Raw genomic sequence first — 57,671 nt, 5'->3', positions numbered from 1 at the left:
CCTCGGCGATACATTTCACTGATGGAATACCGTTTTCAAGAAGATTTCCGTTTTCAAAGTATTGGGAGAGAATGTCTTCAAATTTATACAGCAGTTCATGACTCGATTTTTTTCGGGTAAAAAACTGTCTTTCATAAAAGCGGTCCGAATAAATCAACAATAATTCAATCTGGGCAACAATCAGATCCTGCGTGAATTTATCGATATTAGCCATGTATTCCCGTTCGATATTTTTGAGGATATCAACAATGACGATCTCTTCTTTATCTGAAAGAAAAAGGGCTTCCTTCACCTGATAACTGAAGAAGTCGTAGGATTTTATTTTCTTTGTCAACGAGGTATTCCACAGAAAATCAGGATGGATCAACAGTAAGTAACCGGTGGGTTCAACTTCAACATCCGGATCAATCTCCAGGCTTAAATACTGCTGTGGAGATACAAAACAAAGTACTCCCGAATCGAAATCATACTGCTGCTGTCCGTAATTGAATTTCGGACTGACGTTTTTTTTCAGACCAATAGAGTAAAAATTCTGAATCCATTTCAGTTCTTCATTTTCCACAACATAGCGGACCTTGCTGTAATCTATCAGGCTGATCAGCGGATGCTCAGGATTCGGAAGTCCGCAGAAAGCATGAAAATCTGAAATAGAATTAAAACGAACAGGCTGTTTCATATAGCTAATTTAGTTGTTTTTGTAAAAAGTTTAATGCATTATGTATGAAAGTCTTCGGCTCTGCTTAATCAAAACAGAGCCGAAGGATATCATCGTAAAGTTAGATTGCGGTTGAAACCGTCAGATTTTCCCATTTCTCAGCATCTTTCTTTAAAATATCAATCTTATTGTTCAGAAATTCCATCGTTCCTACACCCAATAATAAATGTACCGGAGGATTTTTCTCCTTACTGATCTGAATCAGAACATCAGCTGCTTTTGCGGGATCATTCGGCTGGTTTCCATTGATCTCATTAAGATGAGCCTGCTCTGAAGTTCTTGCTGCTTCATAAGCCTGGATAGGATTGGCAGGGGTTTTTACAGAATCTTTATTTAAGAAATCTGTACGGAAATATCCGGGATAAACAACGGTAGCATGAACACCGAAGTCTTTTACTTCTTCAGCCAGTGCTTCTGTAAATCCTGCAACGGCAAATTTTGTGGAACAGTAAATCCCCCAACCCGGAAAGTTTCCTGAATATCCGCCGACCGATGAAATGTTGAAGATGTTTCCTGATCTCTGCTCACGAAGATATGGCATTGCATTTCTGATTACATTTAATGTTCCGAAGACATTCACAGCATAATTTTCTCTGGCTTCTTCATCGGTAAGTTCCTCAAGCGTTCCGATCTGTCCGTACCCGGCATTGTTAACAATCACATCGATCTGTCCGAAATATTCTACTGTTTTGGCAATAGCAGATTTGATATCGTTGTTATCTGTAATATTGACGCTGAGAGGAAGGAAGTTTTCTGAAGTTTCTCCGATTGTAGCGATCAGGGATTCAACGGTACGGCTTGTAGCAGCAACCTGAAATCCTTCGGACAGTAATTTTTTTACCAACTCGAATCCTAAGCCTTTTGAAGCTCCTGTCACGAACCATACTTTTTTTGTTTCCATTTTTAAATATTTTTTTGTTTAAATGATGGTACAAAGATGAAAACTTACAGATGGGAAAATGTAGCCGAATCGGGGAATGATGTATCCAAATCGTGAATGGTGACTTTGCCTGGGAAGATTTTAATGGTTTCTCAGAAGATTCCTGTATTTCAAAGGAGTGATTCCTATGTTTTCTTTAAAACATCTGGTAAAATGACTCTGATCTGCAAAACCGCATTCCAAAGCAATATCTGTTAAAGAAGAAGGGGTGGTGAGAAGTTTCATGGATTGACTGACTTTTATTTTCCGGAGGTATTCCCCCAGATTGCAATGGAAATATTTATGAAAATCTCTGCTTAAATGAACAGGGTGGATGTTCAGAGTCTTGGAAATTCCGCTAAGGGTAAGTTTTTCGGTAATACTTTCATGCAGAATTTCATTGATCTGACCTACCCATACAGGTTTTCTTTCTTTGTTTTCCTTTTCGCAGGTCAGTTCGCCGAAAAGATGTAATAACAGCTGATTGACGTTGGCTTCCAAAGAGTTGTTATTCATTTTGGTTTCTTTGAATAGCTGATAAACCAATAACTTTAAGGCTGGATTTTTTATGCTAAAGCTTCCCTCAGCTTTATTTTTCTGAATATCAAACCGATCAAGCCAATCCTGAGTGATTTCAATGTGAAAGCCTCTTGTAAAGATATCCGGTTTAATATTATAGTGTGGATCTTCCCAATGATGATATAATAATGTTCCGGCAGAACAGCCATAGGTTTCTTTCCGGTTTCCTTCCGTCATATTACCCTGAAGCAGGAAGGTAAAATAAGCGTTTTCATGATAATGCCAGTCTACATAAGGATGGGTATATTCCGTATCGGTAATGGTCAATCCTTCCAGGTTGATCATTTGATTGGTTTCTCCGAAATATTCGCCTTTACGAAGACTGTTCATAATAAATTCTGTTTTAACTGTTCAATCTGTTCATACATCTTATTAAAAAATATTTTCCTTTCACGGTTTCCGGATTCATTTAATGATTTTGAGTTTTTGATCTGATGTTCAAAATAGCTCAGAGAATCTTCACAGGTGATTTTATCATTGGTCATCATATATCCGAACATGCTGAAAGGAACAAAAAAGGAACACTGTTCTTCATTTTTGAATAAAATACTGTTGTTTAAAATTACTAAATCATTTACATATATCTGGAAATTAGTTTTTTCCAGTGTTTTTATTTCAAGTCCTTCCAATAATTTCCTCAGATCATCAAGGATAAGTTCTGCATCATTTTTCTTCAGTAATCCCATTTCATAATAAAACGAAATCTGTCTTAGGGCGCTCATAATAGTAGTGTCATTCCAGATTTCGGTTACATTTTGTTTGTCATAAAGATCTTTCAGCATTTCATTTTTTACAGAATGGTATTTCATCGTAAATTCATGAAACGGACTTAAGAACTTATCCTGGTTCAGTAAATTCATCCAGACGTAAAACTTGAAACGGGACAAAATAGAATCTGAAATGGTATAGAAAAAAGGGATGTCTTTTGCCGAATAAAATACCTGAGAATGGGTGATATTCTGGAAAACATTCAGAATTTTCAAAGAGTTTTCAAAATAATTTAAAAGGTCCTCGGTAGTTTTTACAGGCTGTGTTCTCTTGACTACTAATTGATTTTCTGTTCCCAGAAACTGATCCAGTGAGATCTGATAATATCTGGCAAGTTCCAGGGCTTCCTCAAAACTGAACTTCGCTTTCATGGAAGTTCTTCTGTGGGCCGCATCATAGCTGATATTAAGGATGTTGGCGATCTCATCATTTAAAGATCTTTCTCCTATTTTTCTCCGGATTTCCTTCAGTAGAGCTTCCTGGTGCATGGTTTTGTGATTTTCACAAATGTAGTATTTTTTGAGGAAAGAGTTTTTGATTTTCTGCTTTGAAGGCTGGAAGCCTGAAGCTGGGAGCAGGGAATTATTGAGTGGTGAAAGAATTACTAACAATTTAAGACAATTTGATATTGTAATGATTATTAATATTGATTACTGAAAATCACTTCCAGCCTCCTTCTTCCCGCTTCCGGCACCATGATGTGAAAAAAAATCATTGTCATTATTTATACTTTTTGTGATTTTCGCAAACAGTATATTTTTTTTTATTTTTTTTCACATTCGGAACCTTGGTTTCTGCCGATAATTTTGAACTGTAATTTTAAAATAATGAGTTATGAAAACACGGATTTTAGTAATAGCAGTTTTTTTAGTCCATAGTCTGATATACGCATCAGACAGTCTGAAGGTAGATTCTTTGAAGCCAAGATTAATTGCAGCTTCGCCCTCAAAGCATGTTCGGAATGTCAACGGGATTTTATTTAAATATTTTGATGAGGAAGACCATTTTAAGCCTAAGAAAGTAAACGGATTAGGAATGGGATTTAATTTTATAGGGATTTTCCTTCCACCACTGATGCTTGTCACCCTCCAGCCGGGTAATTGGAATCTTAGTGATTATGTAATTGTTCCCCGTAAGAAAATGAATACGATTAACGGGCTGCAATTATCCATCATCAATATGGAGCCTACATTAACCAATGGTTTGGAAATCAATATTTCCAGTAATGTCAATACCTATGCTATCACGAACGGGATCTCTGTTTCTCCGTTTTTTAATCTGCACCATGAGATAAAAGGAGTTTCTGTAGCACCTTTTGCCAATATTGGCCAAAAGTGTAGAGGAGTTCAGATCGGATTGTATAATAAATGTGAGAATTTCAGAGGAGTACAAATCGGGATGTGGAATGAGAATGGAAAGAGAAAGCTTCCTCTCATCAACTGGAATTTTAAAAAACAGAAAACAAATAAGGAACTATGAGAAAGTTTGTTGCAATCATTACCATATTTCTTTGTGGCTTTCTGAAAGCCCAGTTTGAAGAAATCAAAGAGAAAGAATGGCTGGTCTTTCTTCTCAGTACAAGAATTGAGGGAACTTCAATGGATAATAAGGCATTTCTCTCAATAGGAACAAAACTTACTGATGGTGATAAGAATTACTACAGTTTAAGAGGGTATTTCCCACTAAAGGATTTCGCTACGGTATAGGAATTAACCTTGTTTTTTAAATAATTAACACAATAATTATGAAACCAAAAATCAGATTTAAAAAAGCAACCTCTCCTTTCTATTCGGAATTACGTGAAGAGGTCAATATATTACTGACAGATGAAATCACTAAAAAGGCAGAAAGATTGATGATCATCAAATTCTTATTGTATTCTCTGACCTTCTTGTTTTTATATACCAATCTTTTTAATCCGTTTATAGAAGATAAGAACTGGCTGGTAACCTTGAATTATATTGCTTTAGGGCTTGCCGGAATATTGCTCGCTTTTAACTGCGCCCATGATTGCGTTCATAATACCTTTTCAAAGTATAAAAAACTCAACAGGATCATTTACTACATTACATTTAATCTGCAGGGAGTGAATGCGAGGTTGTGGAGAAAAAGACATATAGCGTCTCATCATGTATTTCCTAATGTGGATGGCTGTGATGCTGATATCGATGATAATATTTTTTTAAGGCTGTCTGCCCATCATCCTAAAAGGAGTATCCATGCTTATCAGCATTTGTATGCTACGGTGCTGTATTGCTTTTATACACTGCACTGGATTGTTATCAAGGATTTTATATATGTCAGGAAAAAAGATTTGGCTAATCTCAGAAATCAGAAACATACAATAATCTCTGTGGCTGAAGTTATCCTGTTGAAATTAGCTTACTTCGTTTATATGCTGGTTGTTCCTGCTGTTTTTACCCCTATTCCGGTACTGACGATACTAGTATCCTTTATTATCATGCACTTAACGATTTCATTATTCTTTGTTTTGACTTTGATTATTTCTCATCTGAGCCTTGAAACGGATTTTCCCGAACCGGATGATGAAGGATATCTGCCTTATGACTATTACGAACATCAGTTAGCCGTATCGTTGGATTATCACCCGACCAGTATGTTTGCGAACTGGATTTTCGGAGGATTCAATTCTCATGCAGCGCATCATCTGTTTCCTGGTCTGCCACATACTGTTTATACCCTTATTACTCCGGCTATCAAAAAAGCGGCCGCCAGAAACAGCTTTCCTTATCATGAGAAAAGTATTGTTAATGCTGTGGTTTCACACTATCAGTATCTTAAAAAATTAAGTAAATAATTATAACCATAATATAATAAAACCATGAAAAATTATAAATTGATCTTGTTTTTACTGATGATGTCAGTCCGTATTTTTTCACAAAATGCAGTGAATGATACATTGAAAACCAATATTGAAGAGCCTTTCGACTATAAAAAATATTATGACTGTGATTTTGGAGAAGGAAATGTTTTGATTATCATTAAAAAAGGAAAAGAATTTACGGACCTTAAAGATTTAAGAAAATCTGGAAAAGGTTTTGCCGTTAAAATGGAAGCCATATACAGCATGGAATTTGCAGATGGCCAGAGATATGAATCAAGTGTGGTGAAAACTATTACACAGGATAGTATTTCGATCACGAATTTTTTCAATGAGAATGCAGCGAAGCTGGCAGGAAAGCCTTTTAAGTTAATTACTTATCCTCTTTCATCTTTGAAATATATTCGTTTTATTAATGATCGGATGTTGTCTCTGTATAATAGAAAAAATATTCAGAAGGATTTTGATCTTATTGTGAAGAAAATGGAACAGGCAAAAATGTGTCCCGCAGTTCTTCAGTTTAAAGAAAGGAATGGTGAAATGAAGGTCTGTCATTTTTATCTTACCTCTCAGGGCTATGACCTTTTGTATGAGAGCAATGGAAGAGTATATTATCTGGAAGGGAAAGTAGAATGGAAATAATATTGTAACAATATCATTTTGGCTGGCAGATCATCATGGAAGATTTTCATAAGAATATTGAATAATAACAGGAAAAAAGCAAATGCAGTGGTGCGTCTACTGAAGAAAAATAATATTTTTGTAGTATAGCTCGGATGAATGATGAAAATAAAATGTTTAATACTGTTTTTTATTATTGGAAATCTGTTTTTTCATGCACAAACCAATAATATAGAAAAAAATACTTCGGAAAAGCGGACTTATAAAGAATTGGAAAAAGAATTCTACAGTAGTCATATCGGAGATGTGAACAGTAAAAGAATTGCAGAAAGTTATCTTAAAAAGGCAAAAGCTGAAAAAAATACCACTCAGATTGCTGAGGGATATGTTATGCTTCATTTTGAAGAGACTCTGCCCAATGCATTAAAATATCTTGACAGCTTACAGAATATCACAAAGAACTCTAAAGAAAATACATATCCGGCCAGAATCTATCTTTTAAAAGGAAATCTGTATTTCAATACAGATAAACTTCAGTCTGCATTAAATAATTATATCCTGGGACTGAAATATGCTAAGGAAAAAGGAAATAAAAGGCAAATTGCTATGGCGCATATCAGTATTGCTTACCTGAATAATTATATCGGGAAGCATGCAGAGACAGCAAAAGTACTCAGACATTATGCATATGATGCCGATTATATGAACGAAGATGAGAAGAATTCTCTCAAATTAAATCTGGCTGATGCTTATATAGAGATTAATAAGATGGATTCTGCCTATATCCTCATAAAGGAAGGCTTACTGGATTCTAAAAAGAATAAGAATGTCTACCGCTATCATCAGAACCTTGGACTGTTAGGATACTTTTATTTACATTCAAAAAATTATAAGAAAGCGATTGATGGCTTATTGGAGTGTGAAAAATATTTCTTTACCAACAATAACGGAACTAAAAGAAATCATAATTATACTTTTTTATATTTAGGAAAATCCTATGCAGGGCTCAACGAAAAAGAGAAAGCAGTAGACTATTTCCGGAAGATTGATTCTATGGTTCTTAAAACCAACTATATCTATCCGGAGCTGAGAGATGTATATACTTATCTTATTGATTATTATAAAGAAAACGGGGATAAGGAAAAACAACTGTATTATGTAGATCGTTTTTTAAAAGTTGATCAGGTGCTCGATACCCAGTTCAGGTATATTTCCAGAGAACTTCCTAGAAGATATGATACTCCGGAACTTCAGCAGGAAAAAGAAAGCATTACCAATGAGCTTACCAAAAGAAAAAGTCTTTTTTATATTGTCTTAAGTCTTTTGTTGATATCCCATTTATTATTTATCAACGTTTATTTTAAATACAAAAAATCCGAGAAGAACTATAAGAAGATTGCCCAGGACCTTATCCTGTCTGTTAACGAAAACAAGGTGGGGAAAAACAGGGAGGTTGAGGCCCGAGAAATTCTTCATGACATTCCTGGGTCAGAAAATACAGAAGGTTCTGAGGACAGAACATCCAGAACCATTTCTGAAGATGTAGCCCAGACCATCTTAAAAGAGCTTGAAATATTTGAAAACAAAGATCAGTTTTTGAATAAAGGAATTACACTGGGAAGTCTTGCCAAAAAAATAAAAACAAACTCAAAATACCTGTCGGAAATTATCAATACCTATAAAGGGAAAAACTTTGCTACCTATCTTAATGATCTTCGTATTGATTATGCCATCAACAGATTGGCTAATGACAAAAAATTCAGGTCTTATAAAATTCCTTTTATCGCTGAAGAATTAGGATATAATAATGAACAGGCCTTCACTTTGGCTTTCAAAAAGCGAACCGGAACCCCTCTTTCTATCTATCTGAAAGAAATTGAAAACATGCTGGAGTGATTTTTTTAATTTATTGATTTTCATTTATTTGTATTTATAAATTCATGATTTTAAATATATAGATTTATGAATCTATATACCATTCACTTGCCTCGTTGCTCCTCTTTTCTGCATCTTTGCTTCAAGGTAAAAACGCAACATTTTTTGTATGTGCACAATACAAAATATCAGTTCTGAACAATAGGTTGATTAAAAATAAAATTCGGAACTGCAGTAACAAAATTATTAACGAGGCTGATAAAAATGAGAAATAAAATCAGCGCAAAAAAACAAAGATGTAGTAATGAATCAATTGTTCATAAGTTAGAGATGTAAAGAATAGTGATCATTTAAAAAATCATGAAACAAGTAAACAAAATCCGTGAATCCTTCATAATGTTTAAAAGTAGTATAGTATAGTCTAAAAATGGATGTAAGACCCGGTGGTTGGCCATAAGTTATCGCTTAAAAACTAATAACCATTTCAATACATTAAAACTAATTCCATGAAAACTCAGAGTAAAATGAAAGTTTTATTCTTTCTAAAAGTGGTAGCGAGTGGTGTTCACTCCGGGTCAAATACGGATTTATTTTGAAATTCAGGGCAATATTGAGTGGAAATGTAACCTGAAAATGAAGAAGAACAGGCAGGAGAAAAGGTAAAATTCCTGAATCAAAAATTTAAATGTTTGTTAAATGATTTTTAAAGACGGCGCAATCATCAAGTTGCGCTGTTTTTTTGTAACTTTGCAGACATTAATTTTTACACAAAAAATTTATCATCAACAAATGAAAAAGCAAACGATCAAAGAAATCCTGAAGGATTACAAGAAAGTATTACATCATGACATTACAGTTTACGGATGGGTAAGATCATTCCGTGCTAATCGCTTTATTGCACTTAATGATGGTTCTACGATTAATAATTTGCAGATAGTTGTTGATTTCGAAAATTTTGATGAAACGATCATCAAGAATATCAGTACAGCTTCATCCCTTAAAGTAGTAGGTGAAGTGGTGGAGAGCCAGGGTGCAGGACAGTCTGTGGAAATTATTGCTAAAAAGATCATTATTTTAGGGGATAACTTTACGGAAGAACTTCAGAGTACAATTCTTCAGCCGAAGAAACACAGCCTTGAAAAACTTCGTGAGCAGGCGCATTTAAGATTCAGAACAAACCTTTTCGGGGCAGTTTTCAGAGTGCGTCACGCAGTAAGTTTTGCTGTTCATTCATTCTTTAACCAGAACCAGTTTTTCTATATCAATACACCGGTTATTACAGGTGCTGATGCGGAAGGGGCAGGCGAAATGTTTGGGGTAACCAACTTTGACCTGAACAATATGCCAAGAACAGAAGAAGGAGAGATCGATTTTGCGCAGGATTTCTTCGGCAGAAAAACAAACCTTACCGTTTCCGGACAGTTGGAAGGAGAGACTGCAGCTATGGGATTGGGAAGAATTTATACTTTCGGACCGACTTTCCGTGCTGAAAATTCCAACACGACAAGACACCTTGCTGAATTCTGGATGATAGAACCGGAAGTGGCTTTCAATAATCTTGAAGACAATATCGACCTTGCGGAAGATTTCTTAAAGTATGTAATCCAGTACGTATTGGATAACTGTAAAGATGACCTTGAATTCTTAGACAAACGTTTTGAAGAAGAACAAAAATCAAAACCTGAAAAAGAAAGAGCAAAAGAAGGTCTTATCGAAAAGCTTCAGAACGTAGTGGCAAAACGTTTCAAGCGTGTAAGCTACACAGAAGCGATTGAAATTTTATTAAATTCTAAAGAGAATAAAAAAGGAAAATTTGCTTACCCGGTTGAAAAATGGGGAACTGACCTTCAGTCTGAGCATGAAAGATACCTTGTTGAGAAACACTTTGAAAGCCCGGTAGTATTATTTGACTATCCAAAGGAAATCAAAGCTTTCTACATGAAACTTAACGATGACAATAAAACCGTTGCAGCCATGGATGTTCTCTTCCCAGGTATTGGTGAAATCATCGGTGGATCAGAGAGAGAAGCAAGATTAGATGTTTTAAAACAGAAAATGACGGATATGCACGTAGATGAGCACGAACTTTGGTGGTATCTTGATACCAGAAAATTCGGTTCTGTACCGCATGCCGGCTTTGGTTTAGGATTAGAAAGATTAGTTCTTTTCGTAACGGGAATGACGAATATCAGAGATGTAATCCCTTTCCCTAGAACGCCGAAAAGCGCTGAATTCTAGAACAATAAAAAAAGCCTTAATCAGAAGTTAAGGCTTTTTTTATTCTTTAATAGTTTATTATGTTAGGATAAGTAATGCAAAAATCATGCTAAATGCGTTTTTTATCAAATAAATTTATTAAATTCGTAGAATATGTTATGTTAAAACGCAAATAAAGAATATGCTTAAACAACACTTACAACTCAAATTAGGACAGAAGCTGGCCCCTCAGCAGATCCAGTTGATGAAGCTTATTCAGCTTCATACTCTTGAATTTGAAGAGGAGTTGGAGAGAGAGTTAGAAGAAAACCCAGCTTTGGAAATTGCGAAAGAAGATTCTAAGGAAGATGATTACTCTTCCCTTGAAGACGCTTATCAGGATGAGGGTACAGAAAGCATTGAAACAGATTTCGACGTCAATGAATATATCTATGACGATGAACCCAGCTATAAAACCGCATCCAGCAACTACTCTCCGGATGATGAGGAATTTGATAACGAGAGTCTTTTAACGGAAGGACAGTCCTTATATGATTATCTTACAGAACAGATTCATCTGGTGAATATCAGTGATGAAGATCTGAAGATTGCAGAATATCTTATCGGGAATTTAGATACGGACGGCTATCTGAGAAGAGAGATCAAATCTATTGTTGATGATCTGGCTTTCTCACAGGGAATTTACACCACCAAAGAAAGAGTGGAGGATATCCTGGAAAATTATGTTCAGAAACTTGATCCGCCAGGAGTGGGAGCAAGAGGACTGCAGGAATGTCTGTTATTACAGATTGAAAAGAAAGTGAGTTCTGACAAAGCGGTTTCTTTGGCTGCCAACATCCTGAGACATCAGTTTGAAGCTTTAACCAATAAGCACTATAATAAGATCATTCAGAAATATGATATTGAAGAAGATGATCTGAAAGATGCACTGGATGAAATATCAAAACTATCTCCTAAAGTAGGAGGAAATTTTGATACACAGACGATTACAATCAATCAGGAAATTATTCCGGATTTTGTGATTCAGGTGAAAGACGGTCAGGTAATCCCTATGCTGAACAGTAAAAATGCACCTACTTTAAGGGTTTCTGAAGAATACAAAGACATTCTGACAACGTATTCCCATGATAAAAATTCATCAGAGCATAAGCAAGCCGCTTTGTTTATCAAGCAGAAACTAGATGCTGCAAAATGGTATATCGATGCTATTAATCAGCGTCAGAATACTTTATTGCAGACGATTACAGCCATTGTGAAATTTCAGAAAGATTATTTCATCACTGGAGATGAAAAATCTCTGAAACCAATGATCTTGAAGGATGTTGCTGACATTACAGGATTTGATATCTCTACGATTTCAAGGGTAGTAAAAAGTAAATATGCAGATACACCTAACGGTATTGTATATCTTAAAGACCTGTTCTCGGATAGCTTAACGAATGATGATGGGGAAGAAGTTTCCACCAAAGAAATCAAAACTCATCTTCAGGAAGTGATTGATAAAGAAAATAAGAGAAAACCGCTTACCGATGATGCGTTAGTGGTCATTCTGAAAGAACAGGGATATAATATAGCAAGAAGAACGATTGCAAAGTATCGTGAACAGCTCAATATTCCGGTAGCAAGGTTAAGAAAAGAACTTTAAAATAAAAAAACAAAAAGCATTTCAATCTGAAATGCTTTTTGTTTTTTATAATAGATGAAGCAATGGCTCTTTGCCATTTTACAATTTAGCTTTTCTGCCAAATTAATTTTGTCTTACATTTTCAAGTCCAAGTTCTCGCATCGAAATCTCCCGCATCTCCACTTTTCTTATTTTTCCGGAAATAGTCATTGGGAATTCATCTACAAATTTCCAGTATTTCGGAACTTTATAATGGGCTATTCTGTCTTTGCAGTATTCCTGAAGTTCTTCCGCGGTGATGGTAAATCCTTTTCTTACCTTCACCCAGGCCATTACTTCTTCCCCGAATTTTTCACTGGGAACTCCAATGATCTGAACATCCAGGATATTGGTATAGGTGTATAAGAAATCTTCAATTTCTTTTGGAGAAATATTTTCTCCGCCACGGATGATGAGGTCTTTTATTCTGCCGGAAATAGTGATATAACCGTCTTTATCCATTACGGCCATATCTCCGGTATGCATCCATCGGGCATCATCCAGCACCTTCCTGGTATTTACAGGATCATTCCAGTATTTCAGCATGACAGAATATCCCCTTGTGCAAAGCTCGCCATGTTCCCCGCGTTTTAATGTTCTTCCGTTTTCATCAATAATTTTTATTTCAAGATGATCCTGAACTGTTCCTACAGTGCTGACCTGTTTATCCAGCGGTGTTCCAATTAAAGTCTGGGTAGATACAGGTGATGTTTCCGTCATGCCGTAGCAGATGCTCATTTCTTTTATATTCATCAGGCTTTCCACTTTCTTCATGATTTCCGGAGGACATACAGAACCTGCCATAACACCGGTCCTTAAGCTTGAAAAATCATAGGTTTCAAAATCTTTTACGGCCAGTTCAGCAATAAACATAGTCGGTACACCATATAAAGAAGTACATTTCTCTTCCGAAACGGCTTTTAAAGTAATCTCCGGATCAAAACTGTCATTAGGGATGACCATACAGGCGCCATGAGCAGTACAGCATATATTTCCGATTACCATGCCGAAGCAATGATAAAAAGGTACGGGAATACAGACACGGTCTTTTTCAGAATATTTTAATCGGATACCTATAAAATAGCCGTTATTGAGGATATTATGGTGAGAAAGCGTAACGCCTTTCGGGAAACCCGTAGTTCCGGAAGTATACTGGATGTTAACAGGATCATCAAACTGTACGTGCTCTTCAAAGCTGTGAAGGACTTCATCTGAAATTTCCTGTCCGTTATTGACAAAATCTTCCCAGTTTTCATCGAAGAATATTTCGTGTTCCAGGGTTGGGCATACTTCTTTTGCATACTCAACCATTTCTTTGTAATTGCTGGTTTTAAAATTTAAGGAAGAGAAAATAAAGCGAACTTCGGATTGATTAAGTACATAGGTTAATTCATGAGTTCTGTACGCCGGATTGATATTCACTAAAATAGTTCCTATCCTCGCAGTAGCGTACTGCAAAAGTACCCATTCATAACGGTTGGAAGACCAGATCCCGATTCTGTCACCTGCTTTAGCTCCCAAAAACAATAACGCTTTTGCAACAGCGGTTGTCTGATTATAAAATTCCTGGTAAGTAGCTCTGTAATTCTGATGAACGCAGACTAAAGCTTCCTGATGAGGGTATTTTTCGACAGTACTTTTAAGATTAGCTCCGATGGTCTGTCCTAATAATGGAACCTCAGAAGTTCCATACACATAAGATAAGGGCATAGTTTAAGATTTGGTGGAATAAAATTAATAATTATATCCCGAATTATGCCTATGGATATTAATTTTCCTGAGAATCTATTTCTTTAAGCTGTTTTAGATTTTTATCAAGCTTTTTGATAATCGTGCCATATACCAGTCTGTAGTAAAGCCAGATCATAGAGACTGCGAGCAATGTGCTTACAGCAATTCCAACAATAATAATGGTAAGATTGGAGCTGCTGGGCTGTATATTCTGGGAATTCAATATATAAAATATAAAAGCAATCAGTACAAAAGTGAATATTAAAAGTAATACAATGCTGATCAGGATAAAAGCATTGACGGTGGTTTTGAATTTAATGATCCTGGTGATAAGTCCTTTCAGGTTTTCTTCGATCTTTATTTTCCGGTAATTCTGATAAAATTTCAATACAAAATAGGCTGTGATTAACAGGCTTAAGACTTTTATAGCCAGATAAACATGACCGAAATTATTTTCTGCTTCGGGAGCTTCCTGAGCTCCTAATCTTTCAAGCATCTTACGGAAACTGTCTGACTCTTCTTCCGGGAAAAAGTAGAACAGTCCCAATACTGAAAAGAACAGTAATTCTACAACACTGATCCAGAAAATATATTTCACATAGTTGCGTGACTTTCTGTTCAACATCTGAAGAATTTCACTGTTGTCATATTTAGGCTGAACAGGCTGTTCCTGCCACGTTTTCTTAAAGCTGTCTAAATCAAATTCAGGCATATTTTTCCATCTGTTCTTTAAGGGTTTTCTTTAATCTGTTCATTTTCACGCGTGCATTGACTTCAGTGATTCCGAGGTTTTCTGCAATATCCTTGTATGGCAGATCGTCAAGATACATCATGACAATGGCTCTTTCTACATTAGGAAGAGTCTTGATTACAGTATACAAAAGTGATACCTGCTGCTGTTTTTCATCGTCATCTTCCACAAAATCCCTGTGGTTGATGTCCAGCTCATTTGTAGGAAGGCTTTTGCTTTTTTTTCTAAAGAGGGTAATGGCTGTATTGAGCGCTACACGGTACATCCATGTGGAAATTTTGGAATTTCCTTTAAAAGAATCATAACTTCTCCAGAGCTGTAACACGATTTCCTGGAAAAGATCCTCCTCATCTTCCAGAGAATTGGTATACAGGCGCGATACTTTGATAATCAGTCCCTGATTATCCTTAATAAGCTGCGCAAATTCTTTTTCTCTGGAATTCATAGATATATAATGGCACGAAGATAATAATAAACTGGTAATTAGGGAAAATTATCATGTAAAATAGTAAACAGGCAAAAAAGTAAAAGAGAAATATTATAAATGAGGATCATTTATACAGAACCAAAAACCATTGGGGTGTTTAGCTGTTTTATCTTTTTACCACAAAATTTGTGTACCTTTGCCTCCGCGAGAAAATCGGCCTGTTGATTTCCCGTTTAGCGGGAGGTAGGAAAGTCCGGACACCACAGAGCAGCAAAGCGGATAACATCCGTCACCCGTGAGGGTAGGACAAGTGCAACAGAAAGCAGGTACAGTTCGGCTGTAGTGAAACCAGGTAAACTCTTTGCGGTGCAATGGTAAGTATATCGGTTCTTTTCAGCAATGAAAATAGGGGCGGCTCGTCCTGAAAACCGAGGGGTAATCAGCTCAAGTGCTGCAGCAATGTAGCACGCAGATAAATAACAGGCACTTCTTCAGAAGTACAGAATCCGGCTTATAGATTTTCTCGTGATTTTTTTTAAAAGCTGAAAGTTAGAAGCTGGAAGAGTGAAGTTTTCTAAACGTAATGATTTAAATCTCCATCTTCATGCTTCCTTCTTACAGCCCAATTTTATTCGCTCTCCAATTGTTTTTTGGAATCCTGTAATTCCTGCCTGTCTTTATCGGAAAGGATAGGGTATTTAAGATTCATTTTTTCCAGCGTATCAATAATGATCTGGATAGCAGCTACTCTTGCAAACCACTTGTTGTCAGCTGGAAGAACATACCATGGAGCATGCTCTTTTGATGTTTCGTTAATAGCTGTTTCATAGGCTTCCATATACTGATCGAATAATGCTCTTTCCGGAAGATCTCCTGCAGAGAATTTCCAGTTTTTTTCCTGTTCATCAATTCGATCCAAGAGCCTTTTTTTCTGTTCATCTTTAGATACGTTTAAAAAGATTTTTACAACTGTGGTTCCGTTCTGTGAAAGGTGTTTTTCAAAATTCCGGATGCTTTCATATCTGTTTTCCCAAAATTTGGCATCGAAATCTTTTACGGAAGACCATGTTTTTTCACTCAGATTATATTCAGGATGCACTTTGCATACAAGAACGCTTTCATAATGGGAACGGTTGAAAATTCCTATCATTCCTTTTTGTGGAAGAGCCAGATAATGCCTCCATAGAAAATCATGGGAATATTCTTTGGAACTGGGTGTCTTAAAACTGGTTACATTACATCCCTGGGGATTCACTCCTCCGAAAACATGTTCTATCATGCTGTCTTTCCCTGCGGCATCCATAGCCTGTAATACAACCAACAGAGACTGGCTCCCGTCGGCATATAACTTTTCCTGCAGTTCACGGAGCTTTTCTTTCTCCTGAATCAGCATCTGCTCTCCTTCTTCTTTAGTGAGCTTTCCTTTATAGGAAGTTGAAGCTTTTTTTATTGAAAATTTTCCGTTTATCTTGAAGTCATCTGAGAAATTGGTGTCCATATATTTAAGATTAAAAAATTAAAAAGTTAAAAAGTTAAAAAGTTAAAAAGTTAAAAAGTTAAAAAGTTAAAAAGTTAAAAAGTTAAAAAGATTTTGATATTAAAATTCAATAGGGAGGGCTTTAGCCCATCCATTTAAAGGTAAATCCCGGGGCTTCAGCCAAAACCTAAATAATATATTTGATCAATGTCAATACATTTACTGCAGACTATTACCTATCATCTGCAACCTAATCCAACATAAATGTAATAAAAAAACCGCCTCAATAGAGACGGTTTCTTTATTTTTTGAGTAGAGCTTACTTTGCAGCAGCCTTTTTAGCAAGTTTTGCAGCTTTTTTCTCAGCTTTAGCAGCTTCTTTCTGCTCAGCAGGAGTCAATACTTTTGGCTCAGGAGCGTTAGCATCTACGTTACCTTTGATGTAGATTACACTTCTGTTGTTTGCAGGGTCATTAGAGAAAACTTCAATCATTTTGTTGAAAGGTCCAGGGATTGCTGTGTTATACCCAACCTTAATCTTAGCAGATTTACCCGGCATGATCGGATCCTGACTGAATTCAGGAGTCGTACATCCACAAGAAGGCTTTACATTTGAAAGGATCAAAGGCTTATCACCTGAATTCGTTACTGTAAAGAATCTTGTACCATCAGCATTAGGCTTGATCGTTCCGTAATCGAAAGTTGTTTTATCAAATGTAATTGTTTGTGCAGATGCCAGAGCAAATGTCCCGAATAGTGCAATTCCTGCAATTAGTTTTTTCATATTCTTGAATGTTAATATGTTTGTTAGATAAATTTTGTGAAACAAAGTTAAAAATTATTTTAATTCATGCTTAAAAATTTTTTTCTTTAGACTATTTTTGCAAATTGCAAGCCAAAGAAATAGAATTTATGCAGATTTCAGAAAAGTACAATCCACAGGAAACAGAACAGAAATGGTACAATTACTGGCTGGAAAATAAATTTTTCCACTCAGAGCCTAATGACAAACCACCATATACCGTGGTCATTCCTCCGCCAAACGTAACGGGGATATTACACATGGGGCATATGTTGAATAATACCCTTCAGGATGTTCTGGTCCGCCGTGCAAGAATGCGCGGATTTAATGCTTGTTGGATTCCGGGAACAGATCATGCTTCCATTGCTACCGAAGCTAAAGTTGTTGCTAAACTGAAATCTGAAGGAGTCAGTAAATCAGATATTACCCGTGAAGAGTTTTTAACTCATGCCTGGGACTGGACCAATAAATATGGCGGAACCATTCTTGAGCAGCTCAAAAAATTAGGATGTTCATGTGACTGGGACAGAACCAGATTCACTATGGAAGATAAACTTTCGCAACAGGTTATCAAAAGCTTTGTAGACCTTTATAATAAAGGGCTGATCTACAGAGGTTACAGGATGGTCAACTGGGATCCGGAAGCGAAAACCAATATTTCTGATGAGGAGGTAATATTTAAAGAGCAAAACGGGAAATTATATTTCCTTAAATATAAGATTGAAGGTTCAGAAGAGTTTCTTTCAGTGGCGACTACACGTCCCGAAACTATTTTTGGAGATACAGCGGTATGCATCAATCCTAACGATGAAAGATATGCCCATCTGAAAGGTAAAAACGTAATTGTACCGATTGTTGACAGAGTAATCCCGATTATCGAGGATGAATATGTTGATATTGAATTCGGAACAGGAGCGTTGAAAATTACTCCTGCCCATGATATCAATGATTACGAGATCGGACAGAAACATCAGCTGAAAATGATTGATGCTCTTGACGATGATGGAAATCTTAATGAGCATGGATTACATTATGCAGGGAAAAACAGATTTGAAGTAAGAAAACAGATCGCTAAAGAACTTGAAGAAAAAGATCTTTTGCTTAAGGCTGAAGATTATGTAAATAAAGTAGGAACTTCTGAGAGAACAGGGGCTGTTATTGAGCCCAAAGTTTCAGTACAGTGGTTCCTTAAAATGGCTGAAATTGCCAAGCCGGCTTTGGATGTTGTAATGGATGATGAAGTAAAGTTCTATCCGGAGAAGTTTAAGAACACCTATAAGCACTGGATGGAAAATATCCGTGACTGGAATATTTCGCGTCAGCTTTGGTGGGGACAGCAGATTCCTGCGTATTACTATGGAGAAGGGGATGAAGATTTTGTAGTAGCAGAAACCAAAGAAGAGGCTTTAGAACTGGCGAAGCAAAAAACTGGAAATGCAGGTTTAACATTAGAAAACCTTAGACAGGATGACGATGCATTAGATACATGGTTCTCATCATGGCTGTGGCCAATGTCTGTATTTGACGGGTTACTGGATCCAGAAAATAAAGATATTAATTATTATTATCCTACTTCTGATCTTGTAACCGGACCGGATATTATTTTCTTCTGGGTAGCCAGAATGATTATGGCAGGGCTGGAATACAGAAAAGAAGTACCGTTCAAGAATGTATATTTTACAGGGATTGTAAGAGATAAGCAGAGAAGAAAGATGTCAAAATCTCTTGGAAACTCTCCGGATCCTCTTGAATTAATGGATAAATATGGTGCTGATGGTGTACGTGTAGGAATTCTATTGAGTTCTGCAGCTGGAAATGACCTTCTTTTTGATGAAGATTTAATGCTTCAGGGAAGAAATTTCATGACGAAGATCTGGAATGCTTTCCGTCTGATCAATATGTGGAATCATGAAGACAAACCAGCTGCTGCTACCGATAACCAGGCTATTGAATGGTTTGAAAATAAATTGAACAAAACAATCTTTGAAATCAATGATCAGTTTGAGAAGTTCAGAATTTCCGATGCACTGCATTTGATCTATAAATTAATTTGGGATGATTTTTGCGGTTGGTATCTTGAAGCGATTAAGCCTAACTATGGAGAAGGGGTTTCAAAAGAAGTATATAACAAAACCATCTATTTCTTTGAAGAACTGATGAAGTTGCTTCACCCGTTCATGCCTTTCTTAACTGAAGAATTGTGGCAAACCATCTCAGAAAGGAAGATTGATGAAGCTTTGGTGATTGCTCAGCAGAAAGAGGTGGGACAGTTTGATGAAAATATTATTAAAAATTTTGAAACTGCTGCGGAATTGATTTCAGGGGTTAGAAATTACCGTCAGACAAAAGGAATTTCACCAAGAGAAGCTGCTGAGATTTATACCAATGCTTCTGAGTTTGCCAATGAAGCAGTGGTAAGAAAGCTGGCTAATGTTTCTGAAATCCACTTCGGACAGAAAACAGATAAGCCAAGCTTTACCTTCCTGGTAGGAGCAACTGAAGTTTCTATTCCTTTAAGTGAAAACTTAGATTTAGGAGAGGAAAAAGCTAAGACTGAAGAAGAACTGAAATACCTGAAAGGATTCCTGGTTTCAGTGGAAAAGAAGCTTTCCAATGAAAAATTTGTGGCGAATGCAAAACCGGAAATCGTAGAGGTAGAGCGTCAAAAACAGAAAGATGCCTTAGATAAGATTGCGATCCTTGAAGAGAAACTGAAAAGTTTGTAAAATATAGACAATAAATTTGTCAGAAATCTCAGGCTGGATACACATAATGAATTGTATCCAGCCTGATGGTTTAAAGAATAAATAAAAATGACACATATAGAAAACATAAAAAAGCTATTCTCGAAAGACTTTGTAGAAAGTCCGTTGCTGGAAAGTTTTGAAGTAGGGAAGATTTATCTTTCCAGTGGAAAGCTGGTTGCCTGCGATCCGTTGATCACCAATGATATGCTTCCTTTCACTACAGAATTCCCCAAAGGAGACTTTTCTGTAATGCTGCACAAAGAACGGGAAAGTAACTGCGTGGCCTATGCAGAGATCATATTCAGTAATTCTGAAGTTAAAGAGTGGAAACTGGCAACCACGTCAGGGCAGAAAATAAAAGATCTGGAGGAAGGGGAAGTTTTTGGATATCCTGTAGAAAGTGGAATGGGATGTTTTATGGATGTTGATACCCAAAACAGTCTCAATGAACTTGAACAGAGATTGTATCAGAATAAAGGAGGTGATTTTATGGGAATCTACGAAGAATTTTTTCATGATTACTTCTTTGATGAAAACGGAGCCATAGATCAGTATGCCTTTCTGAAACCTGCAAAGGAACACCCGGGGACGATCTTTGCTTTTGAAACAGGATATGGAGAAGGATTTTATGCCAGTTATATAGCTTATAACAAAGATCAGCAGCCGGTAAAAATAATTACTGAATTTATAGAAATAAGTTAAATTAAAATTAGTTATTTTAGAGACTTAATTTTATCAGGTATAAACTTTAAAGCTAATACAAAACACAATGAATTTCTCGTCAGAACAGCCCCGTATTATTGTTGTGGGCAGCTCATCCATAGATCTGGTTCTTGAAACCGAAAAACTTCCTTTGCCTAACGAAACGGTTTTGGCCGTTAAGTCAGACAGTTATTTTGGTGGTAAAGGAGCTAATCAGGCGGTAGGAACCTCCAGATTAGGAGCTAGTGTATACTTCATCGGATGTGTAGGGATGGATCCTCTTGGCCAGCAGATCATGAGAAATCTGGTGAGTGAAAATGTGAATGTAGGTTTTGTTCATGAAACCGATAAGGAGGCTACGGGGACAGCGTATGTGACAACTTCTCACGGAAGTGCTGCTATCGTTGTGGTACCTGCAGCCAATAAATATCTTCGTAAATCGCATATAGACGAAGCAGACAAATATTTTCATACTACAGATCTTGTGCTGGTACAGCTGGAGGTTTCTATGGAAGTCGTAGAGCATACCGTGAAAAAAGCCAAACAGTACGGAAAAAAAGTAGGATTGTATGCTTCTCCTGCCATGAGAGTAAGTGAAGATATTTTGGGAAAAGTTGATTTTATCGTGGCTAAAAGCAACGAATTATATATTATTTTCGGAGAAGAAAAAAGAGAAGAAGTCCTTAAAAAATATTTCAATAAGGTTTTTGTAAGGGATGATACCAATTCTACCATTTATTTTGACGGTACTGAGATGAAATATTATAGAAATGATAAGGATGAAACCGTTTATAAAATGGGGATGGGGGATGCCTTTACTTCAGGATTTGCCATAGCACTTTGTCATGGAAACTCTATTGAGGAATGTGTGAAATTCGGAAATGAAGTTTCCTCAAGAGTTTCAGGAGGCAAAGGTTCGCAGACAGGGCTTCCACGAATTTCAGATTTCTTTTCTTAAAGCTATTTACGACATATCAAAAGTCTGAAACTTAACATAAAAATATAAGTAAAATGTCCACTTTTATAGTGGATTTTTTCTTTTATACTATGGAAAAACTAATATTGACCACAGAAGACCAGGTTGCCCTGACAGTCCATTTGTTTAAACCCGAAAAAGATAATGGGAAGCTATTGCTTATCAATTCTGCAACAGGTGTAAAGCAGCAGGTGTATTTTTCCTTTGCAACTTACTTTTCAGAGCAAGGATTTACGGTAATTACTTATGATTACAGAGGAATAGGACTGTCCAAACCAAAAAGTATGAGAGGATTCCATGGCTCAATGAGACTATGGGGTTCAAAAGATTATAAAGCTATAACACAATATATCAAGGCCAACTTTAATGATTTAAAAAAATACTGCTTAGGCCATTCTGTAGGAGCATTAATTCTGGGAATGAATGAGGATTCTGAAATGTTTGAAGAATTGGTGTTTGTAGGAACACAAAATGCTTTTGTCGGAAACCTTAAAGGAATAACAAAAGTTGAAGCGTATTTAGGTTTTGGAATTGCCCAGCCCTTAACTACTTCACTGTTAGGGTATTTTCCCGCACATTGGTTTGGATTGGGAGAAAGTCTGCCAAAAAATTGCGCATATGACTGGAGAACCTTAATTTTAAACAAGAAATCAACCAACAGACTGTTGGAGAAAATTGATAACTTTTCAGGGAATCTGACACAGAAAGTATTTGTAATCCGTGCTGAAGACGACATATGGCTGACAGAAAAAGGAGTATTAAGCTTGTTGAATAATACCTATCCCAATCTTAAACCTACTTACAGGCTGGTTGCCGTTTCTGAATCTGATAAAAAGGAAATAGGGCATATCAATTTTTTCAGAAGCTACAACAGTAAACTCTGGGATATTATTTTAAATGAACTGACAGATAAATGAAAAGTACGATTGATAACACCGTAGCATTTGTAAAAGAAAAATTAGAGGGAGCAGAAGCCGGACATGACTGGTTCCATATTGAGAGAGTTTGGAAACTGGCTGCTCAAATTGCAGAAACAGAGGATTGTGACAAAGAGGTAGTAGAGTTATCTGCACTTCTTCATGATATTGCAGATCCTAAATTTCATAATGGTGATGAAACCATTGCTCCCCAGATATCCAGAACATTTCTTGAAGAGCAGAATGTTCCCGAAGAGACCATACAGAAGGTTTTGTTTGTAATTGAGAATATTTCATTTAAAAACAGAGACCAGGCCCCAACCAATCCACCTATTGAGCTTCAGATTGTACAGGATGCCGACCGCATTGATGCGATAGGAGCTATTGGAATTGCCAGAACATTCAATTTCGGAGGCTTTAAGAATAATCTGATGTATCATCCGGATATAAAGCCAAAACTTGGAATGTCAAAAGAAGAATATAAAAAATCGAATGGGACAACCATTAATCATTTCTATGAAAAACTATTGCTTCTGAAAGATATGATGAACACCGAAAAAGGAAAGAAAATGGCCGAAGAAAGACATGATTATATGCTGAATTTCCTCGACCAGTTTTATAAAGAATGGAATGTGGACTAGAAAATTGTCCACCGTTATAGATAAAATATAGAGAAGAAGTATCTTTGCAGAATATGACACTCATTATTTTTATAATATTCCTTGCTTCTGTTGTTTCTTTGATCCTGTTTAAGGTTACGTCAGGAAGGATGGCAAAGTGGGCGAAGCTGTTTCGGGTTGTGACAGTGGTTTTTTCAATTTCTGTGTTTACCTATTGGTTTATCAAGAAAAGTGCAGTGGCATTTGTAGATAATTCTGTGGGGCTGCAAGTGATCAATAAGCTTCCTCAAACGCTGGATTTTTATCTCATTAATGTCAATAAAAATGATAAAACCTCAACTCTTGAACCCAAGCATATCGGGAAAATACGTCCTGAATATTACAGGATAGAATATCTGAAAATGGATAAGTCTGATGAATACTGGATTGTAGGATATCTTGGAAAGAAGAATCTCGTATATTTTTCTCAGCATTCCGTACCGAATAAAAATATTGACCAGATTGTAGAAGTACAGAATTATATCAACCAAAGTATGAAGCTTTCTGAAGCAGCCAAAAAACAGGTTGATTCCTATAATTATGAGAATACAAAGCTAGGGATATGGATTACACTGGATTTCCTGCTTCTGTTTCTTAATCTGGTATTGCTTATGAGAAAAAATAAATAAAAAAGGTAATGAGTATAAAAAGCTCATTACCTTTTTTATTAAGGATAATCCAGAATCTGCATAATCCGTTCTTTAAATTCTTCGGGGCATGATTTGATAAGTTTATCCTTATTCTGTTTACTGATTTCTTTAGGCTCTAGCCATTCAGACTTATTGGAATTCAGACTGTGGTTGTCGTATACTCTTTTTATGGTGTGGTTTTCATAAAAAACATATTCATCACCAAGCCAGTTATTGGCAATACTGATTGTACAAATTTCCTTTTCCATGATTTATGTTTTAAAATATAATGTTTAGTGAAATACACTATACTCTAATTTACGATTTTTTTTGTTACGAAAAGGAATTTTCAGCTATTTTTAAAGAAAATAAATAAAGCTGTTTAATGTTTTGTTTCTGTCATTCAGAACAGCGTTCCTGTACTTTCTGTTGCCATTTGGGGAACATGTATATCAGTATTCCATTCTTCGTTTATTTTCTTTATAAAATAGGCAGATAATAAAGGTGAGGCTTTTTCAATATTCTGGTGTACAAAAAAGTAAAGATTCTGAAGACCTTCTTTTTTCCATTTTGTGAGGTGTTTCAACCAATCATCCAGCCTTTCATAATCACTTTCTGCATTTGCACCTACATAACGTATGAATGCATTTGGAGTAGTAAGACGCATATGAAGCATATCTCTTCTTCCTGCAGTATCTACGATAATGTTGGTAATATTATAGGCTTCAAAAAGTTCACATGTTGTATTAAGAATTTCCTCGTCGGTAAACCATTCTGTATTTCGGAGTTCTATAGCTAATGGGACTTCTTTAGGCCATTCTTTTACAAACTTTTCCAGTCTGTCATAATCTTTAGGTTTAAAATTATCATGAAGCTGAAGAAAAGCCATTCCCAGCTTTTCATCAAAATTGATCACGGCGGAAGCAAAATGAGTCACCGGATCTGTCACATCAATTAATCTTCTGAAATGAGAAACGGTATTGGTGATCTTTGGAAAGAATTTAAAGTTTTCAGGAGTTTTCTCTTTCCATGTTTTTACCTGGTCAGGAGTGGGCATTCCATAGAAAGTAGCATTGAGTTCTATAGAATTAAACTGAGTCGCGTAATACGTCAACTCATCTTTGGTTCCTTTAGGATAAAATCCTTTAAGGTCAGTCTTATTCCATTTAGCACATCCAATAGAAATATTTTCCAATCCCTTTTTATTAAGAGCCAGAATCTCCTTTGTTCTGGGATGGTCTTTAGGTAATGTGAAATTTATTTTAGAAGGGTCTTCTACTTGTCCGAATTTCATATCTGTAGTTTTGGTATTAAACAATAAACACAAATATAAACCAAAAATCCCAGAGCATTTCATGATTTTCAGGGAAAGTAACTGATGGATAAATTGGTTGGTTTCAGAATGACTTTGAGGAAATATATTCTTTTCCGGATGCTCTTCATAAGAGAGTATATGCTTGTAAAGTCTTGTAAACAGAAGATTCTTTATTTTCTGTAGAAAATTTCGTGAGGATGATACTATCTTCTTATTAAGTTTTTTTTAAGGAAATATTAAACATTCTGTTACGTAATGTTAATTTTATGTTACCACACTTCATATTTAGGAGATCTAATTTTACACCAAGTTTATAGCGAATAAAAATATGAAGAAAAAAATCATCTGTGCTTTTGCCCTGTTATCTTTTGGGTTTGCATTTTCACAGGAAACCAGCTCTAAAATTTTTGGAAGATTAAAGGGAATTTCTTCCGAAGTTACGGTAAAGGTAGTGCATATTCCTACCAACAGTACCTTTGAAACGAAAAGTAACAGCAAAGGGCAGTTCAGCTTAGATAATCTTCAGCCTGGAGGTCCTTATAAAATTGAAATATCAGATGGGGCACAGGTTATTTATGAGAACCCGAACCTGCAGCTTTCCTTGGGAAATAATGATCTGCCCGTAGTAGAAATAGGAAATAAAGAAAAAACAATTGACGAGGTGAAAATTACCTCCAAAAAAACGACTGCAAAATATGGGGTAGGAATCAGCCAGGCTCAGATTTCCGGGCTGCCAAATATCAATCGTGGTATCCAGGATGTCACTAAACTGGTTCCCCAGAGTGCCAACAATTCTTTCAACGGAACCAATTTCCGTTATAATAACGTAACGATTGACGGTTCTATCAATAATGATGCAATTGGTTTCAGCCCTTCATTGGGAGGACAGACAGGAACTTCCGGAATGCCCGGAAGCAGTACCCGATCCAATTCTATAAGTCTGGATGCTATTCAGGATGTGCAGGTGTATATTGCTCCTTATGATGTGAAACTGGGAAATTTCCTTGGAGGAAGTATCAATGCGGTAACCCGAAGCGGAAGCAATGATGTTACAGGTTCTGTCTATGCATATGGAAGAAATGCTGCGATAACAGGAAGAAACAGAGTGGGAGACAATTCTAAAATGCCGAAGGATTTTGAAGATTTTATCTATGGGGGAAGAGTAGGACTGCCAATTGTAAGGGATAAAGTATTCCTGTTTACCAACTTGGAATATACCAAAAGAACGGATCCTGTATTCTATAATGCCAACGATCCGGGAGCACTGGTGAACGAACAGGTAGCCCAGCAGATTTCTGATTTTGTACGCAATAAGTATGGCTTCAATGTAGGAAGCTTTAACCAGTACAATAACTTTTCAGAAAGTTCAAAGCTTTTCAATAAGCTGGATTGGAAAATTAATGACAGACATACATTGTCCATTAAAAACAATACGGTATTTTCACAGGCATCCAACCTGGAAAGAGACGGGGCCAACTTCAGATTCTCCAGCATGGATTTCGTTCAGAAAAATACAGCTTCCACTACAACACTTGAATTAAAAAGCCGCTTCAATGACCAGTGGAGCAATAATCTGGTACTGGGATATTCTTCGATTCATGATTACAGAGACCCCACTTCCGGTAACGCAATGTTTCCTCAGGTGGAAATTGCTTACAATGGCGGAACTATCCTGTTGGGAAATGACAGAGAAGCCACCGTTTTCAATATGAAACAGAAAACTTTTGAAATCACCGACAACCTTACTTATAAAAAAGGAAATCATACCTTCCTTTTGGGAACTCACAATGAGCTGTATAATATCAACTACGGTTTTGTAAATGCCCTGAACGGAAGAATTTCCTATAAAAACCTGACTGACTTTTATAATGGGACACCGGCCAGGATAAGAGGTACTTATCCTTTTAACGGAGACAGCAGACAGACACTTTTTGATAATCCTTATGCTCAATATAAAGTAAATCTCCTTTCCTTATATCTTCAGGATGAAATCAACTGGGGCAGAGTGAGACTGTCACCGGGAGTTAGAGTGGATTATACAGATTTACCGAATAAACCACAGTTGAGTCCATTGGTAACCAATTCCCCTCAGGATCCGAATTACGGAAATACCTATAACTATACTCCATTGAGCCAGCTTACTAATAACTATCTGAACAAGCCGACATTTTCTCCAAGACTTGGATTTACCATTGATCTTACAGAGAACAGATCGATGGTGTTAAGAGGTGGATCAGGTATTTTTGTGGGGAGAATTCCTTTTGCATGGCTGGGATATGCTTATTACAACGACGGAGTAGGTTTCGGAAGTTATGACTACAACGGACCAACAGCGGCACAGCTTGCTGCCAACGGAGATCCATTGAACAGTTCCAATTTCCCTAAATGGCAGAACTCTTCAAAAGTACAGGTAGACCTTATTGATAATAATTTTAAAATGCCAAGAGTATGGAGAAGCTCATTAGCTTTTGATTATACGCTGGCCGGGTACAAACTGACATTGGAAGGTATTTATACAAAGGTACTTTATGATCTGAAATTCCAGCAGGTAAACAAAACAGACAATGTTAATTATTACAGCTATGATGTGAATCATGAAATGCCAATCTATACGACAAATATCAACAGTAATTTTTCCAATGCCTATCTTTTGTCCAATACCAAAGAAGGGTACCGTTATAACCTTACTGCACAGCTTTCAAAATCATATGATTTCGGATTTAATTTTTTTGTAGCCTATACTTACGGAGATGCTAAAGATATCACCAATGGTATCAGAAACTCGATGGAAAGTAACTGGCAGATGAATCAGTCTCTTACTCCTAACGATCCGAAGCTTACAACCTCCAATTTCGCTATCAAAAACAGGGTGGTAGCCAATCTTGGATATACCTTTAACATTTCTGATATGAACAGGTTATCCACCAATGTGTATTTCAATGCCCAATCCGGAAATCCTTTTTCATGGGGGTTTGTGAACAGTACAATTGCCAATACCGGACAGGCTGCGGGGCTTGCGTATATCTTTAAAGATGCTGCAGAAGCTGCCAAATATATTGTTCCTATAAAAGATGCAGCAGGAAATGTAGTGGTAACTGCTCAGCAGCAGATCGCAGATTATGAAAGCTTTGTCAACAGTAATGACTATCTGAAATCCAGACGAGGTAAATTTACAGAGAGAAACGGCGATGTTACTCCATGGAATATTCAGGCGGATATCAGAATCATGGATGAAATCAGGCTGAGCAAGAAATCTAAGAATAATATACAGATCTCATTGAGTATCATCAATTTTACCAATCTGCTGAACAAAGATTGGGGAAAAGTATATTTTGTACCTAATACCTTCAACTCCACAGCAAGTGTAGGATTGACAAAAGTTGGGAATATAGCATCAGGACAGCCTTCTGCCGGAGATCCTACATATAATTTCAAAACACCGGGACTGCCTTATACCATTGATCAGTTTGCATCAAGGTTCCAGGCTCAGCTGGGTATCCGATATAATTTTTAATTACGCTTTTACATTTTACTTCATAATTCTTTTTCAAAGGTCCGGATTTTCTTTCCGGACCTTTTTATAAATGATAATTCATGAATGACAGGTCGCTGATACAGAAATTGCAATTTATCTTTACCATCAATTAGATAAATTAATGCAATCATCTGCGGAAATCTGCGTAATCTATGGTTAATTAAAACTCATACAAATGATAGCTATTCAATAGGAACGGGCTTTAGCCCGTTTTCATAAAATAAGCCATAATATCCATTGGCTTTAGCCAAAACTTATTAATACCATAGGAAGATCTGTAAAAATCTGTGTAATCCGCGGACGAACAAATTAAACTGACCTCATCCCAACCTATTATGTTATAAAACGACAAAAGCACACCTTTCAGTATGCTTTTGTAAATATAGCGTGTTTATTACTTGGTCCTATGCCTCGCAGCTTGAGCATGATACGAAGTTAACCATCATTTCTTTTGAAACCGATGAACTTCTCTGGTAGTAAAGCGTTTTTACGCCTTTTTTCCATGCTTCAATATAAAGATAGTTAACATCTTTTACAGGCATTGTAGAAGGAATCTGAAGATTCAGTGACTGTGCCTGGTCAATGTATTGCTGTCTCTGTGCTGCCTGAGAGATAATCTCCATCGGAGAGATTTCTTTGAACGTTTTGAATACTGCCTTTTCTTCAGGAGTAAGCTCGTTCAGGTGCTGTACCGATCCATGGTTGAGCATGATGGTTCTCCATGTTTCTTCGTTATCCAGCCCTTTTTCTTTCAATAGCTGTGCAAGATATTTGTTCTTACGCATAAAGTTTCCTTTGGCAAGACCTGCTTTATAATAGTTAGAAGAGAAAGGCTCAATTCCAGGAGAAGTCTGTCCTAAGATTGCAGAACTTGAAGTGGTAGGAGCAATAGCCATTGTTGTGGTGTTTCTCAATCCATATCCTTTCAATACTTCCGGCTCTCCATAGATGTTCGCAAGTTCTCTTGAAGCCTGCTCAGCCTGTTCTTTGATATGTCTGAATGCTCTTGCGTTGAACTGAGTCGCCTCAAAGCTTTCAAACGGAATCATATTTTTCTGTAAATAAGAATGATATCCTAAAACTCCTAATCCAAGAGCTCTGTGACGCATCGCGAAGTTTCTGGCACCCTGCAGGTAATAGTTACCTTCAGTTTTGTCAATAAATTCGGATAATACAGCATCAAGGAAGTATACGGCTAATTTTACGGCATCTGTATCTTTCCACTCATCATACAATTCAAGGTTCATGGAAGACAGACAGCAGATGAAAGATTCTTCCATTGTGGATGGAAGCATGATTTCAGAACAAAGATTACTTGCATTCACCGTCATTCCTAGATCTTTGTAAACCTGAGGCTTATTTCTGTTTACGTTGTCTGTAAAGAAAATATACGGAAGACCTTTTTGCTGGCGACTTTCCAATACTCTTGCCCAAACTTTACGTTTTTCCATATCACCGTCAATCATATCCTGCATCCAGTAGTCCGGTACGCATACTCCGGTAAACAGGTTCTGAATCGGACTACCAATATCTTTAATAGATAAAAATTCTTCAATATCTCCGTGGTCAATATCTAGGTAAGCAGCAAAAGCACCTCTTCTTACTCCTCCCTGAGAAACAACATCCATAGCCGTATCGAAAAGTTTCATGAATGAAACTGCACCTGAAGATTTTCCGTTATCCGTTACAGCGGTTCCTCTGTTTCTCAATTCTCCAAAATATCCTGAAGTACCCCCTCCGATTTTAGTCTGCATGATGACCTCACCCATTTTGTGAGTAATTCCTTCAATACTGTCCGGGATGTGAACATTGAAACATGAGATAGGAAGACCTCTTTCTGTTCCCATATTAGCCCATACAGGAGAAGAGAAGCTGATCCATCCTTTCGTGATCATTTCTTTGAATGCCGGTTGAAGTTCAGGTTTGTATAACCTTTTTGCAGCGGCAGTGGTAATTCTGTCGATCGCTCCGTCTACCGTTTCACCTTTCAACAGATATCCTCTGTTAAGCATTTGCTCAGACTCTTCATTGAGCCACCATATATTTGAATTTTGCTCTTCCATAGATGTTATATTTTCGAATTCCGGAATGAGAGAATCACTCCGGAATTTTGTTTTTTTATAGTATTGATTGTAAAATTTCTACTTTGTGGGAACCGTTCAGTCCGCTTTCATCTCTTAATCTCTGAAATTCTTTAAAAGACGGAACATTCAAAACCTCATGCTGAACTTCTTCATTGATGTAGTTTGAATAATGTACAAATGTAACACCATCTTCCTTTACAAAAACTTTATATTCAAAGGTGGAAGAATCTAAATTTTTGAAATCTTCCAGAAACTTTTGGATATTAGTTTTATTATTGGGAACAAATTCGGGTTTTACCGTGTAGGTTACTATTACATTGATCATTTCTTTTGTATTTGTGCTTTATTCATGAACAGCATTTCCACATATTAATCAGCAAAGGGTAATCCTGATACTGACTGCTTTGACGCTCGCTTCGCTCGCGCTCCAATATTAGAACAAATCGTTTGCTGTAATACTCTTATCGTGCTTGGTATAGTCAACAGGTCTTTTTGCAAAGAAATCATCTAATGAATTGGCGAAAACTTCCTCTTCGAACCATACCATTGGTCTGTATTGTTCAGGAGTAATGTTGTATTTTGTTTTCATGTTGATTTTCTTCAAGCTGTCATCCACACGGTATTTCATGAAGTTTAACAGGTCTTCTTTAGAAACGTTGTCGATTTCTCCCAGTTCAAAGATCCAGCTAAGAATGTCTCCTTCTCTTGCGATAGATTCATCCACCAAAGTGTAAATGTCTTCGATATCGCTGTCTGTTAACAAGTCAGGCTGTTCCTCACGGATTTTGTTGATCAGATAAATTCCGGCGTTAGCGTGAATCTGCTCATCTACGGAAGTCCATGCAATGATATTGGAAACATTTTTCATAAACCCTTTGAATCTTGTGAAAGAAAGGATGATGGCAAACTGCGAGAAAAGAGAAACGTTTTCCACCAAAATACTGAATAACAGTAAAGCGGAAACATACTCCTTAGGAGTAGCCGAATTAGCATGTTTTAAAGCATTTCCAAGGAATTCGATTCTTCCTTTTACAGCAGGAATTTCGATGACGTTAAGGAATTCATCATTATATCCTAAAACCTCTAATAAACGGGAATATGCTTCAGAATGACGGAACTCGCATTCTGCAAAAGTAGATCCTAATCCATTGAATTCCGGCTTTGGTAAGTGGTTATATAAATTTCCCCAGAATGTCTTTACAGACACCTCGATCTGTGCAATGGCTAACAGCGCATTCTTCACAGCGTGCTTTTCATGTGGTTCCAACTGCGAATGAAAATCCTGAACATCTGCAGTAAAGTCCACTTCCGAATGTACCCAGAACGATTTGTTGATGGCTTCTACAAATTGAAGAACCTCCGGGTATTCAAATGGCTTATAGCTTACTCTTTTATCAAAAATTCCCATATTAAATATCTTTATAATTAAATAATTTAGATCCTTGTGGATAACGTTCCGGAAATACTTAACTTTTTGTTTTTCTGCGGGTTGTGAATTGAAGTTATTCACTTTTGCAAATCCATATTTCTTGTAAAGAACTAATAGCAAAGTTCGAAAAAAAGAACTGATTTTGAAAGGGGTAAATACTAATCGGCTGACTTTTAGCCGGAAAAGTTTTCCACATTTACATGAAACAGCCTCGGATAATAGGCTAGACAGCAATCCTGAGGATAAATAGATGGAAATTGGAAGTTACAGTTAAACAATATTTTGTAAAGTATTATAAATAAAGGTTTAATTTGTTAAACAAAAAAATATTTGAATAAATTTTTATTCTTGTAACAATTTGAAAATATCGTCTACTTATTGGGTATAAAACATACATCACTTAATGTTAGTAATTCAGGATTTAAATAAGTCATACGATACAGGAAAAAGCAAGCTTCATGTTCTCAAAGGAATTAATCTGAATATTTCTGAGGGCGAGTTTGTTTCTATTATGGGAAGTTCCGGTTCCGGAAAATCTACACTTCTTAATATTATTGGGATTCTGGATGAAAAAGATTCTGGAACCTATGAGTTAGACGGAGTACCTATTGAACATTTATCTGAGGTAAAAGCTGCAGAATACAGAAGCCGGTTTTTAGGATTTATTTTTCAGTCTTTTAATCTTATCAATTACAAAACAGCTTTAGAGAATGTAGCGCTTCCTCTGTATTATCAGAATGTACCGAGGAAAGAGCGAAATCAGAAGGCACTGGAATACCTGGAAAAAGTAGGATTGGCACAGTGGGCGAACCACCTTCCAAGCGAACTTTCCGGAGGACAGAAGCAGAGAGTAGCTATTGCAAGAGCTTTAATTACTGATCCAAAAGTGGTGCTGGCAGATGAACCTACCGGAGCATTGGACTCTAAAACTACTCATGATATTATGAAACTGCTTCAGGATATCAATAATGAAGGAAAGACAATCATCGTTGTAACCCACGAACCCGATGTAGCTGCACAGACCAAAAGAAATGTAGTGCTGAAGGACGGGGTTATTGAAAGTGATGAGTTTATTAAGCAGATTGTACTATAGGTGAATAGTGAATGGTCAATTTTGCTTCGCAAGTGAATTTTACAATGAGAATGGTAATTAATTTACAACACACACAAATGAATATGAAAAAAAATAAAAATGTTTTTAAATCTGGACCATTATAAACTTGATGTTTATCAGTCAGCCAGAGAATTAAGAATAGAATGTTATAAGATTTTATCTAAAATTCCTGATCATGAAAAATTTAATATAATCGATCAGATACGGAGAGCTTCTACTTCAGTGGTATTAAATATTACCGAAGGATGTTCAAGAAAGTCTGAACTGGAAAGGAAAAGGTATTTTGAAATTGCCAGAGGTTCGGTTATTGAGTTGGATTCTTGTTTTGATATTGTTATAGAATGTAACTATATTAAAATAGAAGAATTAACAAAAATTGGAAATTTAATAAAAACAGCATTTATCTTGTTAAGTAAAATGTTGAAAAAAGATTAGAAATGTAAAAATGAATTTTGCTTCGTAATTAAAGACTTATGAAGAATAAATTGACAACAAAGTTAATTGACTTCGAAGAAAATTGAAAGCGCAGCTAATTGACTTTTTTACAAAGTAAAAAAATAAAAATTATGTTTGACCTAGATCGTTGGCAGGAAATATTCAGTTCTATCCGGAGCAATGTGCTAAGGACGGTACTTTCGGGGTTTACGGTAGCTTTGGGGCTGTTTATTTTCATTGTACTTTTCGGAATTGGAAAAGGGCTTCAGAATGCTTTCTCTGAAGGGTTTTCAGGTGATGCCAAAAACCTGATTACCATTACTACAGGAAAAACGACATTGGCTTATAAAGGATTACAGTCGGACCGTACGGTTACGTTGAATAATGGTGATTATGATTTCCTTATCAATGCTGACAAAAAGAATGTAGGAGCTTCCAGCCCTAGGTATAATGCCAGTTTAATGGTGAAATATGGCAAAGAAAGCGGGATTTATCAAATCCATGGAGCAGAGCCGGGTGAGCAGATTATTGAAAACCGGAAAATGATTGACGGCCGATATATTACGCCGAGAGATCTGGAAGGAAAACAAAATGTTGCTGTTATCGGGAGAATGGTTCAGAGAGATTTGATCAAGAACGGAAGCCCCGTAGGAAAAGAACTTGATATCAACGGAACCATGTTTAAGGTGGTAGGTGTATTTTCTGATGATGGCGGTGACTGGGATGAGAGACATATCACAGTACCTATTACCACTTTGCAGCAGATGAAAAAAGGTTCTGATACAGTAAATATTGCCTATATCTCCTACAGTGATAAACTCACTCCGCAGGAAGCCATTAAGTATGGAGATGAGCTTAAAGATAAACTGAAATCAAGAAAAAATGTTTCCCCAGATGATGAAAATGGAGTGCGTGTCTGGAACAATGCTAAAAACATGAATGATACATTCACCTTTATGGCTGTACTCACGGCGATTGTTGGATTTATCGGACTGGGAACATTGCTGGCCGGAATCATTGGAATCAGTAACATTATGGTCTATATCGTAAAAGAAAGAACCAAAGAAATTGGCGTACGAAAAGCTATTGGTGCAAAACCAAGCGGAATTGTAGGACTGATTGTTCAGGAGAGCGTTGTGATTACAGTGGTTTCCGGACTTGTTGGAGTAGGAGTAGGCGTTTTGACTTTAAGTCTTATCGGAAACAGTCTTGAAGAGTTCTTTATTAAAAGCCCAAGTGTAGGATGGGGCGCCATCATCATGGCATTTATCGCTTTGATTTTCTCAGGATTGATCGCAGGATTTGTACCGGCATACAGAGCTTCAAGAATTAAACCGATCGAAGCTTTGAGAACAGAATAATTGGCGAAAAAATAAACGGATTAATGAAATTCATAACTCATAATTTATAACTTATAATTCAACAAGGTGAATATCATATTTAAAAAAGATACTTGGCAGGAGATTTATTACTCATTGAGGAATAATAAACTCCGCACATTTCTTACCATGATCGGCGTAGGATGGGGGATGTTTTTGTATGTAAGCCTTCTTGGAGCAGCAAAAGGAATGGAGAATGGTTTTGATAAATTATTTTCAGGTTTTGCCACCAACTCTATATTTCTGTGGGCGCAGAAAACATCTATCCCTTATGAAGGATTCCCGAAAGGAAGAGAAGTTCATCTGAATTTAACCGATATGGAAATGCTGAAAAGGAAAATAACCGCCATAGATTATATATCGCCGCAGAATGCAAGAGGAAGCTTTACCGGAACACCAGGAGAAGCAATGTCAAGGAATGGAAAAAACGGAACCTATTCGCTTACCGGAGACTACTCTGTAGGAAATAAAATCTCAGAAAAGAAACTGATTTTTGGACGTTATATCAATGATGCTGACGTTTCCGGAAATAAAAATGTAGTGGTTATCGGAGAAGAGATTTATAAAAACTTTTTTGATTCCAAGAAAAAAGAAAATCCGATAGGAAAATCCATCAATATTAAAGGACTGTTTTTTAATGTAATTGGAGTTTTCCGTGTAAAAAAAGGAGGGGGATTTGAAAATGATCAAACGGCTTTCATTCCGCTTTCTACCTATACGAAAATGTATAATGCCGGAGACCAGATCGACATGTTTGCTATTGTAAGTAAGCCTAATGCCAATGTGAATTCTGTAGAAGAAGATGTAAAGCAGGCTTTGAAAACCAAAAATAAAGTGTCACCTGAAGATACCAATGCATTTGGAAGCTTTAACCTTGGAAAAGAATTTAAAAAACTGACGGGCTTTCTTACAGGAATGCAGCTACTGACCATTATCGTAGGAACCCTGACGATTCTTGCAGGAGTCATTGCTATTTCAAATATCCTTTTGATTACGGTAAAGGAAAGAACCAAAGAAATAGGAATCAGAAGAGCATTAGGAGCAAAGCCGTCAGAAGTGAGAAATCAGATCTTGCTGGAAAGCGTTGTGATCACACTTTCATCAGGATTAATTGGTTTTATGTCAGGGATTTTTGTGCTGATGATTCTGAATGCTGTTACTCAGGGGCAGGATTCTTTTCCATTTTATAATCCGACGGTCAACTATGGAAACGTATTTGCTGCCATGGCTGTCATGGTAATTTTAGGATTGATCATCGGAATGATTCCTGCACAAAGAGCAGTAAAAATCAGGCCTATTGAAGCCTTAAGAACAGAGTAATTAATTTGAAAATAAAACCATTTTAAGATTTAAAAGCAAAAAATAATATAGAGAATCAATATTTAAATTTTAAATCTATTTAATAAAAAATAAACTATACATATGAAAAAGAAATTCACTTGGAAAAAAGCCATTTATATAGTGTTGGGGCTTTTATTTGCAGTGGCATTGTTCTCAGGGATTGGCTATCTTATCAAATCTAATTCTAAAGAAGGAGAAGCTTTCCTTACCCGTAAGCCTACCGTTCAGAATATGGATGATAAGGTCATGGCAACAGGTAAAATTGTTCCCAAGGAAGAAATTGAAATTAAACCCAATATTGCGGGAATCATAGATAAAATCTTAGTAAAAGAAGGAGATAAAGTAGAAGTAGGGCAGCTGATTGCTACTGTAAAGATTGTTCCGAGCATCTCTGAGGTAAACGCTGCACAGCAGGAGGTTCAGAATGCACAGATCCAGATCAGCAATGCACAGATGAATGTGGGAAATATGCAGAAGCAGTTTGATATGCAGGAAAAGCTTTATAAGCAGGGGGTGGCTTCCAAACAGGAGTTTCTTAATTCTCAGCAGCAGTTATTCTCTCAGCAGCAGACTTTGAAAAATGCCCAACAGCAATTGAATACGGCTCAAAAAAGATTGCAGATCGCTAAAACAGGAGCGACTCCTGAGCTGAAGGGACAGGGGCTGGCGACTACTGAGATCCGCTCAAAAGCTTCAGGTACCGTACTTGAAGTTCCTGTAAAGGCAGGAAGTCAGGTGATTGAAGCCAATAACTTTAATGCAGGAACTACAATCTGCTCGGTTGCAGATCTGAATGTTTTGATTTTTAAAGGAGAAATTGATGAAGCACAAGCGGGAAAACTGAGTGAAGGAATGGATATGAATATCGTAATTGGAGCATTACAGAATAAAACTTTCCCTGGAAAACTTACTATGATAGCCCCTAAAGGAAAAGATAATGCAGGAACTATTAAATTTCCGGTAGAAGGTAACGTAAGTAATCCTAATAATGAGTATATTAGAGCAGGTTTTTCTGCAAATGGTGAAATTGTCCTGAGCTCTCAGAAAAATGCATTGTTACTGGATGAGTCTTTAGTTCAGTATGAAAAAAAGCAAGGAAAAGATGTCCCTTTTGTAGAAGTGAAACAGCAAGACGGGAAATTTAAGAAAATATATGTAAAACTTGGAGCAAGTGATGGAATCAATGTCCAGATACTTCCGGGGTCAAATATCACTAAAGATTCAGAAGTGAAAGTATGGAACCCTTCTGATAAAGATAAAGAAGAACTGAAAGAAAAGTCTAAGAAAAAATAATAAACTACACTATACACTTTTAAACTGTTGAATTCCGGAGGATTTTTTTCTCCGGAATTCTTTTTATGTCAATATCTTTCATGAGTAAATTCTTATATTTAAGTCAGATAAATCAAGAATGTGTCGATACGCAGTAAAAACCTACAAATCACACTATGTTTGCTTTACATGCCGGAAATCATTTAAACAGCCGGCGGTATATGATATCTTACGTAGGATTGAAAAAGAAAAAGTATATCATGAACCTGATGGTAAATCAATAAATATTGGATCCGTTTTTGTTAACCGCAAAGAAAGCCGGCTTTTTAAACTGCCAAATACAGAAGAGGGAAAAGAATTGGTGTCCACACTGGAAAACCGTGTTATAAGGTGTCCTGAATGCAGAAGTATAATGGCTGACCTTGGAAAAGACTTTAAGGCTCCTAAAAAGACAGCAGCCAAAGAATGGAAAATCATAGAAAGTCTTTTTAAAACAGGGAAATGCTTTCATTCATGCGGCTGTGATGGAATAGGATATATTCCTAAAAATCCCATGGACTATCAAGTGTACTTGAAAACAATATTGCAGGATTATCAGGTTTCCCTGACTGCCTGCCAGAAGATACCAATAGAAGAATTTCCGGATAAAGCTGAAGAGATTAAATACTGGTCAGACAGAATTCAACGGATAAAAACTGAAATTATAGATAATAAGTTTGAAATCATGTGAATTATGTAACAAAAGAGAGCACTATACTGTCTTACCTTTAAATTCCAAATTATATCCTATGAAAAAAGACTATTGGATTTTATTTCTTTTTATCGTTGCAAAATTTGTTCTTCAATACTCGCTGATAAGTCCTGAGTATGAACTTCACCGGGATGAATATCTGCATCTCGATCAGGCCAATCATCTGGCGTGGGGCTATCTTTCAGTTCCTCCCGTCAATTCATGGATTGCCTTGATGATTAAAATGTTAGGAAATTCTATATTTTGGGTTAAATTCTTCCCTGCATTGTTCGGAGCACTGACGATAGTGCTGGTGTGGAAAAGTGTTGAAGAACTTAATGGAAGCCTCTTTGCCAAAATACTTGCTTCTTTAGGGATTCTGTTCTCAGTGCTCCTCCGGATAAATATGTTGTTTCAGCCTAACTCTTTAGAAATTTTTCTGTGGCTGTGCCTTTATTATGCCCTGATTAAATATTTTAATTCAGAAAAAGTAAAATGGATATACATTGGAGCGGTTATTTTCGGAATAGGAATATTAAATAAATATAATATTGCTTTTTCATTATTGGGGCTTATTCCTGCATTATTGCTAACAGAGCAAAGGAAAATTTTTATGCAGTCTCATGTGTACTGGGCCGCTCTTCTGGCTTTGATTATTGTTTTTCCCAATCTTCTCTGGCAGTATCAGAATCATTTTCCGGTGATCCATCATATGAAAGAGCTTTCTGAAAAACAGCTCGTGCATGTGGATAGAATGGGTTTTATGAAATCTCAGATTCTCTTTTTCATAGGAGTTATTTTTGCTATTATAGCAGGGTGGGGAGCATTACTGTTGTACAAGCCTTTTGAGAAATTCAGGTTTTTCTTTTGGAGTTATATCATCACCATTACCCTGTTTTTATTTTTTAAAGCAAAAGATTACTATGCGATAGGGCTTTACCCGGTGTATATTGCCTTTGGTTCCGTTTTTCTGGGTCACTTATTTGAAAAAGGATGGAAAAGATTTTTAAAACCTGTCAGCATCCTTATCCCTATACTTTTATTTCTTCCTTTATATAATGTAGCCTTTCCCAATAAGAGTCCTGAATATATTGAGTCTCATCAGGATCAGTATAAAAAATTCGGATTGCTTCGCTGGGAAGACGGAAAAGATCATCCGTTGCCTCAGGACTTTGCCGATATGCAAGGCTGGAAAGAATTGGCTCAAAAAGTAGATAAAGAATATTCCCGACTGTCAAAATCCGGAAATACCATGGTGTTGTGTGATAACTACGGGCAGACTGGCGCTATTAATTATTATTCAAAGGCAGGTGTTGTAGCCATGTCATTTCATGCGGATTATATTAACTGGATAGATTTAACAAAAAAATATAAAAATGTTATCAGGGTTAAAGATGCTCCTGAAGCAGGAAAAGAACTTAAAGAATCAGGCTCCTTTTTTGAAGTTGCAAAATTATATGATTCCATTACCAATCCGTACGCAAGAGAAAGAGGAACGGCAATTTTCAGTTTGCAGGGAGCAAAAATAGATATCAGTAAAAGAATTCAGGACGAAATTGATGAGACTAAAGATGAATGGAAATAATAAGATAGAAGAATGATAATTAGTTTTAAGATATAAAGATAATAGATAAAAAACATTATCGCAACAATATTGCATTAATGAAATTTATTTTATTTTTGCACTATCAACTATCAACTATCAACTATCAACTATCAACTATCAACTGAACTATGGAAAACAAAAATTTTGATGTCATTATAATAGGAGGAAGCTATTCAGGATTATCCGCAGGTATGTCATTGGGAAGATCTTTAAGAAATGTCCTGATTATTGACAACGGAAAACCTTGCAACAGGCAAACACCACATTCCCATAATTTTGTTACTCATGATGGAAAAACACCGGGAGAAATTGCAAGGCTGGCAAAAGAAGATGTAGAGAAATATAGCACTGTCCGGTTTTATAATGGAACAGTTGTAAAAACAGTAAAAACAACTGATGGTTTCGGAATTGAAATTTCATCCGGCGAAAAATTCCAGGCTAAAAAACTTATTTTGGCTTCTGGAGTGAAAGATAAAATGCCTGATATTCCCGGATTTGCAGAATGCTGGGGGATTTCTGTTATACATTGTCCATACTGTCATGGCTATGAAGTGAAAAACGAGGTTACCGGAATTCTTTCCAATGGGGATATGGCTTACGAATTTTCAAAACTGATTTTTAATCTGACTAAAAATCTTACCCTGTTTACAAACGGGAAAGCTGCTCTTACAGATGAACAACTCGAAAAACTGAAGCAGAATAAAATCATTCTTAACGAAGATGAAATTAAAAGCATTGAGCATACAAATGGTTCCATTCAGAAAATAATTTTCAAAAACGGAAAAGAAGTTGCTTTACAGACTTTATATGCTAAAATTCCTTTTGAACAGAATATCAATGTGTCCGACGATCTGGGATTTGAACTGACAGAACAGGGATTTATTAAAGTGGATATGATGCAGAAAACAAATGTTCCCGGAGTTTTTGCCTGTGGAGATAATGTAACCATGATGCGCTCTGTAGCTAATGCCGTTGCACAGGGGAATTTTGCAGGAGCAGTGGTCAATAAAGAACTTGCAGACGAAGAATTTTAAAGGGTTTTTGATCAAATTAAAACAGCTATAATATTTGATTTATTGATGAGGTTCTCATTTTTTAGTGTTTAAAATCATTTTTTCAATAGAAAAATCTCGACGAAAATTCCGTACATTTGGGGTGAAAATTTCAAAAACTAAAAGTAAAATGGATATTATTTTCGACCTGATTGAAAAAGAAAGACAAAGACAAACCCATGGATTAGAGCTTATCGCATCAGAGAACTTTGTTTCTGAAAACGTGATGAAAGCAATGGGAAGTGTACTGACCAATAAATATGCTGAAGGATATCCCGGGAAAAGATATTACGGAGGATGTGAAGTAGTAGATGAGGTTGAAACTTTAGCTATCAACAGAGCTAAGGAGCTTTTCGGAGTAGATTATGTGAATGTTCAGCCACATTCCGGTTCTCAGGCGAATGCAGCCATTTATCTTGCAGTTTTAAAACCTGGTGATAAAATCATGGGGATGGACCTTTCAATGGGAGGACACCTTACTCACGGTTCTGCAGTGAATTTTTCTGGTATTCAATATAATGTAGTTTCTTACGGAGTACAGCAGGAAACAGGTCTTATTGATTATGACCAAATGAGAGAAGTAGCGTTGAGAGAAAGACCAAAGATGCTTATTGCTGGTTTCTCAGCGTATTCAAGAGATCTTGATTATGCTAAATTCAGAGAAGTTGCAGACGAAGTGGGAGCTACTCTTTGGGCAGATATTGCTCACCCAGCTGGTTTAGTGGCAAAAGGATTACTGAATTCTCCATTCGAACATTGCCATGTAGTAACTACCACTACCCATAAAACTCTGAGAGGTCCAAGAGGAGGGATGATCATGATGGGGAAAGATTTTGAAAATACATATGGCCACAAAACTCCAAAAGGAGAAATCAAAATGATGAGCCAGGTACTGGACGGAGCTGTATTCCCAGGTATTCAGGGAGGACCACTTGAGCATGTAATCGCTGGTAAAGCAGTAGCTTTCGGTGAAGCTTTAGACGTACAGTTCGAAACATATGCAAAACAGGTTAAAGCCAATGCTCAGGCATTATCAAAAGCAATGATCAACAGAGGATTTGATATTGTAAGTGGTGGTACAGATAACCATTTGATGCTGGTAGACCTTAGAAATAAAGGAGTAAACGGTAAAGAAACTGAAAAAGCATTAGTACTTGCTGATATTACCTGTAACAAAAACATGGTTCCTTTTGATGATAAGTCTCCATTTACGACATCTGGTATCAGATTGGGAACTGCTGCTATTACAACAAGAGGATTGAAAGAAAATGATATGGATACCATTGCAGGATTAATTTCTGAAGTAGTAGATAATATCAAAAATGAGGAAGTTATTGGTTCTGTAAGAAAGAAAGTTAACGAATTAATGGAAGGTAAAGCTCTGTTCAATTACTAACAGACATTCCAATATTATATAAAGAATGAGCAGGCTGCTCATTCTTTTTTTATTCAAATGGAAAAGAAATCTTATACTTTCGACGAAATCAAGCAGAAACTGGTCAACTATTGTGTTTATCAGGACCGCTGTCATGCTGAAGTGGAACAGAAGATGAGGGAGTTCATGCTTATTGATGAAGCCAAGGAAGAAATTATTCTGTATCTTCTGAAAGAAAATTATTTGAATGAAGAAAGATTTACCCGAAGCTATATCAGAGGTAAATTTTACATCAAACATTGGGGAAAGACGAAAATCAAAATGAATCTGAAGCAGAAACAGATTTCCGAGAAGCTGATCAATTCGTGTTTTGATGAGATTGATGATTCTGATTATGAGAAAACTATCCGAAAGATTTTTGAGGAGTATTATTCTAAACAGAAGGGTTTGAAAGAATATCAAAAAAAAACCAAGACTATAAAGTATTTGATGGGTAAAGGTTTTGAATATGAAAAAATAATTGATATTTTTGACTGAATATTAATAAAATTTAAAAAACTTGACGTATGACTTTTAGGGAAAAAATAAGCAGTTCATTGAAAAAGATTGATATATAGGGATTTAGTAATTATTTTAAAGAGAAACAGCTTAAATAAAGAACTTTAACAGATATATATCACCTTTGTAAAGAGTTTTTATGGTATGATTTTTGTCACTGAGTTTAGCTGTACCTAATGAAATTGTTAGATTTCATAAAATATAACATCAAATTTATTTTTGATTTCAATATATTGAAATAAATTTATTTATTTTTGTATGATTGTATCAGAATTATCTTTGATTGGATAATCAGATATTATACCTTAATTAAATATGAACACCAATAAAGACAATGTACAATTCTCTTAGAAAAACAATATTTGGAGGGGATAATGTTGTCAATCTCTCAGACGTAAGATATCTTCCTCGATGGATAATTCTTGTAATAGACATTATTATTCTGATCATATCTTTATTTCTTTCCACTTACATTATCGCAAAGATTACCAAGCAGGAGTTTATATACCATGAAGATAAAAGTTTAATTTTTGCTTTTATTATTCTGGTGAATACTGTTTTTATGTATGTCTTCAAGACTTATGCCGGTATTATTCGCCATTCAACATTTATAGATTTATTTAAGCTTCTGATATCCTGTTTCTGCACGATGCTGACTATCGGAACGATAAATATTCTTTATTTCTGGACTACAGGAAGTAAGTTTATTCTTACCCCTTATCTGGTACTTTACTTTGTCATTTCTTTTATGGGATTATTCCTTTTCAGATTATATGTAAAAGAGTTTTTCCATATTGTAAGAGAATACAGAAGAAGTGCGCTGAAAAAAAGAATTCTGGTATTGGGAATTGATGAACAGTCGATTGCAATTGCACGTGCTATTCTGGATAACCCAAGCCTGCCTTATCAGGTGGTTGGTTTCTTAACTCAAAGAACAGATTCTAAAAGAGCATCTCTGCTGGGAAAACCAATTTACGAAAAACAAAAGATAGAAGAGCATTCAAAAGAAGATCTTATTATTGATGGGGTTCTTGTTGTTAAAGAGATGATGGCAAGAGATGAAATGAATGCTTGGGTAAATTTATTTTTGGAGAAGGACCTGAATGTCTTTAAAGCACCATCCGTACAAAAACTAAGAGACAGTGATCTTGGCGGTTCTATCAGGAATCTTCAGATTGAAGATCTGTTGAATAGAAAACCTATCAAAATCCAGAATGAAAAAGTTAAAAGCAGACATTTTGCTAAGACTGTATTGGTAACCGGTGGAGCGGGATCTATAGGAAGTGAGATTGTAAGACAGGTTGCTCATTTCAATCCCTCTTTAATTGTAGTGCTGGATCAGGCCGAAACTCCGCTGTACGAAATTGAACTTGAAATGAGAGAAAAATTCCCTCATATTACTTTCAAATTTGTTTTAGGAGATGTTTCTAACCATCATAGAATGGAATCTCTGTTCCAGACGTACAATTTTTCAATGGTATATCATGCTGCTGCCTATAAGCATGTACCTTTAGTCGAAGAGAATCCTCATGAAGCCATTTTTGTTAATATATTGGGTTCAAAGATAGTTGCAAAATTATCCAGCAAGTATAAAGTAAACAGATTCGTAATGGTATCTACAGATAAAGCTGTAAATCCAACTAACGTAATGGGAGCTTCAAAACGTGCTGCAGAACTTTTCGTACAGTCCCTTCAGAATGTAGAAGGTAATGTGACCAAGTTTATTACAACAAGGTTTGGAAATGTATTAGGCTCCAACGGTTCGGTCATTCCGCATTTTAAAAAACAAATCGAGGCTGGAGGTCCGGTAACCATTACCCATCCTGAAATTGTAAGATACTTCATGACTATTCCTGAGGCTTGTGAACTGGTTCTTCAGGCAGGAACAATGGGAGAAGGAGGTGAAATATTTGTCTTTGATATGGGAGAACCTGTTAAAATTATTGATCTGGCGAAAAGAATGATAAAATTATCAGGATTCGAACCTAATATTGATATTAAGATTATTTATACGGGATTAAGACCTGGAGAAAAGCTCTACGAAGAACTTTTAAGTGATGATGCAAAAACGCTTCCTACTCATAATGATAAAATTATGATTTCTAAAGACCCTTCCATGGGATTTGAAGATATAGATAGGCTTACTAAAGAAATTACCAAAGCTTCTCTGCGAAGAGATAAAGTGGAAGTAGTAAGGATTCTTAAAACAATAGTGCCGGAATTCCGAAGCAATAATTCAATTTATGAGGCTTTGGATAAATAGAAAAAATATAAATGTATATTTGCACAATTTAACAAAATAATGAAAGGAAAAATATTAGCAGTAGTTTTGGCATCCTCTTTAGTGATTTCCTGTAAAGTGAATCCCAATGCTAAGAACGATTTAAATTATATGCAGAATATAGAAAAAGTGGCTATAGATGCATCAGCTAAAAATTCTAATAATACGATACAGGCTGGTGATCAGATTGTTATTTTGATTACTGCCAAAGATATGGATGTGGTTAAACCTTTTAATCAGAATTACTCTTCATCCGAATTTATTCAAACAAATACTTTAGCAGGGAGTAATACCCCTAATCAGGGAGCCGTGACTATTTCAGGTCCTACTTATATTGTTGATACTAATGGAGATATTGACTTTCCAATTCTGGGTAAAATCAACACATCCAATAAAACTCTCGTTGAGCTTAAAGATGAATTAAGAAATAAGATGACCAAATATGTTATTGATCCTACAGTTAATATAAGACTTGCTAATTTTAAAATAACCGTTTTAGGAGAAGTTAATAGGCAAGGAGACTATACAATAGCTAATGGTCATGCAACAATTTTAAATGCATTAGGTCTTGCAGGAGATTTTACAACATATGGAAAAAGAGATGAAGTTTTGGTGATCAGAACAGAAAACGGACAGGTTTCACATGGACGTATAAATCTTTTAGATGCGAATGTCATCAATTCACCTTATTATAATCTTAAACAGGGTGATGCTATTATTGTTTCTTCGAACAATACAAAAGATGCTATTTCAAAACAAAACCCAAATACAGGACTATATCTGACTGCTATTTCTATTGGGGTGACTGCCATAGCAGTAGTAGTAAGTTTATTTAATAAGAAATAAAAAATTGATGGATAACCAGGAATCTACACAATTTTCAGGAACGGAGAAGATTTCGAATAAAATTAGTACCAATGAGATAATCAAACCATATTTACGAAAATGGCCATGGTTTATTTTCAGTGCAATTTTAACTCTAATAGTTGCCTTTATAGCTGTAAAGTTTATAACACCAGTCTACTCTGTTGAGACAACACTTCTTATAAAAGACTCAAAAAACTCATCATCTGATGAATTGGGAGTACTTTCAGATTTATCTGGATTAGGAGGAATGAAAACCAACAGTATTACAAATGAAATTGAGGTTCTGAAATCGAAAAAACTCATGACTGATGTAGTGGTTAGCCAAAACCTTCAAACAAATATTATAGCCAAAGGTAGAATAAGAAGTATTGAGCTTTACAAAAAGTCATCCCCTATTGAAGTTAAAGTTGTAAATGAAAAATCTAAAACTCCAAATAACCTGATTAATGTAGAATTAAAAGGCAATAAAGTTGTAGTAAATTATAATGATTTAGAAAAAGAAATTGTTTCTGAATATGGAAGAATAATCAATCTTCCCTTTGCAAATATTATTATTACAAAAAATAATAAATATGATGCCAAAACTTCACAAGGGGTAAATACCAATAAATTAGAATTAAATATTTCAACTGTTGAAGCCAAAGTTAATAGTTTATCAGATGCACTTAATGTCAATTTAGCTAATAAAGATGCTACTGTACTTAAGCTAGCAATGAATTATCCACAAACGGAAAAGGCTAAGGATATTCTTAATTCTTTGGTAAATGCTTATAATTATGATGCAATTTTAGACAAAAATTTTGAATCCAAAAAGACATTGGATTTCATTGAAGACAGAGTAAGGAAACTATCTGTTGAGCTTGGACAGGTAGAAAATGAAAAAGAAAATTTTAAAGCTAAAAATAACCTTACTGATCTGGAGACAGAAGCTAAAATTGATTTAGAAAGTTCAGCTACAGCTCGTGGTAAGCAACTGGAACTTGATGGACAAATTGAGTTAACCAACTCATTAATTACTTTTATTTCCAAACAAGGTCAATATCAAATTTTACCGTCAAATGTTGGGTTAAGTAATGCCGATGCAGCGTCTGGTATTACAGCCTATAATCAACTGATATTACAAAGATCAAGATTACTGGAATCTGCAACTATTGACAATCCAGTGGTTGTAGAACTTAATAAACAGATTAATGCTATGCGAACTTCTGTTGTTCAAGCTCTTCAAAGAAATAAAACAGGGTTGGAACTTGCCAGAAATGAATACATAGGAGAACAGAATAAAGTGTCTGGAAAAATTGCTAAAATTCCATCTATAGAGAAAATTTTTAGAGGAATAGAGAGGCAGCAACAAATTAAAGAAAATTTATATTTACTATTACTACAGAAAAGAGAAGAAACCGCAATAGCACAGTCTATTACAGCACCTAAAGCCAGAGTTATTGATGTGGCATATGCTTCTCTTAATCCTGTGGCTCCAAAGAAACAGGTTATTTTGTTGGCTGCTTTATTTATAGGATTACTTATTCCATTTCTAATTATTTATTTATCAGAACTATTAAATAATAAGATTGTCACTAAACATGATCTGGAAAAACTGGTACATGCACCTATTATAGCAGAATTACCAAGTCTTGAAAAAGGAGATTCTGAAATCGTAAAAATGAACGATATTACTCCTATGGCGGAGGCATTTAGAATTCTTATTACGAATATGAACTTTATGCTTTCAAAAGAGAAAAAAGGAAAAGTTGTATTTGTCACTTCAACAGTGAAAGGAGAAGGAAAAACCTTTACTTCCGTCAATTTAGCTTTAACATTGGCTAATCCTAAAAAGAAAGCAATTATCATAGGATCTGATATCAGAAATCCTCAGCTTCAAAGATATAATCCGGCAAGAAAAGGACTTACGGGACTTACAGAGTATCTTTATAATGATGAAACCAAACTTGAAGATATTATTCATGTCTCATCCTTTAATCCTTACCTGGATGTAATTTATTCAGGAATGATTCCTCCTAACCCGACAGAATTATTATCCAACGGCCGTTATGAGTTCCTTTTAAGTGAATTGAAAGAGAAGTATGAATATATTATCCTGGATACTGCACCATTGCTCCTTGTTACAGATACTTTCCTTATTGCTGAACTTTCTGATGTTACCATCTATGTGTCCAGATCTAAATATACCGAAAAGGCATTATTAGAATTTGCCAATAGCAATATCGATCAGAAAAAAATCAAAAATGTTGGGTTTGTACTTAATGATGTGAATAGGGAGAATTTAGGATATAGTAACAAATACGGTTATGGCTATAACCAACATGCAGAACAATCTTGGCTTCAAAAAATAAAAAATAAATTTAGTTAATGATAGCAGCATATACAATAGCGGTTATAGGCCAGGGTTATGTAGGCCTTCCTCTATCCCTTGAATTTGCCAATCACTATCCTGTCTTTGGTTTTGATATTAATACACAACGTGTTGATCAGCTTAATAACGGAAAAGATATAACGCTTGAGGCTGATGTTGATAAATTAAATGACGGACTGAAAAAATATAAAGAATCTAATGGTTCTTTAGGCTATAAAGCCACAAGCCGATTATCTGATATTTCTGAAGCTAATATATTCATTGTAACTGTTCCTACTCCTATTGACAAATATAATGCTCCGGATCTGACTCCTTTGATTTCTGCTTCAAAAATGTTGGGAGAAATTATTAAAAAAGGAGATACTATCATTTATGAATCGACGGTTTTTCCTGGCTGTACAGAAGAAGAATGTGTGCCTGTGCTTGAAAAATATTCAGGACTTAAATTGAATGAAGACTTTTTTGTAGGATATTCCCCGGAAAGAATTAATCCGGGAGATAAAGTGAATACACTTACAAGCGTTAAAAAAGTAACTTCAGGTTCTACAGCAGAGATTGCTGAGAAAGTAGATCAATTATACAAAAAAATTATTACTGCGGGAACCCATAAAGCGCCTAGTATTAAAGTTGCAGAAGCCTCGAAAGCTATTGAAAATGCACAAAGGGATGTTAATATTTCTTTTGTTAATGAATTAGCCTTAATCTTCGATAGAGTAGGTATCGATACCAATGATGTATTGGAAGCAGCAGGTACAAAATATAACTTTCTTAAATATAAACCAGGATTGGTGGGAGGACACTGTATTTCAGTGGATCCTTATTACCTTGCACACAAAGCAGAACAGCTGGGTTATCACCCGGATGTTATCCTATCCGGAAGACGTGTCAACGATTCTATTGCCAAGTTTGTTGCTGCTAAAGTAGTGAAACTTCTTATTGCAAAAGGTGGAGTAATAAAGAACTCTAATGCACTCATTTTAGGCGTAACATTCAAAGAAAACTGTCCCGATGTCAGAAATACTAAAGTAGTAGATATTTACAGAGAACTTGCAGATTATGGTGTAAATGTAGATATTTATGATCCATGGGCAAGCAAAGAAGAAGTAAAGCACGAATATGGAATTGATATTCTGGATGTTCTTCAGGAAGGAAAAAAGTATGATTCATTAGTTATTGCTGTTTCTCACAATGAGTTTCTGGAAATGGATCTGGATCAGCTTAAAAAAGAAAATGCCGTGGTTTTTGATACCAAAGCATGTTTAGACAGAAATCTGGTTGATGCAAGATTATAGCAGGTAATGAATTATGATATTATCATCATTGGCGCAGGTTTGGTAGGATTGGCTACAGCCTATCAGACTAAGCTGAAAAGTCCTGGTTCTAAGATTCTGATTTTAGAAAAAGAAAATGATGTGGCATTGCATCAGTCGGGACATAACAGTGGAGTAATCCATAGTGGAATTTATTATAAACCGGGAAGCCTTAAAGCTAAGAATTGCATTGAAGGATATAACTCGGTAATTAATTTTGCTGAAAAACACGGAATACGATATGACCTTTGCGGGAAAATAATTGTAGCCACTTCCCAGGAAGAATTGCCTCTTTTAGATACTATTTATAAAAGAGGAGTTGAAAACGGACTTCAGGATTTAAAGTATCTTTCAAGGGAAGAATTTCGTGAAATTGAACCCCATTGCGAAGGAGTAAAGGCGATCAGAGTCCCACAGACCGGAATTATTGACTATCCCGGAATAGCTAAAAAAATAAAAGAACTTTTTGAAGAATTAGGAGGAGAAGTAAGGTTTAATAATGAAGTAAGAAACATTATTGATAAAAGCTCTGAAATTATTGTAAACACCAATGTTTCCGAATTTAAAACTAAAAAACTGATTTCCTGTGCGGGATTATATTCTGATAAGATAACCAAAATGACCAACGAAAAAAATGATGTGGTCATTATTCCTTTCAGAGGAGAATATTATAAAATTAAGGATGAAAAAAAACATCTGGTAAAACATCTTATTTACCCGGTACCTGATCCTAACTTTCCGTTTCTTGGGGTACATTTTACCAGAATGATTGATGGCAATATTGAAGCAGGCCCTAATGCCGTTCTCGCTTTTAAAAAAGAGGGATACCATTTTTTCGATTTCAATTTCGGTGAAACCATGCAAACTTTGTTATGGCCTGGATTTAGGAAAATTGTAGCGAAATATGGAAAAACAGGAATGGGAGAAATGCACCGTTCACTCTCCAAATCTGCGTTTACAAAAGCCCTCCAGAAGCTCTTACCGGAAATACAGGAAAATGATCTTGTGTCGGGAGGTTCAGGAGTAAGAGCTCAGGCTTGTGACAGAAACGGAGGCCTGATTGATGATTTTGATATCGTGAAAAACGGAAACATCATTCACGTCAGAAATGCTCCGTCCCCGGCTGCCACTTCCTGCCTTTCTATAGGAAATAAAATAAGTGAACTTATTACAAGTTAAAAACGCACCTCTAAATACTCTCAAAAAACTAAAAGATGAAAATTCAAATGGTTGATCTTAAAGGTCAATATCAGAAAATAAAAAATGAAATTGATGCTGGAATTCAGGATTGTATTGATAAAACAGCATTCATCAATGGTCCTGCTGTAAAAGAATTTCAACAGGATTTCGAAAAATATCTGGGAGTAAAACATGTTATTCCATGTGCTAACGGAACAGATGCACTTCAAATTGCCATGATGGCCCTTAACCTACAGCCCGGAGACGAAATAATCTGTCCAGCCTTTACTTATGTAGCGACAGCAGAAGTTGTTGGTCTTTTAGGATTGAAGCCTGTAATGGTAGACGTAAACGAAGATACTTTTGATATACAGCTGGAAGATCTTGATAAATATCTTACACCCAAAACCAAAGCAATAGTTCCTGTCCATTTATATGGGCAGAGTGCTGATATGGAACAAATTCTTAAATTTGCAGAAAAACACAACCTTTTTGTTATAGAAGATAATGCTCAGGCAATCGGTTCTGATTATACTTTCTCAGATGGGACTGTAAAAAAAACGGGAACTATCGGACATATCGGCTGCACCTCATTCTTTCCATCAAAAAACCTGGGATGTTATGGTGATGGAGGGGCATTGATGACAAATGATGATGAATTAGCCTTCAAAATCAGAATGATTGCCAACCACGGTCAGGAAAAGAAATACTATCACAAAATTTTAGGTTGTAATTCAAGACTGGATACTATTCAGGCAGCTGTGTTAAAAGTTAAGCTTAAGTATTTAGATGACTATTCAGCTGCCCGAAACAGGATGGCAGATTATTATGATAAAAACCTTGTGGCTATTGCTGAAATTCAGATTCCTAAGAGAGCTGGAAATTCTACTCACGTATTTCATCAGTACACCCTTAAGGTGAAGAATGGAAAAAGAGACGGATTACAAAAATATTTGGCAGAAAAGAATATTCCAAGTATGATATACTACCCTTTACCTCTTTATAAGCAGGAAGCTTTTCTTCAATATGTAGCCGAGGGCTTTAGCCTTCCGGTTACAGAACAGCTCTGCAAAGAAGTCATCTCTCTTCCTGTCCATACAGAATTTGACCAGGGAGTACTGGATGTTATTATTACAGAAATTAAGAATTATTTTAATTAAATTATGGATTATTCTAAGGCAATACTTATCAGAGAATTTGAAAAATTACTTTTAGATCAATTTTCTAAAGGAAAACTTAATGGAACAGTCCATACTTGTGTAGGACAGGAAACTACAGCCGTAGCCATTGCTTCAAACTTTAAAAAAGGAGATCGAATTTTTTCCAATCATAGGGGGCATGGTCACTTTATTTCTATAAATGGAGATATTAAATCACTGCTTGCTGAAATGTTGGGAAAGGAATCAGGAATCTCTTCCGGAATCGGAGGCAGCCAGCATTTATATAATGATGATTTCATAAGCAATGGTATCCAGGGAGGATTGGCTCCTGTAGCTGTTGGATATGGATATGCCAATAAGCTCAAACAAAATGATAATATTTCGATTGTCTTCTTAGGCGATGGAACTATGGGGCAGGGAATTGTATATGAAGCACTGAATCTGGGAGCGATCTATTCTTCTCCAACACTTTTTGTTATGGAGAATAATGGCTATGCACAATCAACTCCTTTTGAAATGATTAAGAGAGGGGAAATGAAAGACAGAATCGAAGGATTCGGGGTGAAATATATAAAAACTTCAATTTGGGCGTCAGACTTTGAAGAGACAGTAACCAGAGCAACCCTGGAGACAAGAGAAGGAAATCCTGTTTTTTTGGAGATTGAATGTTATAGGTTGAATTCACATTCGAAAGGAGACGACAATAGAGAAACAAATGAAATAGCTCATTATATTGAGATTGACCCTATTAATGTTTTTTACAAAAACTTCCCTGAAAAAGCATCCGGGTATGAAGCTGAAGCCAAAAAATTGTTGATGGCCTATCTGGAAGAACTTGAAGAAGAGAAGCCTTTGAGCTCTATGACTGAGCATATTTCAGTATTTAATTTAGAATCAGAGATAGAAGAATACAATATCGAAAAGTTAGGAAAAAGGATAAACAAACTTATTAATGAAGGTTTGGATATATTTTTAACCAACGAAAACTCTATTTTTTTGGGGGAAGATATTATGGAAACAACAGCTTATACCCCTGGAAATTATGGAGGAGCATTTAAAGTCTCTGAAAAGTTGAGTCATAAACATAATAACAGAGTATTTAATACTCCTATTTGTGAAAGTTCAATAATAGGATTTGCAATTGGATCTGCGCTGAATGATTACAAATCTATTGCAGAAATTATGTTTGGAGACTTTTTAACATTAGGATTTGATCAAATCTTACAACAGGCTTCTAAAATACCAGAAATGTTTGGTAGAAAAGTAAAACTACCTATGATTATCAGAACACCTATGGGAGGAAGAAGAGGTTATGGACCCACACATTCACAAAATATAGAAAAGCATTTCCTATTTATTCCTAATACTAGAGTCATAGCTCTTAATTCATTTTATAACCCTAGAGATATTTTTGAAACTCTATATCATAAGAATGATATATTAACTTTGATTATAGAAGACAAAATTGCTTATACAAAAGAAATCTTCTGGAAAGATCTGAAAGGATATAATGTATATAAAACTAAAGAAGATTTTCCGACTTTAATTTTTAAACCTGCTAAAATAAAGCCTAATCTGACAATACTATGTTATGGTGGTATGTTAGACGAAGTATTGGCTACAATAGAGGATCTTCTTGTAGAGGAAATCTTTGTACAAATCGTTTGTCCTACGCAATTGTCTCCATTTAATATTAATCAGGTCATTGAAAGTGTATCTGTAACAAAAAATATTTGTATCATAGAGGAAGGATCTAAATATGCCTCTTTATCAGGGGAAATTTTTTCTTATTTTACAGAGCATAAGATAGCACTGAATAAAGCACTTAGAATTTCTAATGAAAGTTTGATTCCTTGTGCTAAAGATGCAGAGTTAAGTGTGATACCCAATAAGAATTTAATTTTCAACAAAATCAAAAAATTTGCTCATGAATAAGTACTTTATTGAACAAATTAACGTAAGTGATAATGAATATTTAATCACTTCTATACCATTTAACAGCGGTGATAGAATTAGTAGGGGTGACATTATAATTTCCTATGAATCTTCAAAAGCTGATTTTGATGGCGATTCAAATGAAGACGGATATATTTATTACAATCCTTCACTTCAGTTGAAAAAGAACTATAAAATTGGTTATTTATTAGCTGTAATTTCTGAAGAACCTCTGGATCATTTAGATGAGATCTTTAATGAAGGAAGTCTATCCGGTAAGGACTCATTTCAAGATACAGATAAGATTATTACCAAAAAAGCGAAAAAACTTATAGATAGTCATAATATTGATGTAAATATCTTTGATGATGAAATTATTTCCGAAGAAATCATTTTAGAATATTTATCCAAAACAGAGAATCATTCATTTCAGGATATAGAATATTATTATTCTAAAAGTATTGATTTTAAAGTTAGAAATGGTCAGAAGAAACTGGCGATCATTGGAGCTGGAAAAGCAGCTCTACAACTTCTTGACACGATTTTTGAACTTAAAAATATAGACCCTGTTGTATTGTACGATAACAATTCTTCTATAATAGGTAAAACTCTTTTGGGAATTGAAATAAAACAACTCTCAGTTGAAACAATTATCGAAGATTATAATCAGAGGCTATATGATGAAATTATAATCTCTTTTTCGGGGAATATTGCAGAAAGAAAAAGGTGGTTTGAAGTATTGGATAGTAATCATATTCCTATGGCCAATGTTCTTCATCCTACTTGCATTGTTAGTAATTTTGTGAATATAGGAAAAGGAAATATCTTTTTTGCTAATACAAGAATTGGCCCATTTGTCGAAATAGGAAATAATAATGTTGTTTCTTCATATTGTAGTTTTGAACATCATAATAAATTAGGGAATCATAACACATTTGGCCCTTCAGTGATCTTTTCTGGCAGCTGTACTATTGGAAATGAAATAAAATTTGGAACAGGGATTTTTATAGAACCAAAAGTGAAAATAGGAAACCATAGTATTATTTCTTCAGGTTGTATTGTTCAGAAAAATATTCCTGAATATAATATTCTAAGAAATACAGCAAAATTTGAATTAAAAAAAATAAATACAGATGAATAAAATAAAATTTGCAGTTGTAGGATGTGGTCATATTGGGAAAAGACATGCTGAAATGATATCCAGAAATGAAGAGTGTGAATTGGTTGCTTTGGTGGATGTAAAAGACAAATCTGTTCTGGAAATTGACCGTTATGAGGTTCCATTTTTTAAATCTCTGGATGAATTATTGAATTCCGGAATTGATTTTGACGTCGTTAATATTGCCTCACCGAATGGGTTTCACTTTGAACAGGCCTATAAGGTAATAGACGCAGGGAAGCACGTGGTAGTGGAAAAGCCAATGACGTTATGCAAACAACATGCTGAAAAACTTATTTTTCAAGCCTTGCACAAACATAAGCAGGTTTTTGCGGTAATGCAGAACCGGTATTCTCCTCCATCAGTATGGATTAAAGAAATGGTGGAGAGTGGAAAATTGGGTAGAATATTTATGGTGCAGCTAAACTGCTACTGGAACCGTGATGAAAGATATTATAAACCTGAATCATGGCATGGAAAGCTTGATCTGGATGGAGGAACGCTATTCACACAATTTTCTCACTTTATAGATATTATGTACTGGCTGTTCGGTGATATTACCAATATTCAGGCAAAATTTGCAGATTTTAACCATGAAACTCTTACTGATTTTGAAGATTCAGGTTTTGTGAATTTTGATTTTGTAGATGGCGGGATGGGATCATTAAACTATTCAACTTCTGTATGGAATCAGAATTTAGAAAGCTCAATGACCATTATTGCAGAGAACGGTTCTGTAAAAATTGGTGGACAATATATGGACAAAGTAGAAATTTGCAATGTTAAGGATTATCTAATGCCGGAATTAGCTCCCACAAATCCTGGAAATGATTATGGCGCATATAAAGGCTCAGCAGCAAATCATCATTATATTATCGAAAATGTTGTAGATGTTTTAAAGGGAAGAAATACGATCACTACAAATGCCTTAGAAGGGCTTAAAGTTGTTGATATCATTGAAAGGATTTATGCCCTAAAAGAATAATTATTTACTGTTAAAACAATAGTTGCTGGAATTGTATAAATATGCGAAATAGATGGGTTACTTCCAACAAAAAAATTATGAATGAAAAATTGTTTGAATAGCTTTGAATTTTAAAAAAATTTTAAATAGTGTAAAATCGAATTCTTTTTTACAAAACGTAGCGATATTATCTAGTGGAACTGTTATCAGTCAGTTGATAGTGATTGCGACCTCTCCTCTTCTTTCCCGAATGTATTCTGTTGAATCGTTCGGTATTCTTTCTATTTTTACAAGTTTTACCGTATTTCTGGCAGTCCTTTCAACCGGACGCTATGAATTGGCTGTCGGACTTCCAAAAGAAGATAGTAGAGCTTCAGCAATATTTAAACTTATTATTTATATTTCCATTACAGTAACATCATTATATCTTGTTCTGATTTTTTTATTGAAAAATGTTTTTCATATCCATGACAAAACACAGTTTCTCTCAAACAATGAGGTATATATAGCTCCCTTATATATTTTTTTTGGTGCTGTTTATTCTGCATTAGGATATTGGAATCAAAGAAATAAAAAATATAAAAAAATTACTTTTTCAAATGCTATACAAGTAATTACCTCTTGTATATTCAGTATTATATTCGGAATACTGGGCTACAAAAATGGGATGATAATAGGGATGATATCGGGAATCTTTACTTCTATACTTTATTTACTTTTAACAGATAGAGAGTTAAGAACTTTCTTAAAATCTCACCATAATGAATTAAAAAGTGTAGCAAAAGAATACTCCTCTTTTCCAAGATACATGATCATTTCTGATATGTCTCTTGCAGCTTGTCAACAATTCATCCCAATATTATTTTCTGTTTTATATAACACTACAATTGTGGGGTTTTTTTCAATGGCAAACAGGATGATAAGACTTCCAAACATTGTTATTACAACTTCAGTAGGGAATGTTTTCAGAAATGAAGCTATTGATGAAATCCGGGAAAAAGGAAATTGTAAAGACCTTTATAGATCTACTATTAAAAAACTTATTTTAATGTCACTTCCGATATACTTAGCCGTATTCATTATCTCACCTAAGCTATTCGTTTTTGTTTTTGGTGATAAATGGGAAGTTGCAGGCTATTTTGCCAGAATCTTGTCTGTTATGCTTTTGATAGAATTTGTTGTTACTCCTCTTAATACTTTATT

The 57,671-nt window shown here is 35.6% G+C and carries 48 protein-coding genes and 1 other RNA gene (2 of these 49 running past the window's edge); 35 read left to right on the top strand and 14 right to left on the bottom strand.

What is annotated here, in order from left to right; translation table 11 throughout:
- The 4 genes from CRS_RS15440 to CRS_RS15425 form a co-directional block, all read right to left on the bottom strand.
- Positions 1–676: the 5' portion of an AraC family transcriptional regulator gene (locus CRS_RS15440; protein WP_142724911.1), read on the bottom strand. 239 nt of this gene lie to the left of the window's left edge; 676 of the gene's 915 nt are visible here — the first part of the coding sequence; it begins with the start codon at positions 674–676; the stop codon falls past the left edge of the window.
- A 100-nt stretch (positions 677–776) separates the two neighbouring features.
- On the bottom strand, positions 777–1,616 hold the full coding sequence (locus CRS_RS15435; protein ID WP_142724910.1) for an SDR family NAD(P)-dependent oxidoreductase: 840 nt from the start codon (positions 1,614–1,616) through the stop codon (positions 777–779).
- Between the two features lie 120 nt (positions 1,617–1,736).
- Positions 1,737–2,543: an AraC family transcriptional regulator gene (locus CRS_RS15430; protein WP_142724909.1), complete on the bottom strand. Its 807-nt coding sequence runs from the start codon at positions 2,541–2,543 to the stop codon at positions 1,737–1,739.
- Positions 2,540–3,592, bottom strand: coding sequence for a helix-turn-helix domain-containing protein (locus CRS_RS15425; protein WP_228451270.1), 1,053 nt, complete (start codon positions 3,590–3,592; stop codon positions 2,540–2,542). Before CRS_RS15425 ends, CRS_RS15430 begins: the two co-directional genes overlap by 4 nt.
- A gap of 223 nt (positions 3,593–3,815) precedes the next feature.
- On the opposite strand from CRS_RS15425, the gene CRS_RS15420 reads away from it, so the two are divergent.
- From CRS_RS15420 to rpoN, 7 genes are all read left to right on the top strand, one after another.
- Positions 3,816–4,460: an LA_2272 family surface repeat-containing protein gene (locus CRS_RS15420; protein WP_142724908.1), complete on the top strand. Its 645-nt coding sequence runs from the start codon at positions 3,816–3,818 to the stop codon at positions 4,458–4,460.
- Complete coding sequence (locus tag CRS_RS15415) at positions 4,457–4,687, top strand: hypothetical protein (RefSeq protein WP_142724907.1); 231 nt, start codon at positions 4,457–4,459, stop codon at positions 4,685–4,687. The genes CRS_RS15420 and CRS_RS15415 overlap by 4 nt, the downstream gene beginning before the upstream one ends.
- A 38-nt stretch (positions 4,688–4,725) precedes the next feature.
- Positions 4,726–5,799, top strand: a complete 1,074-nt coding sequence (locus CRS_RS15410; RefSeq protein ID WP_142724906.1) for an acyl-CoA desaturase — start codon at positions 4,726–4,728, stop codon at positions 5,797–5,799.
- Positions 5,800–5,823: 24 nt separating this feature from the next.
- Complete coding sequence (locus CRS_RS15405; RefSeq protein ID WP_142724905.1) at positions 5,824–6,465, top strand: hypothetical protein; 642 nt, start codon at positions 5,824–5,826, stop codon at positions 6,463–6,465.
- A 138-nt stretch (positions 6,466–6,603) separates the two neighbouring features.
- Positions 6,604–8,340 carry a helix-turn-helix domain-containing protein gene (locus CRS_RS15400; RefSeq protein WP_142724904.1) on the top strand — a complete coding sequence of 579 codons (1,737 nt, stop codon included), beginning with the start codon at positions 6,604–6,606 and terminating at the stop codon, positions 8,338–8,340.
- A gap of 768 nt (positions 8,341–9,108) precedes the next feature.
- A complete protein-coding gene (asnS, locus tag CRS_RS15395) occupies positions 9,109–10,557 on the top strand; it encodes an asparagine--tRNA ligase (protein ID WP_142724903.1) in 1,449 nt (482 codons plus the stop codon).
- Between the two features lie 160 nt (positions 10,558–10,717).
- Complete coding sequence (gene rpoN, locus CRS_RS15390; RefSeq protein WP_002976989.1) at positions 10,718–12,181, top strand: RNA polymerase factor sigma-54; 1,464 nt, start codon at positions 10,718–10,720, stop codon at positions 12,179–12,181.
- 102 nt (positions 12,182–12,283) lie between these two features.
- Here rpoN and CRS_RS15385 read toward each other — a convergent pair whose 3' ends face one another.
- From CRS_RS15385 to CRS_RS15375, 3 genes are read right to left on the bottom strand one after another with little or no spacing between them, the layout of a single operon-like run.
- Positions 12,284–13,909 carry an AMP-binding protein gene (locus tag CRS_RS15385; RefSeq protein WP_142724902.1) on the bottom strand — a complete coding sequence of 542 codons (1,626 nt, stop codon included), beginning with the start codon at positions 13,907–13,909 and terminating at the stop codon, positions 12,284–12,286.
- A gap of 58 nt (positions 13,910–13,967) precedes the next feature.
- Positions 13,968–14,642, bottom strand: a complete 675-nt coding sequence (locus CRS_RS15380; protein ID WP_142724901.1) for a beta-carotene 15,15'-monooxygenase — start codon at positions 14,640–14,642, stop codon at positions 13,968–13,970.
- Positions 14,635–15,126 carry an RNA polymerase sigma factor gene (locus tag CRS_RS15375; protein ID WP_142724900.1) on the bottom strand — a complete coding sequence of 164 codons (492 nt, stop codon included), beginning with the start codon at positions 15,124–15,126 and terminating at the stop codon, positions 14,635–14,637. The genes CRS_RS15380 and CRS_RS15375 overlap by 8 nt, the downstream gene beginning before the upstream one ends.
- Before the next feature lie 187 nt (positions 15,127–15,313).
- On the opposite strand from CRS_RS15375, the gene rnpB reads away from it, so the two are divergent.
- An RNA gene (gene rnpB / locus CRS_RS15370) (RNase P RNA component class A) lies at positions 15,314–15,638 on the top strand.
- A gap of 98 nt (positions 15,639–15,736) precedes the next feature.
- Here the strand turns inward: rnpB and CRS_RS15365 are convergent.
- Both CRS_RS15365 and CRS_RS15360 read right to left on the bottom strand, forming a co-directional pair.
- On the bottom strand, positions 15,737–16,606 hold the full coding sequence (locus tag CRS_RS15365) for a polyphosphate kinase 2 family protein (protein ID WP_142724899.1): 870 nt from the start codon (positions 16,604–16,606) through the stop codon (positions 15,737–15,739).
- A gap of 298 nt (positions 16,607–16,904) precedes the next feature.
- Positions 16,905–17,369 carry a DUF1573 domain-containing protein gene (locus CRS_RS15360; RefSeq protein WP_002977002.1) on the bottom strand — a complete coding sequence of 155 codons (465 nt, stop codon included), beginning with the start codon at positions 17,367–17,369 and terminating at the stop codon, positions 16,905–16,907.
- Positions 17,370–17,497: 128 nt separating this feature from the next.
- Here CRS_RS15360 and CRS_RS15355 point away from each other — a divergent pair, with 128 nt between their 5' ends.
- From CRS_RS15355 to CRS_RS15330, 6 genes are all read left to right on the top strand, one after another.
- Entirely contained in the window at positions 17,498–20,113 is a 2,616-nt protein-coding gene (locus CRS_RS15355; protein ID WP_142724898.1) for a valine--tRNA ligase, read from the top strand.
- A gap of 87 nt (positions 20,114–20,200) precedes the next feature.
- Positions 20,201–20,836 (top strand): DUF4241 domain-containing protein, encoded by a 636-nt coding sequence (locus CRS_RS15350; RefSeq protein ID WP_142724897.1) that lies wholly within the window; start codon positions 20,201–20,203, stop codon positions 20,834–20,836.
- 67 nt (positions 20,837–20,903) lie between these two features.
- Positions 20,904–21,794 (top strand): ribokinase, encoded by an 891-nt coding sequence (locus CRS_RS15345; RefSeq protein WP_142724896.1) that lies wholly within the window; start codon positions 20,904–20,906, stop codon positions 21,792–21,794.
- A gap of 89 nt (positions 21,795–21,883) precedes the next feature.
- Positions 21,884–22,729 (top strand): alpha/beta fold hydrolase, encoded by an 846-nt coding sequence (locus CRS_RS15340; protein WP_142724895.1) that lies wholly within the window; start codon positions 21,884–21,886, stop codon positions 22,727–22,729.
- A complete protein-coding gene (locus CRS_RS15335; protein ID WP_142724894.1) occupies positions 22,726–23,370 on the top strand; it encodes an HD domain-containing protein in 645 nt (214 codons plus the stop codon). The genes CRS_RS15340 and CRS_RS15335 overlap by 4 nt, the downstream gene beginning before the upstream one ends.
- Before the next feature lie 53 nt (positions 23,371–23,423).
- A complete protein-coding gene (locus CRS_RS15330) occupies positions 23,424–24,017 on the top strand; it encodes a hypothetical protein (protein WP_142724893.1) in 594 nt (197 codons plus the stop codon).
- A 38-nt stretch (positions 24,018–24,055) separates the two neighbouring features.
- Here CRS_RS15330 and CRS_RS15325 read toward each other — a convergent pair whose 3' ends face one another.
- Complete coding sequence (locus CRS_RS15325) at positions 24,056–24,286, bottom strand: hypothetical protein (RefSeq protein WP_142724892.1); 231 nt, start codon at positions 24,284–24,286, stop codon at positions 24,056–24,058.
- A gap of 134 nt (positions 24,287–24,420) precedes the next feature.
- Entirely contained in the window at positions 24,421–25,311 is an 891-nt protein-coding gene (locus tag CRS_RS15320; RefSeq protein WP_142724891.1) for a DUF72 domain-containing protein, read from the bottom strand.
- A gap of 349 nt (positions 25,312–25,660) precedes the next feature.
- On the opposite strand from CRS_RS15320, the gene CRS_RS15315 reads away from it, so the two are divergent.
- A complete protein-coding gene (locus tag CRS_RS15315) occupies positions 25,661–28,846 on the top strand; it encodes a TonB-dependent receptor (RefSeq protein ID WP_142724890.1) in 3,186 nt (1,061 codons plus the stop codon).
- A gap of 425 nt (positions 28,847–29,271) precedes the next feature.
- On the opposite strand, the gene CRS_RS15310 is transcribed toward CRS_RS15315, so the two are convergent.
- From CRS_RS15310 to CRS_RS15300, 3 genes are all read right to left on the bottom strand, one after another.
- Positions 29,272–30,930, bottom strand: a complete 1,659-nt coding sequence (locus CRS_RS15310; RefSeq protein WP_062673967.1) for a ribonucleoside-diphosphate reductase subunit alpha — start codon at positions 30,928–30,930, stop codon at positions 29,272–29,274.
- Positions 30,931–30,985: 55 nt separating this feature from the next.
- Positions 30,986–31,276, bottom strand: a complete 291-nt coding sequence (locus tag CRS_RS15305) for a hypothetical protein (RefSeq protein WP_142724889.1) — start codon at positions 31,274–31,276, stop codon at positions 30,986–30,988.
- Positions 31,277–31,384: 108 nt separating this feature from the next.
- On the bottom strand, positions 31,385–32,359 hold the full coding sequence (locus CRS_RS15300) for a ribonucleotide-diphosphate reductase subunit beta (RefSeq protein WP_062674779.1): 975 nt from the start codon (positions 32,357–32,359) through the stop codon (positions 31,385–31,387).
- Between the two features lie 424 nt (positions 32,360–32,783).
- On the opposite strand from CRS_RS15300, the gene CRS_RS15295 reads away from it, so the two are divergent.
- The 20 genes from CRS_RS15295 to CRS_RS15200 form a co-directional block, all read left to right on the top strand.
- Positions 32,784–33,473: an ABC transporter ATP-binding protein gene (locus tag CRS_RS15295; RefSeq protein WP_142724888.1), complete on the top strand. Its 690-nt coding sequence runs from the start codon at positions 32,784–32,786 to the stop codon at positions 33,471–33,473.
- A 99-nt stretch (positions 33,474–33,572) separates the two neighbouring features.
- Positions 33,573–33,929, top strand: a complete 357-nt coding sequence (locus CRS_RS15290; protein ID WP_142724887.1) for a four helix bundle protein — start codon at positions 33,573–33,575, stop codon at positions 33,927–33,929.
- A 131-nt stretch (positions 33,930–34,060) separates the two neighbouring features.
- Entirely contained in the window at positions 34,061–35,290 is a 1,230-nt protein-coding gene (locus CRS_RS15285; protein WP_142724886.1) for an ABC transporter permease, read from the top strand.
- Between the two features lie 66 nt (positions 35,291–35,356).
- Positions 35,357–36,628, top strand: coding sequence for an ABC transporter permease (locus CRS_RS15280; RefSeq protein ID WP_142724885.1), 1,272 nt, complete (start codon positions 35,357–35,359; stop codon positions 36,626–36,628).
- Between the two features lie 102 nt (positions 36,629–36,730).
- Entirely contained in the window at positions 36,731–37,942 is a 1,212-nt protein-coding gene (locus tag CRS_RS15275; RefSeq protein WP_172617091.1) for an efflux RND transporter periplasmic adaptor subunit, read from the top strand.
- Positions 37,943–38,060: 118 nt separating this feature from the next.
- On the top strand, positions 38,061–38,651 hold the full coding sequence (locus CRS_RS15270; RefSeq protein ID WP_142724883.1) for a hypothetical protein: 591 nt from the start codon (positions 38,061–38,063) through the stop codon (positions 38,649–38,651).
- A gap of 58 nt (positions 38,652–38,709) precedes the next feature.
- Positions 38,710–40,236 carry a glycosyltransferase family 39 protein gene (locus CRS_RS15265; RefSeq protein WP_142724882.1) on the top strand — a complete coding sequence of 509 codons (1,527 nt, stop codon included), beginning with the start codon at positions 38,710–38,712 and terminating at the stop codon, positions 40,234–40,236.
- 149 nt (positions 40,237–40,385) lie between these two features.
- Entirely contained in the window at positions 40,386–41,291 is a 906-nt protein-coding gene (locus tag CRS_RS15260) for an NAD(P)/FAD-dependent oxidoreductase (protein WP_142724881.1), read from the top strand.
- Between the two features lie 148 nt (positions 41,292–41,439).
- Positions 41,440–42,705: a serine hydroxymethyltransferase gene (gene glyA, locus CRS_RS15255; RefSeq protein WP_142724880.1), complete on the top strand. Its 1,266-nt coding sequence runs from the start codon at positions 41,440–41,442 to the stop codon at positions 42,703–42,705.
- Positions 42,706–42,756: 51 nt separating this feature from the next.
- A complete protein-coding gene (locus CRS_RS15250) occupies positions 42,757–43,221 on the top strand; it encodes a regulatory protein RecX (RefSeq protein ID WP_373995766.1) in 465 nt (154 codons plus the stop codon).
- A 355-nt stretch (positions 43,222–43,576) separates the two neighbouring features.
- On the top strand, positions 43,577–45,505 hold the full coding sequence (locus CRS_RS15245; protein WP_142724878.1) for a nucleoside-diphosphate sugar epimerase/dehydratase: 1,929 nt from the start codon (positions 43,577–43,579) through the stop codon (positions 45,503–45,505).
- Positions 45,506–45,544: 39 nt separating this feature from the next.
- Entirely contained in the window at positions 45,545–46,369 is an 825-nt protein-coding gene (locus CRS_RS15240; RefSeq protein WP_142724877.1) for a polysaccharide biosynthesis/export family protein, read from the top strand.
- 7 nt (positions 46,370–46,376) lie between these two features.
- Positions 46,377–48,758 carry a tyrosine-protein kinase gene (locus tag CRS_RS15235; RefSeq protein WP_142724876.1) on the top strand — a complete coding sequence of 794 codons (2,382 nt, stop codon included), beginning with the start codon at positions 46,377–46,379 and terminating at the stop codon, positions 48,756–48,758.
- The gene (locus CRS_RS15230; protein ID WP_142724875.1) at positions 48,758–50,053 is read left to right on the top strand and encodes a nucleotide sugar dehydrogenase; all 1,296 of its coding nucleotides are present in this window, start codon (positions 48,758–48,760) and stop codon (positions 50,051–50,053) included. The genes CRS_RS15235 and CRS_RS15230 overlap by 1 nt, the downstream gene beginning before the upstream one ends.
- Positions 50,054–50,059: 6 nt before the next feature.
- Positions 50,060–51,250, top strand: a complete 1,191-nt coding sequence (lhgO, locus tag CRS_RS15225; protein WP_142724874.1) for an L-2-hydroxyglutarate oxidase — start codon at positions 50,060–50,062, stop codon at positions 51,248–51,250.
- A 35-nt stretch (positions 51,251–51,285) separates the two neighbouring features.
- A complete protein-coding gene (locus tag CRS_RS15220) occupies positions 51,286–52,410 on the top strand; it encodes a DegT/DnrJ/EryC1/StrS aminotransferase family protein (protein ID WP_142724873.1) in 1,125 nt (374 codons plus the stop codon).
- Positions 52,411–52,413: 3 nt separating this feature from the next.
- A complete protein-coding gene (locus CRS_RS15215; protein ID WP_142724872.1) occupies positions 52,414–54,345 on the top strand; it encodes an alpha-ketoacid dehydrogenase subunit alpha/beta in 1,932 nt (643 codons plus the stop codon).
- A complete protein-coding gene (locus tag CRS_RS15210; protein ID WP_142724871.1) occupies positions 54,338–55,486 on the top strand; it encodes an acetyltransferase in 1,149 nt (382 codons plus the stop codon). Before CRS_RS15215 ends, CRS_RS15210 begins: the two co-directional genes overlap by 8 nt.
- Entirely contained in the window at positions 55,479–56,489 is a 1,011-nt protein-coding gene (locus CRS_RS15205) for a Gfo/Idh/MocA family protein (protein WP_142724870.1), read from the top strand. Before CRS_RS15210 ends, CRS_RS15205 begins: the two co-directional genes overlap by 8 nt.
- Positions 56,490–56,592: 103 nt before the next feature.
- Positions 56,593–57,671, top strand: partial view of a lipopolysaccharide biosynthesis protein gene (locus CRS_RS15200; RefSeq protein ID WP_172617090.1) — the 5' portion only. Its footprint extends 196 nt past the window's final position; only the first 1,079 of its 1,275 coding nucleotides appear in the window; it begins with the start codon at positions 56,593–56,595; its stop codon lies off the right edge, out of view.

Origin of the sequence: Chryseobacterium sp. ON_d1 (genome assembly GCF_006829085.1) — a bacterium.
Taxonomy (GTDB): Bacteria; Bacteroidota; Bacteroidia; order Flavobacteriales; family Weeksellaceae; genus Chryseobacterium.
Note: the sequence above shows the minus strand (reverse complement) of the source record. Positions and strands in the feature narration are given on the sequence as shown.

Excerpts from the sequence above, each read along its gene's own strand:
- CRS_RS15435 (WP_142724910.1), bottom strand. The coding sequence starts at position 1,616 with ATGGAAACAAAAAAAGTATGGTTCGTGACAGGAGCTTCAAAAGGCTTA.
- CRS_RS15430 (WP_142724909.1), bottom strand. The coding sequence starts at position 2,543 with ATGAACAGTCTTCGTAAAGGCGAATATTTCGGAGAAACCAATCAAATG.
- CRS_RS15420 (WP_142724908.1), top strand. The coding sequence starts at position 3,816 with ATGAAAACACGGATTTTAGTAATAGCAGTTTTTTTAGTCCATAGTCTG.
- CRS_RS15415 (WP_142724907.1), top strand. The coding sequence starts at position 4,457 with ATGAGAAAGTTTGTTGCAATCATTACCATATTTCTTTGTGGCTTTCTG.
- CRS_RS15410 (WP_142724906.1), top strand. The coding sequence starts at position 4,726 with ATGAAACCAAAAATCAGATTTAAAAAAGCAACCTCTCCTTTCTATTCG.
- CRS_RS15405 (WP_142724905.1), top strand. The coding sequence starts at position 5,824 with ATGAAAAATTATAAATTGATCTTGTTTTTACTGATGATGTCAGTCCGT.
- CRS_RS15400 (WP_142724904.1), top strand. The coding sequence starts at position 6,604 with ATGATGAAAATAAAATGTTTAATACTGTTTTTTATTATTGGAAATCTG.
- asnS (WP_142724903.1), top strand. The coding sequence starts at position 9,109 with ATGAAAAAGCAAACGATCAAAGAAATCCTGAAGGATTACAAGAAAGTA.
- rpoN (WP_002976989.1), top strand. The coding sequence starts at position 10,718 with ATGCTTAAACAACACTTACAACTCAAATTAGGACAGAAGCTGGCCCCT.
- CRS_RS15385 (WP_142724902.1), bottom strand. The coding sequence starts at position 13,909 with ATGCCCTTATCTTATGTGTATGGAACTTCTGAGGTTCCATTATTAGGA.
- CRS_RS15380 (WP_142724901.1), bottom strand. The coding sequence starts at position 14,642 with ATGCCTGAATTTGATTTAGACAGCTTTAAGAAAACGTGGCAGGAACAG.
- CRS_RS15375 (WP_142724900.1), bottom strand. The coding sequence starts at position 15,126 with ATGAATTCCAGAGAAAAAGAATTTGCGCAGCTTATTAAGGATAATCAG.
- CRS_RS15365 (WP_142724899.1), bottom strand. The coding sequence starts at position 16,606 with ATGGACACCAATTTCTCAGATGACTTCAAGATAAACGGAAAATTTTCA.
- CRS_RS15360 (WP_002977002.1), bottom strand. The coding sequence starts at position 17,369 with ATGAAAAAACTAATTGCAGGAATTGCACTATTCGGGACATTTGCTCTG.
- CRS_RS15355 (WP_142724898.1), top strand. The coding sequence starts at position 17,498 with ATGCAGATTTCAGAAAAGTACAATCCACAGGAAACAGAACAGAAATGG.
- CRS_RS15350 (WP_142724897.1), top strand. The coding sequence starts at position 20,201 with ATGACACATATAGAAAACATAAAAAAGCTATTCTCGAAAGACTTTGTA.
- CRS_RS15345 (WP_142724896.1), top strand. The coding sequence starts at position 20,904 with ATGAATTTCTCGTCAGAACAGCCCCGTATTATTGTTGTGGGCAGCTCA.
- CRS_RS15340 (WP_142724895.1), top strand. The coding sequence starts at position 21,884 with ATGGAAAAACTAATATTGACCACAGAAGACCAGGTTGCCCTGACAGTC.
- CRS_RS15335 (WP_142724894.1), top strand. The coding sequence starts at position 22,726 with ATGAAAAGTACGATTGATAACACCGTAGCATTTGTAAAAGAAAAATTA.
- CRS_RS15330 (WP_142724893.1), top strand. The coding sequence starts at position 23,424 with ATGACACTCATTATTTTTATAATATTCCTTGCTTCTGTTGTTTCTTTG.
- CRS_RS15325 (WP_142724892.1), bottom strand. The coding sequence starts at position 24,286 with ATGGAAAAGGAAATTTGTACAATCAGTATTGCCAATAACTGGCTTGGT.
- CRS_RS15320 (WP_142724891.1), bottom strand. The coding sequence starts at position 25,311 with ATGAAATTCGGACAAGTAGAAGACCCTTCTAAAATAAATTTCACATTA.
- CRS_RS15315 (WP_142724890.1), top strand. The coding sequence starts at position 25,661 with ATGAAGAAAAAAATCATCTGTGCTTTTGCCCTGTTATCTTTTGGGTTT.
- CRS_RS15310 (WP_062673967.1), bottom strand. The coding sequence starts at position 30,930 with ATGGAAGAGCAAAATTCAAATATATGGTGGCTCAATGAAGAGTCTGAG.
- CRS_RS15305 (WP_142724889.1), bottom strand. The coding sequence starts at position 31,276 with ATGATCAATGTAATAGTAACCTACACGGTAAAACCCGAATTTGTTCCC.
- CRS_RS15300 (WP_062674779.1), bottom strand. The coding sequence starts at position 32,359 with ATGGGAATTTTTGATAAAAGAGTAAGCTATAAGCCATTTGAATACCCG.
- CRS_RS15295 (WP_142724888.1), top strand. The coding sequence starts at position 32,784 with ATGTTAGTAATTCAGGATTTAAATAAGTCATACGATACAGGAAAAAGC.
- CRS_RS15290 (WP_142724887.1), top strand. The coding sequence starts at position 33,573 with ATGTTTTTAAATCTGGACCATTATAAACTTGATGTTTATCAGTCAGCC.
- CRS_RS15285 (WP_142724886.1), top strand. The coding sequence starts at position 34,061 with ATGTTTGACCTAGATCGTTGGCAGGAAATATTCAGTTCTATCCGGAGC.
- CRS_RS15275 (WP_172617091.1), top strand. The coding sequence starts at position 36,731 with ATGAAAAAGAAATTCACTTGGAAAAAAGCCATTTATATAGTGTTGGGG.
- CRS_RS15270 (WP_142724883.1), top strand. The coding sequence starts at position 38,061 with ATGTGTCGATACGCAGTAAAAACCTACAAATCACACTATGTTTGCTTT.
- CRS_RS15265 (WP_142724882.1), top strand. The coding sequence starts at position 38,710 with ATGAAAAAAGACTATTGGATTTTATTTCTTTTTATCGTTGCAAAATTT.
- CRS_RS15260 (WP_142724881.1), top strand. The coding sequence starts at position 40,386 with ATGGAAAACAAAAATTTTGATGTCATTATAATAGGAGGAAGCTATTCA.
- glyA (WP_142724880.1), top strand. The coding sequence starts at position 41,440 with ATGGATATTATTTTCGACCTGATTGAAAAAGAAAGACAAAGACAAACC.
- CRS_RS15245 (WP_142724878.1), top strand. The coding sequence starts at position 43,577 with ATGTACAATTCTCTTAGAAAAACAATATTTGGAGGGGATAATGTTGTC.
- CRS_RS15240 (WP_142724877.1), top strand. The coding sequence starts at position 45,545 with ATGAAAGGAAAAATATTAGCAGTAGTTTTGGCATCCTCTTTAGTGATT.
- CRS_RS15235 (WP_142724876.1), top strand. The coding sequence starts at position 46,377 with ATGGATAACCAGGAATCTACACAATTTTCAGGAACGGAGAAGATTTCG.
- CRS_RS15230 (WP_142724875.1), top strand. The coding sequence starts at position 48,758 with ATGATAGCAGCATATACAATAGCGGTTATAGGCCAGGGTTATGTAGGC.
- lhgO (WP_142724874.1), top strand. The coding sequence starts at position 50,060 with ATGAATTATGATATTATCATCATTGGCGCAGGTTTGGTAGGATTGGCT.
- CRS_RS15220 (WP_142724873.1), top strand. The coding sequence starts at position 51,286 with ATGAAAATTCAAATGGTTGATCTTAAAGGTCAATATCAGAAAATAAAA.
- CRS_RS15215 (WP_142724872.1), top strand. The coding sequence starts at position 52,414 with ATGGATTATTCTAAGGCAATACTTATCAGAGAATTTGAAAAATTACTT.
- CRS_RS15210 (WP_142724871.1), top strand. The coding sequence starts at position 54,338 with ATGAATAAGTACTTTATTGAACAAATTAACGTAAGTGATAATGAATAT.
- CRS_RS15205 (WP_142724870.1), top strand. The coding sequence starts at position 55,479 with ATGAATAAAATAAAATTTGCAGTTGTAGGATGTGGTCATATTGGGAAA.